The sequence below is a fragment of the Streptomyces sp. NPDC046866 genome, from assembly GCF_040704625.1.
Taxonomy (GTDB): Bacteria; Actinomycetota; Actinomycetes; order Streptomycetales; family Streptomycetaceae; genus Streptomyces.
In genome coordinates this window covers 255871-310669 of the sequence record NZ_JBEYXN010000005.1, presented here as the reverse complement: position 1 = coordinate 310669, position 54799 = coordinate 255871, and the positions used below count along the sequence as shown (strand labels likewise).

The 54799-nt window shown below is 73.5% G+C and carries 53 protein-coding genes and 2 pseudogenes (2 of these 55 running past the window's edge); 25 read left to right on the top strand and 30 right to left on the bottom strand.

The window, feature by feature from the left end; translation table 11 throughout:
• A protein-coding gene (locus AB0953_RS11545) for a PAS domain-containing protein (RefSeq protein ID WP_366859192.1) crosses the window boundary here: on the top strand, positions 1-789 show its 3' portion. 516 nt of this gene lie to the left of the window's left edge; only the last 789 of its 1305 coding nucleotides appear in the window; the start codon falls outside the window, past its left edge; it ends in the stop codon at positions 787-789.
• Positions 790-816: 27 nt separating this feature from the next.
• Here the strand turns inward: AB0953_RS11545 and AB0953_RS11540 are convergent, their stop codons facing one another.
• The gene (locus AB0953_RS11540; RefSeq protein ID WP_366859191.1) at positions 817-1572 is read right to left on the bottom strand and encodes an SIS domain-containing protein; all 756 of its coding nucleotides are present in this window, start codon (positions 1570-1572) and stop codon (positions 817-819) included.
• A 205-nt stretch (positions 1573-1777) separates the two neighbouring features.
• Here AB0953_RS11540 and AB0953_RS11535 point away from each other — a divergent pair, with 205 nt between their 5' ends.
• On the top strand, positions 1778-2470 hold the full coding sequence (locus tag AB0953_RS11535) for a metal-dependent transcriptional regulator (protein ID WP_366859190.1): 693 nt from the start codon (positions 1778-1780) through the stop codon (positions 2468-2470).
• 272 nt (positions 2471-2742) lie between these two features.
• Positions 2743-3627, top strand: a complete 885-nt coding sequence (locus AB0953_RS11530) for an alpha/beta hydrolase (protein ID WP_366859189.1) — start codon at positions 2743-2745, stop codon at positions 3625-3627.
• A 112-nt stretch (positions 3628-3739) separates the two neighbouring features.
• Here the strand turns inward: AB0953_RS11530 and AB0953_RS11525 are convergent, their stop codons facing one another.
• The 3 genes from AB0953_RS11525 to AB0953_RS11515 form a co-directional block, all read right to left on the bottom strand.
• Positions 3740-5350: a transporter gene (locus AB0953_RS11525; protein ID WP_366859188.1), complete on the bottom strand. Its 1611-nt coding sequence runs from the start codon at positions 5348-5350 to the stop codon at positions 3740-3742.
• Complete coding sequence (locus AB0953_RS11520; RefSeq protein WP_366859187.1) at positions 5347-6189, bottom strand: ABC transporter ATP-binding protein; 843 nt, start codon at positions 6187-6189, stop codon at positions 5347-5349. Before AB0953_RS11520 ends, AB0953_RS11525 begins: the two co-directional genes overlap by 4 nt.
• A gap of 132 nt (positions 6190-6321) precedes the next feature.
• On the bottom strand, positions 6322-7002 hold the full coding sequence (locus tag AB0953_RS11515; RefSeq protein ID WP_366859186.1) for a bifunctional DNA primase/polymerase: 681 nt from the start codon (positions 7000-7002) through the stop codon (positions 6322-6324).
• Positions 7003-7222: 220 nt separating this feature from the next.
• On the opposite strand from AB0953_RS11515, the gene AB0953_RS11510 reads away from it, so the two are divergent.
• Positions 7223-8602: a transcriptional regulator gene (locus tag AB0953_RS11510; RefSeq protein ID WP_366859185.1), complete on the top strand. Its 1380-nt coding sequence runs from the start codon at positions 7223-7225 to the stop codon at positions 8600-8602.
• Positions 8603-8723: 121 nt separating this feature from the next.
• Positions 8724-10283, top strand: coding sequence for a hypothetical protein (locus AB0953_RS11505; RefSeq protein WP_366859184.1), 1560 nt, complete (start codon positions 8724-8726; stop codon positions 10281-10283).
• Positions 10284-10307: 24 nt separating this feature from the next.
• On the opposite strand, the gene AB0953_RS11500 is transcribed toward AB0953_RS11505, so the two are convergent.
• A complete protein-coding gene (locus tag AB0953_RS11500; RefSeq protein ID WP_366859183.1) occupies positions 10308-11453 on the bottom strand; it encodes an ABC transporter substrate-binding protein in 1146 nt (381 codons plus the stop codon).
• A 325-nt stretch (positions 11454-11778) separates the two neighbouring features.
• Here AB0953_RS11500 and AB0953_RS11495 point away from each other — a divergent pair, with 325 nt between their 5' ends.
• Both AB0953_RS11495 and purU read left to right on the top strand, forming a co-directional pair.
• Entirely contained in the window at positions 11779-12225 is a 447-nt protein-coding gene (locus AB0953_RS11495) for a hypothetical protein (RefSeq protein WP_366859224.1), read from the top strand.
• A 14-nt stretch (positions 12226-12239) separates the two neighbouring features.
• Entirely contained in the window at positions 12240-13139 is a 900-nt protein-coding gene (purU, locus tag AB0953_RS11490) for a formyltetrahydrofolate deformylase (protein WP_366859182.1), read from the top strand.
• A gap of 233 nt (positions 13140-13372) precedes the next feature.
• Here purU and AB0953_RS11485 read toward each other — a convergent pair whose 3' ends face one another.
• Together AB0953_RS11485 and AB0953_RS11480 are read right to left on the bottom strand one after the other, a co-directional pair.
• On the bottom strand, positions 13373-14632 hold the full coding sequence (locus tag AB0953_RS11485; protein ID WP_366859181.1) for a zf-HC2 domain-containing protein: 1260 nt from the start codon (positions 14630-14632) through the stop codon (positions 13373-13375).
• Positions 14629-15192, bottom strand: coding sequence for a sigma-70 family RNA polymerase sigma factor (locus AB0953_RS11480; RefSeq protein ID WP_366859180.1), 564 nt, complete (start codon positions 15190-15192; stop codon positions 14629-14631). Before AB0953_RS11480 ends, AB0953_RS11485 begins: the two co-directional genes overlap by 4 nt.
• A 313-nt stretch (positions 15193-15505) precedes the next feature.
• Between AB0953_RS11480 and AB0953_RS11475 the strand changes: the two genes are divergently transcribed.
• Positions 15506-16024: an EF-hand domain-containing protein gene (locus tag AB0953_RS11475; protein ID WP_366859179.1), complete on the top strand. Its 519-nt coding sequence runs from the start codon at positions 15506-15508 to the stop codon at positions 16022-16024.
• Positions 16025-16533: 509 nt separating this feature from the next.
• On the opposite strand, the gene AB0953_RS11470 is transcribed toward AB0953_RS11475, so the two are convergent.
• Positions 16534-17808 (bottom strand): acyltransferase, encoded by a 1275-nt coding sequence (locus AB0953_RS11470; protein ID WP_366859178.1) that lies wholly within the window; start codon positions 17806-17808, stop codon positions 16534-16536.
• Positions 17809-17973: 165 nt separating this feature from the next.
• Positions 17974-19509 carry an AMP-binding protein gene (locus tag AB0953_RS11465; RefSeq protein WP_366859177.1) on the bottom strand — a complete coding sequence of 512 codons (1536 nt, stop codon included), beginning with the start codon at positions 19507-19509 and terminating at the stop codon, positions 17974-17976.
• A gap of 187 nt (positions 19510-19696) precedes the next feature.
• On the opposite strand from AB0953_RS11465, the gene AB0953_RS11460 reads away from it, so the two are divergent.
• The 4 genes from AB0953_RS11460 to AB0953_RS11445 all read left to right on the top strand — a co-directional run bounded on the left by AB0953_RS11460 (position 19697) and on the right by AB0953_RS11445 (position 23967).
• Entirely contained in the window at positions 19697-20884 is a 1188-nt protein-coding gene (locus tag AB0953_RS11460; RefSeq protein WP_366859176.1) for an amidohydrolase family protein, read from the top strand.
• Entirely contained in the window at positions 20884-22038 is a 1155-nt protein-coding gene (locus AB0953_RS11455) for an acyl-CoA dehydrogenase (protein ID WP_366859175.1), read from the top strand. The genes AB0953_RS11460 and AB0953_RS11455 overlap by 1 nt, the downstream gene beginning before the upstream one ends.
• 5 nt (positions 22039-22043) lie before the next feature.
• Complete coding sequence (locus AB0953_RS11450) at positions 22044-23102, top strand: acyl-CoA dehydrogenase family protein (RefSeq protein WP_366859174.1); 1059 nt, start codon at positions 22044-22046, stop codon at positions 23100-23102.
• A 322-nt stretch (positions 23103-23424) separates the two neighbouring features.
• Positions 23425-23967, top strand: a complete 543-nt coding sequence (locus AB0953_RS11445; RefSeq protein WP_366859173.1) for an ATP-binding protein — start codon at positions 23425-23427, stop codon at positions 23965-23967.
• A 169-nt stretch (positions 23968-24136) separates the two neighbouring features.
• Here the strand turns inward: AB0953_RS11445 and AB0953_RS11440 are convergent, their stop codons facing one another.
• From AB0953_RS11440 to AB0953_RS11420, 5 genes are all read right to left on the bottom strand, one after another.
• Positions 24137-24796 carry a response regulator transcription factor gene (locus AB0953_RS11440; RefSeq protein ID WP_366859172.1) on the bottom strand — a complete coding sequence of 220 codons (660 nt, stop codon included), beginning with the start codon at positions 24794-24796 and terminating at the stop codon, positions 24137-24139.
• Positions 24793-25977 carry a sensor histidine kinase gene (locus tag AB0953_RS11435; RefSeq protein WP_366859171.1) on the bottom strand — a complete coding sequence of 395 codons (1185 nt, stop codon included), beginning with the start codon at positions 25975-25977 and terminating at the stop codon, positions 24793-24795. Before AB0953_RS11435 ends, AB0953_RS11440 begins: the two co-directional genes overlap by 4 nt.
• 10 nt (positions 25978-25987) lie before the next feature.
• On the bottom strand, positions 25988-26392 hold the full coding sequence (locus tag AB0953_RS11430; protein WP_366859170.1) for a hypothetical protein: 405 nt from the start codon (positions 26390-26392) through the stop codon (positions 25988-25990).
• A 187-nt stretch (positions 26393-26579) separates the two neighbouring features.
• Positions 26580-26768: a DUF397 domain-containing protein gene (locus AB0953_RS11425; RefSeq protein ID WP_366859223.1), complete on the bottom strand. Its 189-nt coding sequence runs from the start codon at positions 26766-26768 to the stop codon at positions 26580-26582.
• Positions 26769-26780: 12 nt separating this feature from the next.
• Complete coding sequence (locus AB0953_RS11420) at positions 26781-27632, bottom strand: Scr1 family TA system antitoxin-like transcriptional regulator (RefSeq protein WP_366859169.1); 852 nt, start codon at positions 27630-27632, stop codon at positions 26781-26783.
• A gap of 262 nt (positions 27633-27894) precedes the next feature.
• Between AB0953_RS11420 and AB0953_RS11415 the strand changes: the two genes are divergently transcribed.
• Complete coding sequence (locus AB0953_RS11415; RefSeq protein ID WP_366859167.1) at positions 27895-28293, top strand: ATP-binding protein; 399 nt, start codon at positions 27895-27897, stop codon at positions 28291-28293.
• A gap of 108 nt (positions 28294-28401) precedes the next feature.
• Here AB0953_RS11415 and AB0953_RS11410 read toward each other — a convergent pair whose 3' ends face one another.
• Complete coding sequence (locus AB0953_RS11410; RefSeq protein ID WP_366859166.1) at positions 28402-29328, bottom strand: cyclase family protein; 927 nt, start codon at positions 29326-29328, stop codon at positions 28402-28404.
• A 108-nt stretch (positions 29329-29436) separates the two neighbouring features.
• On the opposite strand from AB0953_RS11410, the gene AB0953_RS11405 reads away from it, so the two are divergent.
• Genes AB0953_RS11405 through AB0953_RS11395 form a run of 3 tightly spaced genes read left to right on the top strand, consistent with a single transcriptional unit; the run spans position 29437 to position 32663 of the window.
• On the top strand, positions 29437-30366 hold the full coding sequence (locus AB0953_RS11405; RefSeq protein ID WP_366859165.1) for an SDR family oxidoreductase: 930 nt from the start codon (positions 29437-29439) through the stop codon (positions 30364-30366).
• Positions 30367-30381: 15 nt separating this feature from the next.
• Positions 30382-31599, top strand: coding sequence for an acyl-CoA dehydrogenase family protein (locus AB0953_RS11400; RefSeq protein WP_366859164.1), 1218 nt, complete (start codon positions 30382-30384; stop codon positions 31597-31599).
• Positions 31596-32663, top strand: a complete 1068-nt coding sequence (locus AB0953_RS11395; RefSeq protein WP_366859163.1) for a Zn-dependent alcohol dehydrogenase — start codon at positions 31596-31598, stop codon at positions 32661-32663. Before AB0953_RS11400 ends, AB0953_RS11395 begins: the two co-directional genes overlap by 4 nt.
• A 184-nt stretch (positions 32664-32847) precedes the next feature.
• Here AB0953_RS11395 and AB0953_RS11390 read toward each other — a convergent pair whose 3' ends face one another.
• Entirely contained in the window at positions 32848-33474 is a 627-nt protein-coding gene (locus tag AB0953_RS11390) for a flavin reductase family protein (protein ID WP_366859162.1), read from the bottom strand.
• Between the two features lie 321 nt (positions 33475-33795).
• On the opposite strand from AB0953_RS11390, the gene AB0953_RS11385 reads away from it, so the two are divergent.
• A complete protein-coding gene (locus AB0953_RS11385; protein ID WP_366859161.1) occupies positions 33796-34590 on the top strand; it encodes a VOC family protein in 795 nt (264 codons plus the stop codon).
• A 55-nt stretch (positions 34591-34645) separates the two neighbouring features.
• Here the strand turns inward: AB0953_RS11385 and AB0953_RS11380 are convergent, their stop codons facing one another.
• The 3 genes from AB0953_RS11380 to AB0953_RS11370 form a co-directional block, all read right to left on the bottom strand.
• On the bottom strand, positions 34646-35470 hold the full coding sequence (locus AB0953_RS11380) for an enoyl-CoA hydratase-related protein (protein WP_366859160.1): 825 nt from the start codon (positions 35468-35470) through the stop codon (positions 34646-34648).
• A gap of 165 nt (positions 35471-35635) precedes the next feature.
• Positions 35636-37879, bottom strand: coding sequence for an acetate--CoA ligase family protein (locus tag AB0953_RS11375; protein ID WP_366859159.1), 2244 nt, complete (start codon positions 37877-37879; stop codon positions 35636-35638).
• Positions 37880-38139: 260 nt separating this feature from the next.
• Positions 38140-39483 carry an NAD(P)-binding domain-containing protein gene (locus tag AB0953_RS11370; protein WP_366859158.1) on the bottom strand — a complete coding sequence of 448 codons (1344 nt, stop codon included), beginning with the start codon at positions 39481-39483 and terminating at the stop codon, positions 38140-38142.
• Positions 39484-39669: 186 nt separating this feature from the next.
• On the opposite strand from AB0953_RS11370, the gene AB0953_RS11365 reads away from it, so the two are divergent.
• Entirely contained in the window at positions 39670-40122 is a 453-nt protein-coding gene (locus AB0953_RS11365) for a DoxX family membrane protein (RefSeq protein WP_366859157.1), read from the top strand.
• Positions 40119-40562 (top strand): Zn-ribbon domain-containing OB-fold protein, encoded by a 444-nt coding sequence (locus AB0953_RS11360; RefSeq protein ID WP_366859156.1) that lies wholly within the window; start codon positions 40119-40121, stop codon positions 40560-40562. The genes AB0953_RS11365 and AB0953_RS11360 overlap by 4 nt, the downstream gene beginning before the upstream one ends.
• 195 nt (positions 40563-40757) lie before the next feature.
• Here the strand turns inward: AB0953_RS11360 and AB0953_RS11355 are convergent, their stop codons facing one another.
• Together AB0953_RS11355 and AB0953_RS11350 are read right to left on the bottom strand one after the other, a co-directional pair.
• Positions 40758-41624: an oxidoreductase gene (locus tag AB0953_RS11355; protein ID WP_366859155.1), complete on the bottom strand. Its 867-nt coding sequence runs from the start codon at positions 41622-41624 to the stop codon at positions 40758-40760.
• Positions 41625-41769: 145 nt separating this feature from the next.
• Complete coding sequence (locus tag AB0953_RS11350; protein ID WP_366859154.1) at positions 41770-42456, bottom strand: pyridoxal 5'-phosphate synthase; 687 nt, start codon at positions 42454-42456, stop codon at positions 41770-41772.
• A 176-nt stretch (positions 42457-42632) separates the two neighbouring features.
• On the opposite strand from AB0953_RS11350, the gene AB0953_RS11345 reads away from it, so the two are divergent.
• Complete coding sequence (locus AB0953_RS11345; RefSeq protein ID WP_366859222.1) at positions 42633-43016, top strand: VOC family protein; 384 nt, start codon at positions 42633-42635, stop codon at positions 43014-43016.
• A 14-nt stretch (positions 43017-43030) separates the two neighbouring features.
• Here AB0953_RS11345 and AB0953_RS11340 read toward each other — a convergent pair.
• From AB0953_RS11340 to AB0953_RS11325, 4 genes and pseudogenes are all read right to left on the bottom strand, one after another.
• Positions 43031-43672 (bottom strand): annotated as a pseudogene (locus AB0953_RS11340) (DUF5701 family protein); the annotation flags it as partial.
• Positions 43673-43713: 41 nt separating this feature from the next.
• The gene (locus tag AB0953_RS11335) at positions 43714-43968 is read right to left on the bottom strand and encodes a hypothetical protein (RefSeq protein WP_366859226.1); all 255 of its coding nucleotides are present in this window, start codon (positions 43966-43968) and stop codon (positions 43714-43716) included.
• Between the two features lie 8 nt (positions 43969-43976).
• Positions 43977-44102: pseudogene (locus AB0953_RS11330) on the bottom strand (transposase); the annotation flags it as partial.
• A gap of 36 nt (positions 44103-44138) precedes the next feature.
• The gene (locus AB0953_RS11325) at positions 44139-45335 is read right to left on the bottom strand and encodes an acetyl-CoA acetyltransferase (RefSeq protein ID WP_366859153.1); all 1197 of its coding nucleotides are present in this window, start codon (positions 45333-45335) and stop codon (positions 44139-44141) included.
• A gap of 110 nt (positions 45336-45445) precedes the next feature.
• Here AB0953_RS11325 and AB0953_RS11320 point away from each other — a divergent pair, with 110 nt between their 5' ends.
• The gene (locus tag AB0953_RS11320) at positions 45446-46612 is read left to right on the top strand and encodes an acyl-CoA dehydrogenase family protein (RefSeq protein ID WP_366859152.1); all 1167 of its coding nucleotides are present in this window, start codon (positions 45446-45448) and stop codon (positions 46610-46612) included.
• Positions 46612-47076 carry a nitroreductase family deazaflavin-dependent oxidoreductase gene (locus AB0953_RS11315; RefSeq protein WP_366859151.1) on the top strand — a complete coding sequence of 155 codons (465 nt, stop codon included), beginning with the start codon at positions 46612-46614 and terminating at the stop codon, positions 47074-47076. Before AB0953_RS11320 ends, AB0953_RS11315 begins: the two co-directional genes overlap by 1 nt.
• Positions 47077-47116: 40 nt before the next feature.
• On the opposite strand, the gene AB0953_RS11310 is transcribed toward AB0953_RS11315, so the two are convergent.
• On the bottom strand, positions 47117-47764 hold the full coding sequence (locus tag AB0953_RS11310; protein ID WP_366859150.1) for a TetR family transcriptional regulator: 648 nt from the start codon (positions 47762-47764) through the stop codon (positions 47117-47119).
• 246 nt (positions 47765-48010) lie between these two features.
• On the opposite strand from AB0953_RS11310, the gene AB0953_RS11305 reads away from it, so the two are divergent.
• The 3 genes from AB0953_RS11305 to AB0953_RS11295 all read left to right on the top strand — a co-directional run bounded on the left by AB0953_RS11305 (position 48011) and on the right by AB0953_RS11295 (position 52058).
• A complete protein-coding gene (locus AB0953_RS11305; protein ID WP_366859149.1) occupies positions 48011-48811 on the top strand; it encodes a VOC family protein in 801 nt (266 codons plus the stop codon).
• Between the two features lie 223 nt (positions 48812-49034).
• Positions 49035-51482, top strand: a complete 2448-nt coding sequence (locus AB0953_RS11300) for a PQQ-binding-like beta-propeller repeat protein (protein WP_366859148.1) — start codon at positions 49035-49037, stop codon at positions 51480-51482.
• Positions 51483-51560: 78 nt separating this feature from the next.
• Positions 51561-52058 carry a peptidylprolyl isomerase gene (locus AB0953_RS11295; protein WP_366859147.1) on the top strand — a complete coding sequence of 166 codons (498 nt, stop codon included), beginning with the start codon at positions 51561-51563 and terminating at the stop codon, positions 52056-52058.
• A gap of 76 nt (positions 52059-52134) precedes the next feature.
• Here AB0953_RS11295 and AB0953_RS11290 read toward each other — a convergent pair whose 3' ends face one another.
• The 4 genes in view from AB0953_RS11290 to AB0953_RS11275 are tightly spaced (at most 50 nt apart) and all read right to left on the bottom strand, a layout consistent with a single transcriptional unit that may run on beyond the window.
• On the bottom strand, positions 52135-52641 hold the full coding sequence (locus AB0953_RS11290) for a hypothetical protein (protein ID WP_366859146.1): 507 nt from the start codon (positions 52639-52641) through the stop codon (positions 52135-52137).
• A 50-nt stretch (positions 52642-52691) separates the two neighbouring features.
• Positions 52692-53177 (bottom strand): hypothetical protein, encoded by a 486-nt coding sequence (locus tag AB0953_RS11285; protein WP_366859145.1) that lies wholly within the window; start codon positions 53175-53177, stop codon positions 52692-52694.
• A 26-nt stretch (positions 53178-53203) separates the two neighbouring features.
• Positions 53204-53698 carry a hypothetical protein gene (locus AB0953_RS11280; RefSeq protein ID WP_366859144.1) on the bottom strand — a complete coding sequence of 165 codons (495 nt, stop codon included), beginning with the start codon at positions 53696-53698 and terminating at the stop codon, positions 53204-53206.
• A gap of 29 nt (positions 53699-53727) precedes the next feature.
• Positions 53728-54799 carry the 3' portion of a hypothetical protein gene (locus AB0953_RS11275; protein ID WP_366859143.1) on the bottom strand. It continues 305 nt past the right edge of the window, so only the last 1072 of its 1377 coding nucleotides appear in the window; the start codon falls outside the window, past its right edge — the gene reads right to left on this strand; it ends in the stop codon at positions 53728-53730.

Below are 54799 nucleotides of genomic sequence, written 5' to 3'. Positions count from 1 at the left end.
CGCACCGGGCTGCTCGGCCGGCCGCTGGGCGACCTGCTCGCGCAGGGCGCCGAGGAGCTGGAGGGCGCCCTGCAGCACGTGCTCGCCGAGGGCTCGCCGCCCGCGCCGGTCGAGCTGTGGGTGGCGGTGCGCACCCCGCAGGGGGTGCGGCGGCGCTGCTGGCGGTGCGGGTTCCTGCGGCTGGGCTCGCCGCTCGCGGAGGAGCCGGTGCCGCTCGGGGTTGGCTTGCTGTTCCAGGACATCACCGAGGCCCGGCAGGTCGCGCTGGACACGGCGCAGCTGCGTTTCCGGGCCGGGCAGCTGCACCGGTCGGGGCGGGCCGCCGCGGAGTGCGAGGACCCGGCCGAGGCGGCCGGGGTGCGGCTGGACTTCGCCCTCGCCGGTTTCGCCGACCACGCGCTGCTCGACGTACTGGAGCCCTCGTCCGACCCCGCACGGCCGAGGCTCGTCCGCTCCGCCGCGTCGCCGCCGGCACTGGCGGGGCAGGCCGCGCTGCCCGTGCCGTACGAGCCGGGGCACCCGGTGCTCCAGGCGCTGGACCGGATCGGCTCGGTGCGGGCGAGCGTCCCGCGGGGCGAGGCGGCCGAGGGGTGGGCGCGCGCCCGGCAGTGGCCCGAGGACGCGGCGCACGTGCTCTGCACGGTGCTGCGCAGCCGCGGGCGGACCCTGGGGGCGCTGACCTTCGTGCGCACTGCCTCGCGCCCCGCGTTCGAGCGGGCGGACGCGGCGTACGCGGAGGAGGTGGGCGCACGGGTCGCTGCCGACCTCGATCTGGCCACCCGCGCGTGATCGGGCTGCCGTGCGGACGGTCGGAGCTCAGTGGCGGAAGAAGATCCGGTCGCCGTACTGCTGCATGACGCGGCCGTTCCACTCGTGGCCGCCGTCGACGTTGCCCGAGCGCAGCAGCGGCGGCTCGATCCCGCGGGCCGCGAGCTCGCCGGCGGCCGCGGCCATGACGGCCTGCATGATCGCGCTGGTCACGACGGTGGAGGCGGGAGCGAACGGCGCGTCGATGCCGTCGAGGCTCAGCTCGGCGTCGCCGACCGCGATCTTGCTGTCGAGGACGATGTCGCAGTGGTCCTTGAGGAAGGTGCCGGAGGCGTGCCGCGACCGGGTCTCGCGCGCGTACGCCACGGAGGTCACGCCGATGACCGTGAGGCCGAGGGCCCTGGCGTTCACGGCCATCTCGACCGGCAGGGCGTTGCGCCCCGACAGGGAGATGACCACGAGGACGTCCCCGGCGGTGGCGGGGCTGCTGTCCAGGACGGCCCCGGCCAGCCCGTCCACCCGCTCCAGGGCACTGCCGAGAGTGGCCGGCATGACGTCGACACCGGCGGTGCCGGGGACGGCGAGGAAGTTCATCAGGGCCAGCCCGCCGGCCCGGTAGACCACGTCCTGGGCGGGGAGCGAGGAGTGCCCGGCGCCGAAGGCGAAGAGCCGGTTCCCGCCGGCGACCGCGTCGGCGACGGCGGCGGCGGCCGCGGAGATCGCCCCGGCCTCCTCCTCCCGCACCCGCTGCAGCAGGCCGATCGCGGCGTCGAAGAACTGACCGGCCAGCTTGCTCTCGCTCATCGCCGATGGCCCTTCCAGAGGTGGGGTGCGTCCGTGTCCGCCGCTCACCGTGCGGTCTGTACCAAGGACGTGTCAATACGGGCGTCAACCCGGGGTGGAGTGGCGCTCGGATCGTGCCGGGGCTCGTCGCCGGGCACGGGACGGTTGTCGGTCCGATGGGTCAGAATTGGGGCAGGGCCAGCGCACGATAATCCGAGGGGCACGAATGTCCGGACTGATCGACACCACGGAGATGTATCTCCGCACCATCCTCGAGCTGGAAGAGGAAGGCGTGGTCCCCATGCGCGCCCGGATCGCCGAGCGGCTCGACCAGAGCGGCCCCACGGTGAGCCAGACGGTGGCGCGGATGGAGCGCGACGGCCTGGTGGCCGTGGCGAGCGACCGCCACCTGGAGCTGACCGAGGAGGGTCGGCGGCTGGCGACGCGCGTGATGCGCAAGCACCGGCTCGCGGAGTGCCTGCTCGTCGATGTCATCGGCCTGGAGTGGGAGCAGGTGCACGCCGAGGCCTGCCGCTGGGAGCACGTCATGAGCGAGGCGGTGGAGCGGCGCGTGCTGGAGCTGCTGCGCCACCCGACCGAGTCGCCGTACGGGAACCCGATCCCGGGTCTGGAGGAGCTCGGCGAGAAGGCCGAGGCGGACCCGTTCCTGGAGGACGGCATGGTCGCCCTGTCGGAGCTGGACCCGGGCACGGAGGGCAAGACGGTGGTCGTGCGGCGGATCGGCGAGCCGATCCAGACGGACGCCCAGCTGATGTACACGCTGCGGCGGGCGGGCGTGCAGCCCGGTTCGGTGGTCAGCGTGACGGAGTCGCCGGGTGGTGTGCTGGTCGGCAGCGGCGGAGAGGCCGCGGAGCTGGAGGCGGACATCGCCTCGCACGTGTTCGTGGCGAAGCGCTGAGGGGCCGCTGAGGCGAATGTGTGGTGGTGGTCCCGGCGCCTTGCGGCGCCGGGACCTTCCTCCCCTTGCTGACCTGGAGCCCCGAGCTCTCAAGGTCATCCCCTTCGGACCGTCTTCCCCGAGCGGCCCGCCTCCCTGCTGAAAGGATCTCCCTCGGCAGGGGCGGCCAATCCTTGAGCAAGGTCACTCGAAAGAGCGGTGTTGGGCGCGAGAAACCCATTTTCGAATGGGGGTTCGATACTCTGGCCGGGAGCGAAGGGGGTGCATCCGCCGTGGTGGAGCGCATCGATGTGACAGGGGCCGACGGCGTGCGCCTGGCCGCCTGGGAGTTCCGGGATCCGACCTCCGCCACGCCCCCGGGCCCCGAGGCGCCGCGGGTGCTGTTACTCCACGGGCTGATGGGCCGCGCCTTCCACTGGGCGGGCACCGCCCGCTGGCTGGCCGCCGGCCGCCGCGTCGTCGCCCTCGACCAGCGGGGGCACGGCCAGAGCGAGCGCCCGTCCGGCGGGCCCGGCGCGGCGCCGGCCCTGCTGGGGCGGGAGGCGTTCGTGGCCGATGCCGAGGCCGTGATCGAGCAGCTCGGCCTGGCACCCGTGACCGTCGTCGGGCATTCCATGGGCGCCCTCACCGGCTGGCAGCTGGCCGCCCGCCGTCCCGACCTCGTCGAGGCGCTGGTGATCTGCGACATGCGCGCCTCCGCCCTCGGGGAGGCCTCCCAGCGCGACTGGGCCGAGTGGTTCCACCGCTGGCCCCTGCCGTTCCCCTCGCAGGACGCCGCGCGCCGCTGGTTCGGGGAGGACGACCCGCGCGTCGAGCGGCCCGATCCCGGGCGGGGCGCCTTCTTCGCCGAGGTGATGCACCAGGCCCCGGACGGATGGCGGCCGCTGTTCTCCCGGCGCCAGATGCTGACCGCCCGCGAGACGTGGGTGCACGACGCGCACTGGGAGGAGCTGGCGCAGGTCCGCTGCCCGACGCTGGTGGTCCGCGGGCTCGACGGGGAGCTCGGCCGGGCCGAGGCCCAGGAGATGGTCCGGGTGCTCCCGGCCGGCCAGTACGCCGAGGTCCCCGACGCCGGCCACTACCTCCACTACGACCAGCCGGCCGCCTGGCGCGCGGTCCTCGAACCCTTCCTGAACGACGTCCGCGCCGCCCTCTGACCAGGCTCGCGCCCGCGACCCAGGCCCCGCCGCCCGCTGTCGGAGCCGGGCGCCGGCCGGCCTGGGGCAGGGCCTGGGGAGACCCCCGTCCTCCCCGGCCCTGTCTTCGGGGTCAGCCCTTGCTCACTGCCTGGAGGATTTCGGGGAGGGACTTCGCCACCGTCGGGGCGGCCAGGCGGATGCCGGCCCAGGCGGCCGCCGTCCCCCACACCAGGCCCAGCGGGAGCATGGTCCACGCCAGGGACGCGTCGCCGCCGAACGCGAACCATGCCGCCAAGGCGATCACCGGCGAGCAGATCACCGCCGAGGCCAGCATGCCGCCGAAGATGCCCGACCAGGCCAGGCCCGCCTGCCCCGGGACGACGTTCTTGAACGCGCCGTCCGTCGGGATGGAGTACGGGAAGCGGGCCGAGGCCAGCGCGCCCGTGCACAGCATCGACCCCAGCAGGGCCAGCGCCATGCCCAGACCGGCGGGGAAGCCCGCCCAGTCGTGCACCAGCGCCGCGGTGACCGCCGAGACCAGCACCGTGTACGGCACCGTCACCAGCGCCAGGGCGTAGGCCCGCGCCCGCAACTCCACGAACGCGTCCCGCGGCCCGGAGATGGTCTGGGCGACCATCCAGAACGCCGAGGTGTCCTGCCCGAACTGGTTGTACATCTGCACGCCCAGCATGCCCGTGCCGAAGCAGGCGAAGTACACCGAGCCCGTGCCCTGCAGGGCGTTGAACACCGGGATGATCGCGCCGATCGCCAGGGCCGACACCCAGGCGGCCTTGGTCTTCGGATCCCGCACCACGTACCGCAGCGTGCGCTGCATCACCGCGCCCGTGCGCCCCGCCGGCAGCAGCGCCCACAGGCCGCCGCCCGCGGACTCCTTCCCCTTCGCCGGCTGCGCCGCCGCGACCGTCGAGCCGTCCGGGCTCACCATCAGCCGGGTCAGGGTCCGGCCCCAGAACCACAGCAGCCCGAGCACCGCGAGGACGGTGACCGCCAGCTGGGCCGCGGCCTGCGCGTACGCGCCCCGGCTCGCCGAGTCCACCATGCCGACGGCGGTCGCCGGCGGCAGCCAGCGCACCACCGCCTCGGCGGGCTCCAGCGTGGCCAGTCCGCCCGCCTGCATCAGCCGCTGGCCGGCGAAGTTGGCCAACTGCATCCCGACCGCGATGACCAGACCGCTGAGCAGCGCGAGGTCGCGCCCCCTGCGGCTGGTCAGCAGCCGTACGTTCGCCGTGGCGACGGCGCGGGCCAGCGTGACGCAGCCCAGCAGCAGCAGCGGTGCCGCCACCACGCCGGCCGCGATGCCCGCCGCGCCGCGGGCCACGGCCACCACCGAGCCGACCGCCAGGCAGAGCGTGAACAGCGGTCCGATGCCGACCAGCGAGGACGCCAGCAGGGCCCGGACGAGCGGCTGGGGCCGCAGCGGCAGCATGGCCAGCCGGCTCGGGTCGAGCGTCTCGTCCCCGCTCGGGAAGAACAGCGGCATGAACGACCAGCCGAGCGCGAGGATCCCGGCCAGCAGGACGACGACCGTGCCGGCGTGCGCGCTGCCGCGCAGCATGGCCAGGCCGAGGGTCACGAAGAAGGCCACCACCAGCGCGAACACCAGCGAGGTGACGTACGCGGCCTTGCGCTTGGAGGAGCCCTTGAGCCCGTTGCGCAGCAGCGACAGCTTCAGGCGGACGAAGAGCGGGGTCAGGTTCGGGGAAGCGGAGACGGCGCTCATCGGGCGGCCTGCCCGCCCAGCCAGTCCAGCGAGTCCCCCGCGTCGCGCCCGCCGGCGCCGACCAGTTCCAGGAACGCGGCCTGGAGCGAGGGCGCGTCGCCCCGTACGGCGGCGGTCGGGCCCGCCGCGCGGATCCGGCCGCCGGCCATGACGGCGACCCAGTCGCACAGCGACTCGACCAGCTCCATCACGTGGGAGGAGAAGACGACGGTGGCCCCGGAGGAGGTGTAACGTTCCAGCACCCCGCGGATGGTCTGCGCCGACACCGGGTCCACACCCTCGAACGGCTCGTCCAGGAACAGCACTTCGGGGTTGTGCAGCAGGGCGGCCGCCAGGCCGATCTTCTTGCGCATGCCCGTCGAGTAGTCCACCACCAGCTTGTGCTGCGAGCCCGCGAGGTCGAGGACGTCCAGCAGCTGCGTGGCCCGCTTGTCGGTCTCCTCGCCCGGGAGCCCCCGCAACCGGCCCATGTAGCCGAGCAGTTCACGTCCCGACAGCCGCTCGAACATGCGCAGCCCCTCGGGCAGCACGCCGATCCGGGACTTCACCTCGACCGGGTCCGCCCACACGTCGTGCCCGGCGACGACCACCCGGCCCATGTCCGGACGCAGCAGGCCGGTCACCATCGACAGCGTGGTCGTCTTGCCCGCCCCGTTCGGGCCGACCAGGCCGATGAACCTGCCCGCGGGCAGCTCCAGATCGATCCCGGCCACCGCCACCTGCTCGCCGAAGCGCTTCCACAGCCCCTCGACCCGTACCGCCGCCCGCTCTTCGGACGGCGCGGATCGCGCGCCGTCCCTCCGCTCGGCCCCGCCCGTCGCATAACCCTGGTCCGGCATGCGTCTGCCTCTCGCTCTGTTCCCCGTGGTCTACGTCCTCACCCTAGGGCCGCTTCGGCAGGCGGAGCAGTTACGTATGTCATGAGTTTCACGGGATGAACAACCCTGCGCTGACCAGGGGTGTTGGGGGTTTCAGGAGGAGCGCCGGGCGCGCTCCGCCGCAGCCTCCCGGCCGCACGCGTACGCCAGCGCGTCGATCAGCTCCTCGGTGTCCGGCAGCCACCGGTTCGCCGGGGTGGGCCGACGCGCCCACTGGACCGCGCCCCGGCCGCCGAACCGGGTCGGCGGGGCCGCCACGAACTGGCCCTCCCCGCGCACCACCAGGTCGATCGCGGCCGGCGACCAGCCGTACCGGCGCACCATGTCCGGCACCTTCGCCGAGGCGCCCGGCAGCACGAAGAACAGCATCCGGTGGTCGGGCGTGAGCGTCACGGGGCCCAGGGTGCGCTGCATCCGCTCCAGGCGCGCCAGCGCCAGGAACCCGGCCGACTCCGGGACGTCCAGCGCGTCGAAGGTCCGGCCCGTCGGCAGCAGGATCGACGCCTCGGGCCGCTTGCCCCACACCCGCCGCACCTGCACCGCGCTGCCCGTTGCCAGCGCCGCCCAGTCCTTCACCGCGGGGTGCGCGCCCGGCGCCGGGCAGTCCTCCGCCCCACAGGAGCACAACTCCCGCCCGTCGACGGGCTCCAGCCAGGTGCCGGCGAAGACGTCCCAGTGCCGTTCTTCCGCGTACCGCACGGCATGGTCCAGCAGCTGCTCGCCGCGCTGCTTGGGGATGGGTGCGGTCTCCGTGACTCCGATGGTCTCTTCCACGCCCTTCACAACTTCCGCGGTCACCTCCGGTTACGGGGGTAAACCGCCCGGTGGGCGCTGCATCGATCCTGCAAACGGGGCGCACTGATGCACGCGTGGGGGCGCGTGGGAGGCCGGGGCGCCGGAGTTGGGTAGCGACACGACGCAGAGCGGATGATTCTCCGCACATCAGGCGGGAAGTGATCATTCCAACGATCACCCGCGGCCTCTGGGGGTTTCCATGTCAGCCAGGCCTCTCGTCGCCCGCCAGCCGAACGAACGGCTGCAGGCACTGATTCAGGAAGCCGGGTGCTCGAACGCCGGGCTCGCCCGGCGCGTCAACATGTGCGGGGCCGAACACGGCCTCGATCTGCGCTACGACAAGACCTCCGTGGCGCGCTGGCTGCGCGGCCAACAGCCGCGCGGCCGGGCGCCCGGCATCATCGCCGAGGCGCTCGGGCGAAAACTCGGCCGGACCGTCACCATCGACGAGATCGGGATGGCCAACGGCAAGAACCTCGCCTCCGGCATCGGCCTGCAGTTCTCCCCGACCGTCGTCGGCGCCATCGAGCAGGTCAGCGAGCTGTGGCGCAGTGACGTCGGGCGGCGCGACTTCCTGTCCGGGTCGAGCGTGGCCGCGTCCGCGCTGGTCGAGCCCAGTCGGGACTGGCTGATCACCGGTGCCGACGCGCAGGTCGCCCGCAGCGGCGGCGCGCGTGTCGGGATGCCGGACGTGGAGGCGGTACGTGCCACCACGGAGGCGCTCAAGGAGCTCGACCACCGCTTCGGCAGCGGGCACGTCCGGCCCGTCGTCGTGCACTACCTCAACTCCGTGGTCTCCGGGCTCATCGGGGGCTCGTACCGGGAGCCGGTGGGGCGGGCGCTGTTCGCGGCGGTGGCCCGCCTGACCGAGCTCGCCGGCTACATGGCGGTCGACACCGGGCAGCCGGGGCTGGCCCAGCGGTACTACATCCAGGCGCTGCGCCTCGCGCAGGCCGCCGGGGACCGTGCGTACGGCGGCTACGTGCTCGCGGCCTCGATGAGCCACCTCGCCGCCGAGCTGGGCAACCCGCGGGAGATCGCCCAGCTGGCGCGGGCCGCGCAGGAGGGCACGCGGGGGCAGGTCACCCCGCGGGTGGAGGCGATGTTCTACGCGGCCGAGGCGCGCGGGCACGCGCTGATGGGCGACGCCCGGGCGACGGCGGTGCTGACCTCGCGGGCGGTCACCGCGTTGGAGCGGGCGGAGCCGGAGTCGGGGGACGACCCGGTGTGGATCCGGCATTTCGACCAGGCCTACCTGGCCGATGAGCTGGCCCACTGCCACCGGGACCTGGGGCAGGCGGACCAGGCGGCCCGGCAGGCGCAGGAGGTGCTGAACGGCCTGCCGGCCGGGAAGGAGCGGCGCCGGGCGATCGGGCTGCTGCTGCTGGCGGCGGCGCAGGTGCAGCAGCGGGAGGTCGAGCAGGCCTGTCAGACCGCTGCGCGGGCGGCGGAACTGCTGGCCGGGCTGCGCTCCAGCCGGGGCGCGGAGTACCTGGAGGACTTCCGGGCGCGGGTGGAGCCGTACCGCGACGAGGCGGCGGTCCGGGAGTTCGCCGCCCGGGTGGAGGTGGTGGCCTGACGGGGGTTTCGTCCGGGTATGCAGGGGTTTCGGTCGAAGGTGGGACTGACGGGGAGGCTGGGGTCCGGGTAGCGTGAGTCGGCGGTTCCGTAGGTTCGGAGTAGTCGGCGAAGGAGTCCCGGTGACGGAGAACGGACAGGGGAGCGGCCAGCAGGCGGCCCCGGAGGCCGGTGCGCCGTGGGGCCCGGACCCGTCGTACCCCGACGCACCGCCGTACCCGCCGGCCGCCCCCGGGGCCGTACCGCCGGGCGCCCCCGCGCCCGGGCACGTCCTGGGCCCCGGCTACGAGGGCCCGGGCCGGCCGCACGGCTACGGATACCCGCCGCTGCCGGACGCGGCGACCCAGTACATCCCCCCGGTCCCGGCGGATCCGGCGGCACCGGGGGCCCAGCCGTTCCCGCCCGCCCCCGGCCACCACGACGCGGCGACGCAGTACATCGCGCCGGTCCCGGCGGATCCGGCCGCGGGCGGACCCGGCGGGCCCGGCGGGCCGGGGGCCCAGCCGTTCCCGCCCGCCCCCGGCCACCACGACGCGGCGACGCAGTACATCGCGCCGGTCCCGGCGGGGCCGGCCGGCGGGCCGCAGGGCCAGGGCCTGCCGCCCGCTCCGGGGTACGACGAGGCGGCGACGCAGTACATCCCGCCCGTTCCCTCCGGGCCGGCGGCGCCGGGGTACGACGAGGCGGCGACGCAGTACATCCCGCCCGTTCCGGCCGGCCCCGCGGCTGCCGGGCACGACGAGGCCGCCACGCAGTACATCCCGCCCGTGACCGACGGGCTCGACGGTTTCGACGGGCTGTTCCGCGGCGACGCCGGCAGCGACGGGCACACCCAGCACCTGCCGCCGATCCAGGAGCCGGTGCTGCGCCCGCAGCAGCCCGGGCCGTACCCGCCGCGCGGGCCCGGGCAGGGCCCCGTACCGGCACCGGCCCGGCAGCAGCAGTTCCGGCAGCAGCCGCCGCCGCAGGGCGGGCCGCAGTTCGCGCCGCCGCCCCCGCCCGAGCCGGCCCGGCGGGTGCCGCCGGGCGTGATCGCGGCGGTGGTCATCGGCCTGGCCGTGGTCGGGCTCGGCGTGGGCGCGCTGCTCAGCGACGGCAAGAAGCAGAACAACGACCCCGCCGCCGCGGCCGCGACCCCCTCGACCGGCAGCTCGGCCGCGGCCGCCGGCGAGGCGCCCGTGGACCCGGCCAAGTCCCAGGCCGTCCAGCTCGACAAGCTCCTCGCGGACAGCAACGACAGCCGGGCCGCCGTGATCAAGGCCGTCGACGACATCAAGGCCTGCCGCAACCTGGGCTCCGCGGCCGACGACCTGCGTGACGCGGCCCGCCAGCGGGAGGAGCTCGTCACCCGGCTCCAGGACATCACGATGGACCAGCTCCCGGACAACCAGAAGCTGTCCGCCGCCCTGACCAAGGCCTGGAAGGCCTCCGCGGACGCCGACAACAGCTACGCGGCCTGGGCGGACGACGTCGGCGGCGGTGGCGACGGCAAGGGCGGCAAGGGCGACAAGGACGACAAGAAGGGCGGCTGCAAGGACGGCCACGCCCGGAGCACCGCCAACGCGACCGCCGGCGACAGGTCGAGCGCCGAGGCGACCCGGGCGAAGGAGTCGGCCGCGACCCTGTGGAACACGATCGCGGCCAAGTACGCCCTCACCAAGCGCGACAAGTCGCAGCTGTGACCGCCCGGCCCCCCGTATCCGCGCTCAGGCCGGGCGGGGGGTCTGCTCCAGGGTCTGGGTCATGTCCATCGACGCCTCGCCCTGCTGGGCGACGAGCCGCCCGGACTGGACGACCTGGAAGGTGACCCGCCCGTTCACGATGCGCGGGAAGTCGGCGAGGGCCCGCATGTCCTCGTAGCGCCAGCTCAGGTCCGGGGTCAGGCCGCCCGTGCGCACCGGATCCCCCTGGTTCAGCATGCGTGCCAGCTTGCGCGGGGTGACGGCCTCGCCGGACTTGAACCGCTTGAGGGTCTCGCTCAGCACGGTGTAGGCGATCCAGGTGGTCTGGGTGCCGCTGTCGGCGGGGTCCACGGCGTTGTCGGCGAAGGCGTGCTCGGCGATCACCTTCCGCATCGGATCCCACAGCGGGTCGGTCGCCACCGGGTACCAGCCGGTCAGGTACGCGCCCTCGAAGGGGCTCTCCCGGCCGCCGGTGCGGTCGACGAGGGCCTGGCTGACGCTGCCCAGGACCGAGGAGATCTGCGGGTTCCTGTGCTTGTCGTCGACGCGGCGGAACGCGTCGAAGAACGTCTCGGTGCGCTGGCCGAGCACGGCCGTGACACAGCCGCGGTCCTTGCCCGCGGAGGAGCTGGCCAGGGCGGCGCGGGCCTCCGCCGTGTAGTCGGAGGAGTCCTCGGCGGCGCGGATGTCGTCGGCGTCGCCCATCTTGTTGGCCCGCAGGCCGGCGTCGAGCAGGACGGGCATCGAGTCGGCGGCGAGGGTGTCGGGCCGGATCAGGGCGACCTTGCTGCAGGCGCGGCCGAGCTGGTGGCCGGCGCCCGCGAGGAGCACCGGCTGGCCCCCGTTGACGGGGTAGGAGAGGTTGCTCTGGAACTCCTCCGAGGAGACCCCGTACCCGCCGATGAAGGGGATTCCCTCGGCTTCGAGGGGGGCCATGAAGGCGCGCCCGTGCTGGCTGTAGGAGCCGACGACGGCGACGGCCTTCTGGGCCACGGCCTTGCGGGCGCAGTCGGCGGCACCGCTCGGAGTGTTCTTCTCGTTGCAGGTGAGGACGCGGAGCTTTCGGCCGTTGATCCCGCCGCGGGAGTTGACCCAGCCCTCGTACGCCTTGGCCATTCCGGGCATTCCGGGCATGTTGGTGGCCTTGGTGTCCTGAGGGGCGAAGGTCATGACCGTAAGGGTGTCCCCGGAGCCCCCCGAGCCCCCGGGGACCACTCCGCATCCGGCGATGAGACACGCCCCGGCCAACGCTGCAATCGCCGTACGGGTCAAGGGTGTTGCGTGTCGCGCTGTGGTCATGTCCCAGCACCCTTCCGCCCCGGGGGTAACTGGGGAGTGAGGGGGGCGCAACAAAGGGTGACGTCCAGGTGAACGGCGAGGGCGCGCTCCCGCACAGGTGCTTCAAGATCCCGCCAGACCGGAACGTACGATCGAAAGCGTGACATTCGCCCAAGGTTCGAAGAACTCTTCCCGACGCGGCGGCCGCTCCTCCACCATGGGCGGCATGCCCCTGAACGACATGCCGTGGTGGCGCTGGCGCACGAACGTGCGCTCGGCGCTGCACATGCTCTCCGATCCGGCCTTCCACGAGGAGGTCTGGCTCGCCGGCGTCGAGGGATACGGGGACGTCACCGACGCCGTGTACCGGCTCGTCGAGGACACCTGGCTCGACAGCTGGTCCGCCGAGAAGTACGTCGGCACGATCTTCCGCGACACCCAGGAGGCCACGCTCGTCGACGTCGCCGTCCTGCGCGTGCTGCGGATCCTGCACCAGGTCGGGCCCGACGCCCCCGTCTCCGCGTACCTGGAGCACCACGCCTGGCCCGAGGCGGTCCGGGCGGCGCGCGAGGCGCACGTACGGCTGGCGCAGGCGGACGGGGACGATCCGGACGCGGCCCCCCGGTCGCTGGAACTGCTGAGGATCCTCACCCGCGCGGTGTGAAAGGCTGTGGGGTCATGAGCGACCACCCGCACCCCCAGGCCGAGGCCCAGGCCCAGGCCCGCGCCCCGCAGCAGTACGTCCTGACCCTGTCCTGCCCCGACAAGCAGGGCATCGTGCACGCCGTGTCCAGTTACCTGTTCATGACCGGGTGCAACATCGAGGACAGCCGGCAGTTCGGCGACCACGACACCGGCCTGTTCTTCATGCGGGTGCACTTCTCGGCCGATGCGCCGGTCACCCTGGAGAAGCTGCGCGCCAGCTTCGCCGCCATCGGGGACTCGTTCCGCATGGACTGGCAGATCCACCGCTCCGACGACCGGATGCGGATCGTGCTCATGGTGTCGAAGTTCGGCCACTGCCTGAACGACCTGCTGTTCCGGACGCGGATCGGGGCGCTGCCGGTGGAGATCGCGGCCGTGGTCTCGAACCACACCGACTTCGAGGAGCTGGTGCGGTCGTACGGCATCCCCTTCCACCACATTCCGGTGACGAAGGACACGAAGGCGCAGGCGGAACAGCAGCTCCTCGACCTGGTGCGGGCCGAGAACGTCGAGCTGGTGGTCCTGGCCCGGTACATGCAGGTCCTGTCGGACACGCTGTGCAAGGAGCTGAGCGGGCGGATCATCAACATCCACCACTCCTTCCTGCCGAGCTTCAAGGGCGCGAAGCCGTACCACCAGGCGCACGCGCGCGGTGTGAAGCTGATCGGCGCCACCGCGCACTACGTGACGGCCGACCTGGACGAGGGGCCGATCATCGAGCAGGAGGTCGAGCGGGTCGGCCACGAGGTCACCCCCGACCAGCTGGTGGCGATCGGGCGCGACGTGGAGTGCCAGGCGCTGGCGCGGGCCGTGAAGTGGCACAGCGAACACCGGGTCCTCCTGAACGGCACCCGCACGGTCGTCTTCGCCTGACCCGGCACATGTCGGCCTCGCCGCCGAGGCTGAAACCGCCGGTCCCCCGGCTGCCGCTCGGCAGCACGCCGGGGGTCGGCACATCCAGCCCCGCCGGCGATCGAGGCGCAGGTCCGGGCGGAGCACCGGTGCCCGGCGGAGCCGGGTTCCTGCCCGGACCGGGGCGGCGGCTAGGTCGTCTCTTTCGGATCTTGCCGGGCGGCGCCGGTCAGGCAAGATCCGGAAGAGACGGCCTAGAGGCGGCTCAATGAGGCGGCGGCGAAGAGGACGTCCCTGATGGCTTCGCGATCGCCGTGCTGGCCCACGGCGGCCTCCTCCGGGGAGATGTGCCCCGCTGCCAGCTGGCAGAACTCGGCCCCGTCCAGTGCGATCTGCGCCACCGTGTGCTCCGGCGACGGCTTCGCGGCCGGCGAGTCCAGGGCGATGTCCCAGCTGCCGCCGCCCGCGCCCTCGATCTCCAGGTGCAGGGTCCGGCCGGGCGCCCCGGCCGCGACCAGGCTCCGCGCCGGGGCGGCCAGCCCGGCCCGCCTGCGGTGCGCGAGCGCACTCGGCAGGAGCCGGGCCGCCAAGTCGATCATCCGGTTCAGGTGCGGCCCCGACGGCGGGTCGTACGGGTAGTCCACCGCCTCCGCGATGTCCCATGCGTGGACCCAGCACTCGAAGGCCCGCTCCAGGAACGCGTCCCCGAGCGGCAGCGCGAAGGCCCCGTAGTCCACCGAGAGTTCCGCCACGCCCCGCCCGGCGAAGGACACCGTCCGCACCAGCGTGTGCCCCTGCTCCCGCCACGGTTCGCGGACCTGCCCGGTCAGCGGGCCGGTCGCGGAGTTCCAGTAGTGCTCCGTGCGGGCCGTCGCGCCGCCCGCCGTCGGCGCCTGCGGGCCCAGCGGGTCGTCCAGCCCGAGGGCGGTGGCCACCATCCCGTCCACCGAGAGCAGGTGCCCGATCACCCCGGCGACCGTCGTCCGGCGCGTGCGGCGCCGCTCCTCCTCGAACCACTTCAGCCGTACGGGCGTTTCCCACTCGGAGTCGCCGAAGTCCCGCAGCAGCGCGTCGAGCCGCGCGGTCTCGGTGTCGTACGGGCTCGCCCACGCCGGCACCGGGATGCGGGCGGGCCGCTTGCCGAGGCAGTCCTCCAGGACCCGCGACCGCAGCAGCGGCTTCAGGTCGAGGCTCTCCTCGGGGTGCAGCAGCCCCACCGCGTCCCGCAGCCGCAGCGCCTCCTCCGCGCACGGTGCGCACTCGGTGAGGTGCTCCTCCACCGCCTGGGTCTCCTCCGCGGAACACGCGGCCAGCGCCCACGCGCCGAGGAGGGACTTCAGCACCGCGTGCGAGCGGGGCTGCGGCTCGGTCACCGCCACTGGCTCCGGCTTCCGTACCGGCGGGGCGAACCGCGCCTCCAGGTCGTCGGCGGCCCACCGCGGACCCGGTATGCGCGGCGGTCCGCCGGGCTGCTGCTCGTCGGGACCGTCGTGCGACTCGGCGGGGCCGTTCATCGGGGACTTCCGTATCCGGGCGGGGCGGCGTCCTCCTGCGGGAGGGCGTTGGCGGTCGACAGCAGCTGGAGCCCCAGGCGCAGCCTGCGCCGGGCCTCGTCCTCGCTGATCTGCAGGTCGGCGGCGGCCTGCCGGTAGTCGCGGCGCTTGAAGTAGGCCAGTTCCAGGGCGGCCCGCAGCGGCGCCGGCATGGACGTGACGATGTAGTCGGCGCGGGCGGCGGCGTTGGCGCTGCGCACCTTCTGCTCCAGCTCCTCGCGCGAGCCGCGGCCCAGTTCGGCCTGGCGGAGCCGGGCGACGGCCTGGCCCTGGGTGATGCGGGCGACCCACGAGCGCATGGAGCCCTGCTTGGGGTCGTACGCGTCCGGGTTCTCCCAGATGTAGCCGAACACCTCGCGGGTGATCCGGTCCGCGGCCTTCTCGTCGCCCAGCACCCGGTGCGCCAGACTGTGCACGAGCGAGGCGAAGCGGTCGTACAGCTCCCCGAGCGCTGCGGCCTCGCCGCGCGCGAGGCGCTGCTGCATGCGGCGGTCCCAGCGCGGTGGTGCGTCCTTCGGCATAGTGCCCCCAGCCGTCGTGTCGACGCATCGAATGTAATGGGCACCAGCCGGTGTGCGCCCGTTTTGGGAGAAGCTCCCCCTGGAAGAGTGCCGTGCGTGCTAGGCGCGGTGCGGACAGTGAACGGCAGGCCGGGCATCGGCAGATGGGGCGGCGGTGCGCACGGGTGTACGCGCCCCGTCGCGCTTCCCGTGCGCGGGTTCGATGCGGCCACCTCTTCGACGGCTCGGCTTAACGCGCAGGCCGGAAAGGGCTTACGCTCCTGGCTTGTCTTGAACTGCCCCCCACCGCACACGTGAAGGCGGACCCCGAACCATGGACAGCGCAGAATACGAGCGCAAGATCGCCGCCCGATTCGCCACCTTCGACCAGGACGGCAACGGATATATCGACCGCGAGGACTTCAGCGCGGCCGCCCGTGCGGTGCTGACCGAATTCGGCGTCACCGCCCGGTCGGACAAGGGCCAGGCCCTGTTCGCCGGAGCCGAGGCGTTCTGGCAGGGAATGGCCGGGATCGCGGACGTCGACGGGGACCAGCGGGTGACCCGCGAGGAGTACATCACCGGGGCGGCGAAGCGGCTGCGGGACAACCCGCAGCGGTTCGCGGAGATCGCGCGCCCGTTCCTGCACGCGGTGATCGCGGTGGCCGACGCGGACGGCGCGGGCCCGACCCCGGAGGCCGCGGCCCGCGTCCTGCGCGTGCTCGGCACGCCGGGGGAGCTCGCCGGGCGGATCGCGGCGGCCCTGGACGCGGACGGCGACGGCCGCATCCGCGAGGACGAGATCCTGGCGGCCTTCGCCGGCTACTGCGGCGTCGAAGCCCCGGACGCCTGACCCGCGGACGCCTGACCTTCACCGCGTACCGACCGGCCCGCCGGCCCGGGCGCCGGCGCCGGAGCACCCGCGCCCTGCCCGGCCCCGGGCTGCTTCGCCTGCGCCTGCGCCCGGGACCACACGTGGTCCGGGGTGACGATCTCGATGACCGTCTTGCCGATGAGGCCGGCCAGGTTGCCGGCGTCCTTGGACCACCGCGGGCTTCTCGACGTCGGAGTTGACGACGACGAGGGTCGTGCCGTCCTGCGGGAGCCGGACGGCGATGGTGTCGTAGCCGGGCAGTTCGAGCTGCCGCGGGCGGCGGCGGGGGCCTCGCCCGCGCAGAGTGCGCAGCGCAGCACGGAGGCCGCGGCCATCGCGGGAAGCGCCCGGTACCGGCGCATGGCGGACCACGCACGCTCACAGCTCCCCGAGCTCCCCGAGCCCCCCTCCACGCAGGAACCCCCGCGCCCCCCGGCGACCGCAGCCCGGCGGCGGACGCGGCGCGCGGTATCGCGGGTCGGGGGCTACTACCGCCCCGCTGCCACCGCGTCGGTCGACTGCTGCCGCACGGACGTGGCCGGCGCCCGCGTCGGCTCGACACCTGCCGCCCGGTGCTGCCGCGGAATGGCCGGCAGGCCGGAGCGGCCGAGGTCCTTCCACCGCATCGCCGGGCGTTCCACGAGGTGCCAGGAGAGCGCCGCCGCGGCGAGCGTGCCGGCCGCGGAGAGGCCGAGGTAGGCGGCGAAGCCCCAGCGGGCCCCGCCGAGCGCGGCGACGGACTGCTCCACGACGAACCCGTAGATGTAGATGCCGTAGGAGTAGTCGCTCGTGCTGCCGACCTTCCGCAGCGGCTTCGGCAGCCGGATGGCGAGCCACAGCAGCAGGTAGGCGAAGGCGGGAACGCCGAGGACGAAGAACCAGCCGTAGTGGAGGGTCGCCGCCATCACCACGGCGCTCAGCACGGCCAACGGGGCGCTGACCGGGATCCGCTCCTTGTAGACCTCGATGAGCATCCCGATGACGAAGGCGAAGCCGAGGTAGCAGACCCACTTCACGACCCAGCCGCCCACGACCGCCACGGCGGCGCCGGCCTGGACGTCGATCGAGCTCACCAGCGGGTTGTCGAGGGCCTCGTCCACCAGGTAGCAGCCCAGGGCCACGGCGACCGCGAGGATGGCGCGCCGGGCCCGGACCAAGCCGCCGGCCCGGGCGCCGGCGAGGGCGAGCAGGGCGACGCCGAGGTAGCACAGGACCTCGTACTCGAGGGACCACAACGCCCCGTCGAAGCTGTGGTTGTGGGCGAGGCCCTTCTGCTGGGCGGTCTCCAGGACGCCCGATATGCCCCATTGATGCACCCGGATCGCGACGTTGTTCCGGAGGTAGTCCAACGGCCCGCTCTCGTGCTCCCAGAAGCCGGACAGGCTGCCGTGCGCCCGCCAGTACAGGAAGGGCGCCACGGCGCAGGCGGTCACGAGCAGGCACACCCACAGTCCCGGCAGCAGGCGCAGGGCCCGGTGCCACAGGAAGCGGCCGACCGGGAGCCGGTTGCCGCTGCGGGTGACGAGGATGCCGGACAGGACGAAGAAGCCGATGACCGACACCTTGCCCATGTCGGTCTGTCCGCCGGTGAAGTGGTGCCCGAATTCGCGCTGCCCGAACCCGAGGATGCGGGCGTGGGAGAGGACCACCGCGGAGGCCAGCACCAGCCGGAGCAGGCCGAGGCTGTTGTCCCGGCCGGAGAACAGTTCCGCGACGCTGCCCTGGGACCAGCGCGTATGGCCGGGGCGGGGGGTAACGCTCACGCGCACGACGCCTTTCGAGAACGGAACCCGAAGGGGCGCTCTGCTCGAGGTGTAAAAGGACATGCAATTGTGGCACGTGCGTGTCCGTACACGGCTGCGGACCGTACGCAACGAGACATCCCGAACCGGCCCGAGGGCCGGCCGGAAAGCAGCCCGCCCCGGGTGCTACGCGAAGCGTTCGCGGAGTTTGTACTTCAGGACCTTGCGGAGGGTTTCGTTGCGGGGGAGGGATTCGACGAGCTCCAGTTGTTCGGGGAGCTTGTGCGGGGACAGACCCTGGCTGCGCAGGTACGCCGTCACCTGGGGCAGGGTCAGTGGGGTCGCGCCCGCGGGCTGTTCGACGACCGCGCAGACGCGTTCGCCGCGCTCGGGGTCGGGCAGGCCGATGACGGCGGCGTCGCCGACGCCGGGCAGGCGGTGCAGGAGGTCCTCTATCTCCTTCGCGGAGATGTTCTCGCCCTTGCGGATGATCACGTCCTTGATGCGGCCGGTGAGGACCAGGTACCCGTCTGCCGTCAGGTGTCCGAGGTCGCCGGTGATGAGGAAGCCGTCCGCGTCGAAGGCCTCGGCGGTGGCGGCCGCATCGAGGTAGCCGCGGCAGACGGCCTCCCCGCGCAGCCGGACCTCGCCGTCGGTGCCGGCGGGCAGCGGTGTGCCCTCGGGGTCGGTGATGCGGATCTCCATGCCGGCGGGCGGCCGGCCCTCGGTGCCGGCCAGGTGCTCGGCGGTGTCGTCCGGGGAGCCCATGGTGATCATCGGGACCTCGGTCATGCCGTAGCCGTGGGTGAGTCCGCAGCCCAGCTCGCGCACGACGGCGTGGTAGAGCTCCGGCGGCTTGGGCGCGCCGCCGCCCGCGAGGAGGCGCAGGGTGGGGATCAGCTTGCGGGAGGGGTCCTTGCGCTGCTCGGCGAGGAACATCGAGTAGAAGGCGGTGGAGCCGCCCGCGACCGTCACCCCGTGGCGCCGGTAGCCCTCCAGGGACTCCGGGAGCGCGAACCTCTCGAAGAGCACGGCCGGGAACCCGTACAGCAGCAGCATCACCAGGTAGTCCGGCCCGCCGATGTGCGCGTACGGGAAGGCGATCGAGCCGACGTCGTCAGGGCCCAGGCGCAGGGCGTGGGCCAGGCAGGAGCCGCCGGCGATCAGGGAGCGGTCGGTGTGCAGGACGCCCTTGGGGTCGGAGGTGGTGCCGGAGGTCCAGTAGATCCAGCGTACGGAGGTCCCGTCGCCCGGCGGCGGGGGCAGGACGGCCGGATCGCCCTCGGGCAGGGCGTCGTACGCCTCGAAGACGCCCGGCGCCCCGAGCCGCCGGGCCATGGCGGTGTGGTCGAAGCCGCGCCAGGCGCCGGGGACGGCGAAGTGTGCGGCCCCGCACTCGCGCAGGGCGAAGCCGACCTCGCGGTCGCGGTAGAAGGGGATGACGGGGGACTGGACGGCGCCGAGCCGGGCCAGGGCCAGTGAGAGCAGCACGGTCTCGATGCGGGTGGGCAGCTGCCAGGCGACGACGGTGCCGGGGCGCACGCCCCGGTCGTACAGCCCGGCGGCGGTGCGCTCGGCGCGCGCCCGCAGCTCCCCGAAGGCGATGCGGCGTCCGCCGTCGGCCTCGATCAGGACCGGGGCGCCGGGGGTGAGCGCGGCGCGGCGCTCGACCAGCTCCCACAGGGTGGGGGACTGCGCCAGCTCTCTCGCGGTGTCCGCCATGCCGGCCGACCTCCGTCCTGTCGTAGCGGTCGTAGCGGTCGGCCCCGGTGCTGCGGCCGGGATCGCCGAATATCTGACGGATAGTCAGACGAAGGGAGAGCGTAGGGCTCCGGCGCTTGTCGGTCCAGGGGTCGCGGGGCTAGCTTGTTTCTGACGATCCATCAGAAACGGTGTGTTGGGGGACCCCATGGAACTGCCTCGGATCATCAGCGTCGACGACCACGTGATCGAACCGGCGCACCTCTTCGCGACCTGGCTCCCCGCCAAGTACCGCGACCGGGGACCGCAGCCGCTGACCGCCGGCATCGGAGAGCTCCGGTACACCGGCGGCAAGTACCAGATCACGATGGACCCGGACGGCCCGCCCACCGACTGGTGGATCTACGAGGACCTGAAGTTCCCGTACAAGCGCAACATCGCCGCCGTCGGCTTCGACCGCGACGACATGACCCTGGAGGGCATCACCCGCGCCGAGATGCGCCGCGGCTGCTGGGACCCCCAGGCCCGCCTCGCCGACATGGACCTCAACCACGTCGAGGCCTCGCTGTGCTTCCCCACCTTCCCCCGCTTCTGCGGCCAGACCTTCGCCGAGGCCCGCGACAAGGAGGTCGCCCTCGCCTGCGTGCGCGCCTACAACGACTGGATGGTCGAGGAGTGGTGCGGCGACAGCGGCGGCCGGCTGATCCCGCTGTGCATCATCCCGCTGTGGGACATCGACCTCGCCGTCGCCGAGATCCGCCGCAACGCCGCCCGCGGGGTGCGGGCCGTCACCTTCTCCGAGATCCCCACCCACCTGGGCCTGCCGTCCATCCACTCCGGCTACTGGGACCCCTTCTTCGCCGTCTGCCAGGAGACCGGCACCGTCGTCAACATGCACATCGGGTCCTCCTCCCAGATGCCCGCCGCCTCGCCCGACGCGCCGCCCGCCGTCCAGGCCTCGCTCAGCTTCAACAACGCGATGGCCTCGATGATGGACTTCCTCTTCAGCGGGGTGCTGGTGAAGTTCCCGCAGCTCAAGCTCGCCTACAGCGAGGGCCAGATGGGCTGGATCCCGTACGCCCTCGAACGCGCCGACGACGTCTGGCAGGAGCACCGCGCCTGGGGCGGGGTCCGCGACCTGATCCCGGAGCCGCCGTCCACGTACTACTACCGGCAGATCTTCTGCTGCTTCTTCCGCGACAAGCACGGCATCGCCTCGCTCGACGTCGTCGGCCGCGACAACGCCACCTTCGAGACCGACTACCCGCACGTGGACTCGACCTTCCCGCACACCAAGGAGGTCGCCCTCGACCACGTGAAGGGCCTCGACGAGGAGACCGTCCACAAGCTGATGCGCGGCAACGCCATCCGCATGCTCGGCCTGGACCTCGTCTGATGGACCTGTCCCCCACCGAGGAGGAGCAGGAGTTCCGCGCCCGCCTGCGGGCCTGGCTCGCCAAGGTCCTGCCCGAGCTGCCGCCCCGGCCCTCCCCGGACGACTGGCCGGGCCGGCGCCGCTACGACCTCGGCTGGCAGCGGCGCCTGTACGACGCCGGCTACGCCGGGCTGCACTGGCCCGTCGACGCGGGCGGCCGCGGCGCCACCCCCACCCAGCACCTGATCTTCCTCGAGGAGACCGAGCGGGCCGGCGCCCCCTACGTCGGCGCGAACTTCGTCGGCCTGCTGCACGCCGGCCCGACCATCGCCGCCGAGGGCACCGCGGAGCAGCGCGCGCGCTGGCTGCCGCCCGTGCTGCGCGGCGACGAGGTGTGGTGCCAGGGCTTCAGCGAGCCCGGCGCCGGCTCCGACCTGGCCTCCTTGCGCACCCGCGCGGTCCGCGACGGCGACGACTACGTGGTCACCGGCTCGAAGCTCTGGACCTCCCACGCGGAGGTCGCCGACTGGTGCGAGCTGCTGGTCCGCACCGACCCCGAGGCCCCGAAGCACCGCGGCATCTCCTGGCTGGCGCTGCCGATGGACGCACCCGGGGTCACCGTCAGGCCGCTGCGCACCCTCGCCGGATCCGCCGAGTTCGCCGAGGTGTTCCTCGACGAGGTCCGCGTCCCGGTGGCGAACCGCGTCGGCGCGGAGAACGACGGCTGGCGCGTCACCATGGTCACCCTCTCCTTCGAGCGCGGCACCGCCTTCGTCGGCGAGGTGGTCGCCTGCCGGCGCACCCTCGGCGGGCTCGCCCGGGCCGCGCGGGCCAACGGCCGCTGGGACGACCCGGTGCTGCGGCGCAGGCTGGGCCGGCTGTACGGGGAGTTCGGCGCCCTGTGGCGGCTCACCCAGTGGAACGTCAGCGAGGCGCAGCGCACCGGCGGGGTCCCGGGCACCGGCGGCTCCGTCTTCAAGCTGGCCTACTCGCACGCGCGGCAGGAGCTGTACGAGGCCGCCGCCGAGGTGCTGGGCGCGGGCTCGCTCGCGCTGGAGGAGGAGTGGGTGCGCGAACGGCTCTCGTCCCTGTCGTACACGATCGCCGCGGGGACCTCGCAGATCCAGCACAACATCGTCGCCGAGCGGATCCTCGGCCTGCCGAAGGGCCGGTGAGGGCCGTGGACTTCCAGCCGACGCAGGAGCAGCGGGACCTGCGGGCGGGCGTACGGGAGCTGCTGGCCCGGCGGTACGGGCGCGAGGCGCTGCGGGCGGCCGTGGACGCCGGTACGGCGGTCGACCGGGAGCTGTGGCGGGAGCTCGGCGAGGCCGGGTTCTTCGCACTGCGGCTGCCGGAGGCGGACGGCGGGGTCGGGCTCGGGCTCGCGGAGGCGGTGCTCGTCTTCGAGGAGGCCGGGCGGGCCCTGCTGCCGGGGCCGCTGGTCGCGACGCACCTGGCGGCCGGGGTGGTGCCGGGGGCCGCGGCCGGCACCGCCGTGGTCACCGCGTGCGACCTCGGCGGGCCGCTGGTGGCCCACCTCGGGGAGGCGGACGCGGTGCTCGGGGCGGGGGGCGGGGCGGCCCGGGGCCCGGCCGGGGAGCCCGCCGCCGAGGCTGCGGCCGAGCCCGCAGCCGAGCCGCCGGCGGCGCAGCCCGCCTCGGCGTTGCTCCTTTCGGGTGAGCCGGTGCCCTCGGCGGACCCGCTGACCCCGCTGCACCGGGTCGCGGCGCCGCAGGACCTGCCGGACCCGGGCCCGTACCGCGACGAGGGGGCGCTGCTGACGGCCGCGCTCCAGGTCGGCAGCGCGCTGCGCACGGTGGAGCTGGCGGTGCGGTACGCCGGGGAGCGCGAGCAGTTCGGGCAGCCGATCGGGGCGTTCCAGGCGGTGAAGCACCTGTGCGCGGGGATGCTGGTGCGGGCCGAGGTGGCCCGTACGGCGGTCTACGCGGCGGCGGTCGCGGCGGATGCGACGGCCGGGCGGGGGATGACCGCCCAGGTCGCGGCGGAGATCGCGGGTGCCAAACTGCTCGCCGACGAGGCGGCGGTGCGCGGCGCGCGGGACTGCCTGCAGGTGCACGGCGGGATGGGCTTCACCTGGGAGGCCGATGTGCACCTGCACCTGAAGCGGGCGTGGGTGCGGGCCGAGCAGTGGCGGACGGCGGCGCAGGCGCAGGAGGTGCTGGCGGCGGAGCTGCTGGCGGAGGCCGCGTCCCCGGAGGGCGCCGGAGGGCACCCGTAGCAAGCTGTGACAAGGGGGGCACGGGCGAGACGGGGCGGGACGCATGTCCGATTACGGAGAGTTGATATCGGTTTGTGTCCTGCGTCCGGCCGCTTGCGACCCGGAGAGAGGGGACTACTCCGGTACGCTCCCGGGAATGCGAGCGGTAGCGCGGCGTGAGCGTCGCACAGTATGCACCATGCCTACTCCTTCGCGCTGGAATATGCCCGAAGCGCTTGTCGTGGTGACTGTATGTCAACCATGCTGCTCGAGAAGGGGATCACAGTCGGTGATCCCGTCCTGTCGCGAGGCGAAGTGTCCGCCGGTTCGGATGGGGTGAGCGGTGCAGGTGCTTCAGGTGCAGCTGGAGGTAGGACCGGATCCCGCCGAGGTCGGCCGGGCCCGCCGATGGGCGCGGTCCCGGCTGGCCGGCTGCGGCATAGGGGACGACGAGCCGCTCGCCGAGACCCTGATCCTGCTGATCTCGGAACTCGTCACCAACGCGGTCGTCCACACCGGCTGCCCGGCCGTGCTGCGGATGCTGTTCGGCGAGCCCGGAGTCCGGGTAGAGGTCGCCGACACCAGCGACCGGGCCCCGGCCCGGCGGCAGGCCGCCGGGGACGAGACCAACGGCCGCGGCCTGGAGCTCGTCGACGGGCTCGCCGACCGCTGGGGCTGGCAGCGTGAGGGCGCCGGCAAGCACATCTGGTGCGAGGTCGACCGCTCCGACAAGCCCGAGGACGGCGCTGTGGGCGACCCGGCGGCGGGTCCTGCCGGCCGTCCCGCGCAAGGCCCCGTCCAAAGCCCTGCGGGCGGTCACGCGGAAGGCTCCGGGCGGCCCCGCGAAACATGTGGGTCGATCCGGGAACCGCGCGTGTACCTCTAACGAGGTGTTGACGGTTCGTCAACTGTTGATCACCCTTGTGTTGAGCGATTCGTCGCGAGGGGACGCCAAGGGCCAGACCTTGACGAGTGCGGGTCGTGGGGTGGCGGCTGCCGTGCCGCGCTCGGGGCGTGCGCGAGTGTACGCCGCCACCCGCTGGACCGCGCCGCCGTCACCGGGGCGGCGTGACCAGCCCCCACTCGTACGCCTTGATCACCAGGTGCACCCGGTCGCGGGCGTCGAGCTTCGTCAGCAGCCGGGCCACGTGCGACTTCGCGGTGGCGACCGAGATGAACAGGTCCTGGGCTATCTCGCCGTTGGACCGGCCGCGCCCCACCAGCGTCAGCACCTCCTGCTCCCGCGCCGTGATGGCCGGCACCCGCTCGGCCGCGCGCGGCGGGCCGGAGGCGAAGTCCGCGATGAGGCGGCGCGTCACCCCGGGCGCGATGAGCGCGTCCCCGGCGGCGACCACGCGCACCGCCGCGAGGAGGTCGTCCAGCGCCATGTCCTTCACGGCGAACCCGCTCGCGCCGGCGCGCAGCGCCCCGTAGACGTGCTCGTCCTCGTCGAAGGTGGTGAGGACGAGGACGCGGGCGGGCGCGGCACCGCGGGTGATGCGGCGCGTGGCCTCGATGCCGTCCATCTCCGGCATCCGGATGTCCATCACCACCACGTCCGGCGAGAGCTCGGCGGCGAGCCCGACCGCCTCCGCGCCGTTCGCGGCCTCCCCGACGACGTCCAGGTCCGGGGTGTCCTCCATCAGCACCCGCAGCCCCGACCGCACCAGCGGCTGGTCGTCGGCGAGCAGGACCCGTACGCGCTCGCGGCTCATCGCCCCGCTCCCTTCGTCTCCTCCTCGCCGAGGGGCAGTCCGGCCGCCACCCGGAACCCGCCCCCGGCCAGGGGCCCGGCCTCCAGCCGGCCGCCGAGCAGTTCGGCGCGCTCGCGCATCCCGGTGATGCCGAAGCCGCTGCCGGGGCCCTCGGGCGGCAGGCCCCGGCCGTCGTCGGCGACCTCCAGGGCGAATTCGCCGTCCCCGTACGCGACCTCCACGCGGCAGTGGCCCGCCCGGGCGTGGCGCACGACGTTGGTCAGGGCCTCCTGCACGATCCGGTACGCGGCCAGCTCGATGTCCCGCGGCAGCGGGCGCGGGCTGCCCGACCACACCAGCTCCACCTGTACGCCGGTGTCCTCCGCGGCGGCTGCGACGAGCCGGTCGAGGCCGTCGAGGCCGGGGGTCGGTGCGAGGGCGGCGGGTTCGCTGCGGCGCAGGGTCCCCAGGGTCCGGCGCAGGCTCGCCAGGGTTTCGCGGCTGGTGGCCTCGATGGCCTGGAGGGACTCGCGGGCCCGGTCGGGCTGCTTGCCGATGACGCGGCTGCCGACGCCGGCCTGGATGGCGATGACGCCGATGCTGTGGGCGACCATGTCGTGGAGCTCGCGGGCGATGCGCAGGCGCTCGTCGGTGAGGGCCTGCTCGGTGGCGCGGGCGTGCGCCTGCGCGGCGGCCTCGCGGCTGCGGCGTACGGAGTCCCCGATGAGCCAGGCCGCGACGACGACCGGCAGCTGGCTCTGGGTGAGGACCCGGTCCGGGCCGGTGTCCGCCGGCACGGCGAACTGGCCGGTGACGACGACCAGGACGGTGGCCGCGGCCGCGAGGGCCGCCGTCCTGCGGGACCGGGTCACGGCGACCCGGCCGAGCGCGGCGGCGGCGGCTGCGACCGAGGCCGCCGTCAGCCCGGGGCTGTGGGAGAGGAAGAGTACGAAGGCGCCGTTGAGCAGCATCAGCCCGAGCGCGGCGAGCGGGGCCCGGCGCACCAGCACCGCGGCGAGCACGAGCCCCAGGGCGGCGAGGACCGGTCCGGGCTGGGTGATCCGGTCCCCGTAACCGAGGGGGAAGCGGGCGGCGAGGTGGGTGAGCAGGAGGGTGACGAGGCCAGCTCCGGCCCACAGGGCCGTCGTCCGGAGGCGGGGGGCGGGGGGCCGCCGGGCGGCGGCCATGGGTGAGGTGTCCATGCCGCCGACCCTAGTGACGGCTCCCGGCCCGGACATCGGCCTGCGGGCTGCATCCCGCGGGCTGAAGGGTGAGGAACCGGACGGGCACCACCCGCCACTCCGCCCGCAGCCCGCTGCGCAGCATGATGGCGAATCCGGCGGGCTCGCCGCGGTGCAGGGCGGCCAGGGCGTTGACCCGCCCCTCCCCGCCGGCCCAGGCGAGCGCCCGCTCGACCTCGGCCGGGCTGAGCGCGAAGGGGTGCGTGGTGCGGATCTGGATCCGGATCAGCCGCACGGCCTCCTCGGGCGAGGCGAGCATGACCCGGTCCAGCAGCTCGGGCGCGGTGGTGTAGGCGTCCTTGAAGCACACCGCCTCGAACCAGTATCCGGTGTCGATGCGGGCCGTCCATGGCCGCTGCCGCCGCTCAATGGGCATGGCTGTCCTCCGAATGGGCCGTCAATCGGCCTGCGGGAAGGGGAGGTTGGCGGCTCGGAAGTGGCCGCTTGCCGGAATCTAGCGTGCGGTGCGCGCGCGTATCAACGGTTTGACGTCTTACGGGTGATACGCATATGCGGAGGCCCCCTGCTCATGGGAAACAGGGGGCCTGTGGTGCGGGAGGGGCTCAGGCGAAGTCGTCGAACTCGCCTGCCGCCGCACCGTCGATGAACGCGCGGAGCTTGGCCCGGGTGGTTCGGATGACCACCCCCGGGTCGTCGCTCTCGCGGATCAGGATCTCGCCGTTCTCCAGGGCCACCTCAAGGCAGTTGCCTTCGTCAGCCGACTTGGAGGACTTGCGCCAGTTGATGTCCACAGCTCTCACGCCTCACGCTTGTTTTGCCGTCTTGCGAATGAACTCGCGGGACTGTTCGGGGTCGAGCGACCGCTCCTCGGTCCGCTGCAGGATCGCGCTGTAGTTGGCGAGTTGCAGTTCGGCGTCGAGGAGCTCCGAGGATCTGGCGGTGTCGGTCTGGACGGTGTCCAGCTGGGGAACCCGCCCGTGGGCATAGAGGGTCGAGAGGCCGGCGTTCGGGAATCCGCCCGCCTCGAAGGGGATGACCCGCACGGTCACGTTGTCCCGGTCGGTCTGCTCCAGCAGGTGGCCCAGCTGATGGACGGCGACCTTCCGGCCGCCGAACTGAATGCGCAGGGCGGCCTCGTGGACCAGGAACGTGCAGTCCGGGGGATCCTTGCGGTCCAGGACGTCGCGCCGCCGCATCCGGAACGAGATCCGGCGGCGCAGGTCCACCGGGTGCAGGGCCGGGACTCCCTCTTCGAAGACGGCGCGTGCGTAGTCCTCGGTCTGGAGGAGTCCCGGGATGTGCATGATCTGCACCTGGCGGAATGCCACGGCGTGGTGTTCGAGCTCTGCGATGTCGAGCAGCGCCGCCGGCAGGTCATCGCGGTAGTCGTCCCACCAGCCGCGGCCGCGTTCCTCGGCCATCGAGGCCAAGGCGTCGACGTACGCGGGGTCGGGGCAGCCGTAGTGGAGCGCCCACTTGCGCACGCGCTCGCTGCTGACGCCGAACCTGCCGGATTCGACGTTGCTCATCGTCGTGCGGTCCGTACTCAACTGCGCTGCGGCGTCGGTGAGCGAAATCCCCGCCTTTTCGCGGATCTTCCGGAGCTCGGAACCCAACCGGCACTGCCGCGCGGTCGGGGCTTTCCTTGGCGGCATCGGCCTCCCCTCCTGTCGGGGCTCAGTCTGGCCTCCGGGCCGGTAGGAGGTCCACTCGCACCCCTAGTTATGGGAAGTAGTACAACGCGTTGTACGCGAGCCGCTACAGTCAGTGCTGCACCGCATCGCGTGTCAGTAGAGCCGAAGTGCAGCCGCTGAACCGTGCCTTGGGAGGGTACGTGTTCACCTGGGGGCGGCCAGAGCCACGGCATACGACGGGCGACGGCGGCGCGCGTACTCGTACCGCGTGGGGAGAGCAGCGATGGCAATGACGAACACCTACCGCTTCAGCGCGCCCAGCCGGGCGGACACCCCCCGGCTCGCCCGGGAATGGGTCGCCCTGGTCCTCCAGACGGCCGGGCTCGCCCACCTCGTGGACCGGGCCCGGCTGTGCACCTCGGAGGTGGTGACCAACGCCCACGTGCACACCGCCAGCGAGCGGATCTCCGTCGAGGTGGCGCTGGCGACGGGCGACCCGGTCACGGTGACCGTGTACGACCAGTCCCCGGCCGCGGCCCCGGCCCTGGCGGCGACAGGCGGGTCACCGGCCGGGGAGCTGGCCACCCACGGCCGCGGCCTCGGCCTCGTCGCGGCCTACGCCGACGACTGGGACGTCACCGCCCGCCCGGACCGCAAGGCGGTCCGCTTCCGGCTGGCGTGAGGCGGACCCCAGCCGGCCGGGGGGCCGCTGCTGCGCCCCGTCGCGAACGGGTCCACATCCGACAGGTGACGTGGATCTGACCAGAGCGCACAGGGAAGGTCGCGGCCGTCAGAGGACGGCGACCGGGGCGACCGGGGTGCCGACCGCGCCGACGAAGGGTTCCGGCATCGCCGACAGCAGGAAGGCGTAGCGGCCCTCTTCTGCACAGGCTGTGGACAAGTCCTCCAGGTTCCAGTTCTGACCCTGCAGCATGCCCATCTCCACCAGGTCCAGCGCGTGCACCGGCAGCCACAGGTCGTCGATCTCCGGCGGGAAGATCTCGAAGGTCAGGGTGTCGTTGGCGACGGCGGCCACGTCCCGGGCGTGGAACCACTGCGGGGTGCGCACCGACAGGCCCGGCGAGGGGAAGCCGTAGCCGTGCTTGTCGCCGGCCAGGTAGACCTGGACCTGGCCGGTGCGGACCAGCACGATGTCCCCGGCCCGCACCGCCGTCCCCGCGAACTCCTCCGCCTCTGCCAGGTCCTCCGGGGTCACCGCGTGCCCGCCCGGCAGCCGGTCCAGGCCCTTGGCGCGGGCCACGTCCAGCAGCACCCCGCGCGAGACGACCGGCCCCGCCTTGTCGATGCCGCTGAACTCGGCCCGCCCGTGGGCGGTGACGGTGCTCGCGGGGCGGCCGTTGTAGATGCGGCCCGAGTGCGAGACGTGGGTGAGGGCGTCCCAGTGGGTGCCCGCCTGTAGCCCCATCGTCACCGCGTCGTCGCTGCAGGCCACGCCGCCCGGCCCGAACAGCTCCTGGTTGATCTGCACCATCGTGTGCAGGGGGTTGATCCGGCCCGGGATCAGGCCCGCCTGGACGCCGTCCTCCTTCAGCGGGAGGGCCAGCGGGACGCGGCGTCCGGTGCGGACCTCGGCGGCTGCGGCCCGTACGACCTCGCCGGTGATCAGGTTCAGGGTGCCGGTCTCGTCGTCGGCGCCCCAGCGGCCCCAGTTGTTGACGCGCTTGGCGATGTCGTGGAACGCGGCGGGCAGGGTCATGGCCTCATCCACTCCTGTGGGCAACGGGTGGGCACGAGCTCTTGTGCTGCGCCGTCCGGCGGGACATAAAATCTAACGGTCCGTCAGAAAACGCGGGAAGGGGTCGGCGTGGGGAACTTCTTGGCAGGCAAGGTCGTGGCCGTCACCGGCGCCGGCCGCGGCATCGGCCGCGCCGTCGCACTCGCCGCCGCAGCCGAGGGCGCGCGGGTCGTCGTCAACGACTACGGCGTCGGCATCGAGGGCGGCGCCCCCACCAGCGCGATAGCCGAGGCCGTCGTGAAGGAGATCCTCGCCGCCGGCGGCGAGGCCGTCGCCGTCGCCGACGACATCTCCACCATGGAGGGCGGCCAGCGCGTCGTCGACACCGCCCTCACCCGCTACGGCCGCATCGACGGCGTCGTCTGCGTCGCCGGCATCCTGCGCGAGCGGATGCTGTTCAACATGTCCGAACAGGAGTGGGACCCGGTCCTCGCCACCCACCTCAAGGGCACCTTCACCGTCTTCCGCGCCGCCTCCGCCGTCATGCGCCGCCAGGGCTCCGGCACCCTCATCGGCTTCACCAGCGGCAACCACCAGGGCTCCGTCGCCCAGGCCAACTACAGCGCCGCCAAGGGCGGGATCATCTCCCTCGTCCGCTCCGCCGCCCTCGGCCTGCACAAGTACGGGGTCACCGCCAACGCCGTGGCGCCCGTCGCCCGTACCCGCATGTCCGCCAACGTCCCCATGGAACTCAAGGAGATCGGCGAGCCCGAGGACGTCGCCGCCCTCGTGACCTACCTGCTCAGCGACAGGGCCGTGGCCGTCGGCGGCGAGCGGATCACCGGGCAGGTCTACACGATCGCCGGACCCAAGATCGCCGTATGGGCGCAGCCGCGCGAGCTGCGCGCCGGCTACGCCGAGGGCGCCTGGACGCCCGAGAAGATCGCCGACTTCCTGCCCGGGACCGTCGGCACCGACCCGATGCCGATGCTCGCGCAGCTGGAGGCCATGGCCAGGGCGGCGGCAGCCAAGGACCGCCCCAACGCCCGCAACGCCTAGAAGGGGCCACGGACCGTGGACTTCAGCTTCGGGGCCGAGGACGAGGAACTGCGCCTGCGGGCCCGCGCCTGGCTCACCGGGCGCCTCGCCGCCGACGGCCCGTACGCCGCCGCGGTCGGCCTCGGCGGGCCCGGCAGCGAGTACGAGGGGGTCGACGCCCGGCGCGCCTGGGAACGCGAACTGGGGCGCGGCGGCTGGATCGGCCAGGGCTGGGAGGTGCCGGCCGGGACGTACGGGCAGCAGCGGCTCTCCCTGACCGGGCAGGTCGTGTGGGCCGAGGAGTACGCGGCGCTGCGCGCGCCCGGCCGGGTCGGCCACATCGGCGAGAACCTCCTCGCCCCGACGCTGCTCGCGTACGGCAGCCGCGAGCAGCAGGACCGCTTCCTGCCCGGCATCGCGCGCGGCGAGGAGCTGTGGTGCCAGGGCTACAGCGAGCCCGGCGCCGGGTCCGACCTCGCGGCCGTGCGGACCGCGGCGGTACGGGACGGCGGCGACGGGCGGCTGCGCGTCACCGGCCAGAAGATCTGGACCTCGCTGGCCCGCGAGGCCGACTGGTGCTTCGTCCTGGCCCGGACCGAGGCCGGGTCGCGCCGCCACCGGGGGCTGTCGTTCCTGCTCGTACGGATGGACCAGCCGGGCCGGGTCGAGGTGCGGCCCATCCGGCAGATGTCGGGGACCTCGGAGTTCAACGAGGTCTTCTTCGACGGGGCCGTCGCCGCGGAGGTGGTCGGCGGCGAGGGCAACGGCTGGTCCGTGGCCATGGGCCTGCTCGCCCTGGAGCGCGGGGTGTCCACGCTCGTCCAGCAGATCGGTTTCGCGGCGGAACTGGAACGCGTCCTGGCCGACCACGCGGCGCGCGGGGAGCCCGACCCGGTGGTGCGGGACCGGCTCGTGCGCCAGTGGGCCGAACTGCGCACGATGCGCTGGAACGCGCTGCGCACGCTGGGCTCGGGACCCTCCGGCGGGGATCCGGGTGCGCCGAGCGTGGCCAAGCTGCTGTGGGGCGGCTGGCACCGGCGGCTCGGCGAGCTGGCCGTCGCCGTCCGCGGCGCGGCGGGCGCGGCCGGGCCGGCGGCGTGGGCGCCCGACCTGCCGTACGAGCGCGGCCTCGACGAGGCGCAGCGCCTGTTCCTGTTCACCCGGGCCGACACGATCTACGGCGGCTCGGACGAGATCCAGCGGAACATCATCGCCGAGCGCGTGCTCGGCCTGCCTAAGGAGAGCGGCCGGTGAGAGGCGTCGTGTTCGACGGCAAGCGGGTTGTGGTGGCCGATGACCTGGAGATCCGGGACCCCGGGCCGGGGGAGGTGCTGGTGGGGATCCGGGCGGCCGGGGTGTGCCACAGCGACCTGTCGGTGATCGACGGGACGATCCCGTTCCCGGTGCCGGTGGTGCTCGGGCACGAGGGGGCGGGGGTGGTCGAGGCGGTGGGGGCCGGGGTGACGCACGTGGCCCCGGGGGACCACGTCTCCTTGTCCACCCTGGCCAACTGCGGGGCGTGTGCGGACTGCGACCGGGGGCGGCCGACGATGTGCCGCAGGGCGATCGGGATGCCGGGACAGCCGTTCTCGCGGGGCGGGAAACCGCTGTTCCAGTTCGCCTCGAACTCCGCCTTCGCCGAGCGGACCATCGTCAAGGCGGTGCAGGCGGTGAAGATCCCGGAAGACATCCCGATGGCCTCGGCGGCGCTCATCGGCTGCGGGGTCCTCACGGGGGTGGGGGCGGTGCTGAACCGGGCCCGGGTCGACCGGGGCGAGTCGGTGGTGGTCATCGGCAGCGGCGGGATCGGGCTGAACGTGCTCCAGGGGGCGCGGATCGCGGGGGCGGCGACCGTGGTGGCGGTGGACGCCAACCCGGCGAAGGAGGCGGTGGCCCGGCAGTTCGGCGCGACGCACTTCGTCGACGCCTCGGCCGTCCCGGACGTGCCGGCGGCGGTGCGGGAGGTCCTGCCGACCGGCGCCGACCACGCCTTCGAGTGCGTCGGCAGCGTCCGGCTGATCCGCCAGGCCATCGATCTGCTGGACCGGCACGGGCAGGCGGTGCTGCTGGGGGTGCCGGGGTTCCGGGAGGAGGCGGCGTTCCAGGTCTCCTCGATGTACCTCGACAAGACGATCATGGGCTGCCGGTACGGCTCCGCCCGCCCCCAGCGGGACATCGCGCTGTACGCGGACCTCTACCGCCGGGGGAGCCTGCTGCTGGACGAGCTCGTGACGGAGGTCCACCCGGTGGAGGACTTCCCCAAGGCAGCCGAAGCCGCCCGCGCGGGCCGCGTGGCCCGCGCGGTCCTCACCTTCTGACCATCGAAGCGGTGGCCCGGCCGGTTCAGCCCCCTCCGCTTCCGGACCCGCGCCTCACACGCCGGCGGGGCTGATTTTTGCCGACCTCTCGTCGCAGGCGTCGGCGGAGTCGGCTGGGCTTTCGGGCTCCGCCCCAGCCGGGTTGCCCGGGGCAGGCGCATCGGGCCCGGGCGGTGCCACAGGTTCAGGTGTCGGAGAGGCGGCCGAAGCGGCCCTTGTGGAACAGGAGGGGGCCCTCCTCCCCGGCGGCGCCGAGCGCCAGGACCCGCCCGACCACGATCAGGTGGTCCCCACCCGTATGGACGGCGTGGATGCGGCAGTCGATCCAGGCGGGCACCCCGTCGAGCTGCGGCGACCCCGTCACGGGCGCGGGCCGGTGCCCGACCCCGGCGAACTTGTCGGCCCCCCTCACCGCGAACTGCCGGCACAGCTCCCCCTGCCCCGCGCCCAGGATGTTGACGCAGAACACCCCGGCGCGGGCGATCCGCGGCCAGGTGGTGGACGTACGGGCCACCATGAAGGTGACCAGCGGCGGGTCGAGCGACAGCGAGGCGAAGGACTGGCAGGCGAAGCCGGCCGGGCCGTCCTCGCCCTCGGCGGCCGGGGCGGTGACCACGGTGACGCCGCTCGCGAAGTTCCCCAGCACGGCCCGGAACTCCGCGGCACCGACAGGGGCGCGCTCGTCCTCCCCGACGGCCCGAAGGTCGGCGCGGGGCAGGACCGAGGGTTCCGGCTCCCCCGAGCCGGGCGCGGCGGAGCCGACTGATCTCAGGTATCGGACGACGGTGGCCGCCATCCCTGCGTGTCCCATCACATCCCCGATTGAAACTGACGGCATGTCAGATGTGAAGGGGTGGGTGCCTGCGGACCTGGCTGCTCGCTGACTGTTCGCCCGGCCTGTGGTGCAGCCGCACGGCTGACCGCCCGCCGGAGCCCCGGCGGTCCGCCTTCGGAGGCGGTGCGGGGCGACGTACCCCGTTGCGAGGGGGCGTGGGCGGCATTGCCCCGTGCGGGTGAAACCCCCGGGCGCCCCGGATCCGTACGCCCGTCCGCCCCGCCCGGCTCGGCAAGGTGGCGGGGGACCGGCGTACGGCCGTACGCCGCCCCACCGCAGACGTCCCGGGAGGACCCCATGCTCGGTACCGACTTCCGCACCGGCTCGCCCAACTGGCTCGACCTCGGCAGCCCCGACACCGACGCCGCGGCCGCCTTCTACGGCACCGTCTTCGGCTGGAGCTTCACCTCCGCCGGCCCGGAGGCCGGCGGGTACGGGTTCTTCCAGGCGGACGGCAAGACCGTCGCCGGGCTCGGGCCGCTCAACGAGAAGGGCGCGAAGTCGGCATGGATGGTGCACTTCATGACCCCGGACGCCCGCGCGACGGTCCAGGCGGTCAAGGACGGCGGCGGGAAGATCCGCATGGAGCCCATGGACGTCATGGGCGAGGGCTGGCTCATGCAGGCCACCGACCCGCAGGGCGCCGAGTTCGCGGTGTGGCAGCCCGGCAAGACCGCCGGGCTCGAACGGGCCTCGGAGGAGAACTCGCTGGTGTGGGCGGAGCTCCACGTACCGGACCCGACGGCGGCCATCGACTTCTACAGCGGCGTCTTCGGCTGGCGCAGCGAGGAGATGCGGACGCCCGGGATGACGTACCGCGTCCTCAGCACCAAGGACGGCGACCAGAAGCAGGCCTCCTTCGGAGGGGTCGCGCCGATGGGGGACGGGGCCGGCGGCGGGGGCGTCGAACGGCCGCGCTGGGTGCCGTACTTCCACGTGGCGGACGTCGACGCCACCGTTTCGGCGGCGAAGGGTGCGGGCGGCTCGGTGATCATGCCGGCGGCGGACGTGCCGGACGTCGGGCGGATCGCCTGGCTGGCGGACCCGTTCGGGGCGGTGTTCGCGCTGCTGAAGCCGAACCCGCAGATGTAGGGCCACGGGTTCACGGGCTTACGGGCTTACGGATTCGGCGCCAGGTGCCCGGGCTTCAGCGGCCCCGGTACTTCGGGGTGCGGCGCTCCACGAAGCTCGCCACGCCCTCCGCCGCGTCGGCCGTGGTCATGTTGATCTCCTGGGCGGTGGCCTCGGCGGCCAGGGCGGCCGCCCGGTCCCCGTCCAGCGAGGCGTTGACCAGCTGCTTGGCCAGGGCGATGGCCCGGGTCGGGCCCTGCGCGAGCCGCTCGGCCCACTCCCGGGCGCACTCCGCCAGTTCGGCGTCGGGGACGACCCGGTTGACGAGGCCGAGCCGCTCGGCCTCGGCCGCCGGGACGGCGTCGCCGAAGAACATCAGCTCCTTGGCGCGCTGCGGGCCCACCAGGCGCGGGAGCAGGTACGCGCCGCCGCCGTCGGGGACCAGGCCGCGGCGGACGAACACCTCGATGAAGCGGGCCGACTCGGCCGCCAGGACCAGGTCACAGGCGAGGGCGAGGTGCGCGCCGATGCCGGCGGCGGTGCCGTTGACCGCGGCGAGGACCGGCTTTTCGCAGTCGAGGACGGCCGTGATCAGGCGCTGGGCGCCGAGCCGGATCATGCGGGCCACGTCGCCGGCGATGCGGTCGCCGCCGGGGGCGTGGGTGGGGGCGGGGGCGCCGCGGAGGTCGGCGCCGGCGCAGAAGCCTTTGCCGGTGGCGGTGATGACGACGGCCCGGACGGCCGGGTCGGCGGAGGCGTCCGCCAGCAGCGCGATGATCCGCTCGCGCTGGGACCAGGTCACGGCGTTCATGGCTTCGGGGCGGTTGAGGGTGATCCACGAGACGCCGTTGTCGGTGCGGTGCAGTACCGATGAGTCGGGGGCCTGGGGGGTGTCCGTCATGGGGTGGTGCTCCTCCCGTTCGGGGTGGGGGGCGGGTGGCGTGGCTGCCGCTGCGCGGGGCCGGGATCCGGCGGAGGCGGGCCGCCGCAGCGGGGCCGCGGCGCTGGGTCCGGCTCCCGCGGGGCGGGCGCGGCGGCGGTGTCCGGGGGCGGCCGCCGCGCAGCGTCAGCGGCAGATGGCCAAGGCGTCCAGGGCCACCGCGCCCTGCCCGCGCGGGAGGACCATCAGCGGGTTGATGTCCAGCTCGGACAGGACACCGCCGAGTTCCAGCGCCATCCGCTGCACCCGCAGCACGACCTCGACCAGCGCGTCGACATCGGCCGGCGGCGCCCCGCGGACCCCGTCCAGCAGGGCCCGCCCGCGCAGTTCGGCCAGCATCGCCCGGGCCTGGTCCTCGCCGAACGGCGGTACCCGCACCGCCGCGTCGTGCAGCACCTCGACCAGGACCCCGCCCAGCCCGACCGTCACGGTCGGGCCGAACAGCTCGTCCTGCGTGACGCCGACGACCATTTCGACGCCCCGCTCCACCATCTGGCAGACCAGGATCCCGTCCAGCGGCACGTTCTCGTAGCGGGCGATGTCCGTCAGCTCCCGGTAGGCGTCGCGGATCTGGCTCGCCGAGGTCAGGCCGATCTTCACCAGCCCCAGCTCCGTCTTGTGCGCGAGCTGCGGCCCGGAGGCCTTCATCACCACCGGGTAGCCGACCAGGCCGGCCGCGCGGACGGCCGCCGCCGCGCTCGTCACCAGCTGCTCCCGCGGCACCCGGATCCCGTAGGCGCGCAGCAGCTGCTTCGCCGCGTGCTCGCTGAGCTGCTGGCCCGGGCGCATCAGCGCCTGCGCCTTGCGGTACGAGGGGGACGGGGTCCGCGGGGCGTCGGCGAAGGGGGAGCGGTAGCCGGCGGTGAAGCGGTGGTGGTCGAGGTAGGCGCGCACGGCGGTGATGCAGTTGCCGAAGGTACGGAAGGTCGCCACGCGGGAGGAGCCCAGCAGGGTGGTGCGGTAGGCCTCCTCGGTCCCGACGGGGGAGCCCCAGATCACGCAGATCAGCTTGTCGGTCTGCTCGGCCGCGTCCACCAGGTCCTGGGCGAGCCGGTCGCTCATGGGCGGGAAGGGCCCGGTGATCGGGCAGATCAGGACGCCGACGGACGGGTCGGCGAGGATCGCGTCGATGATCTTCCGGCCGCGCCAGTCGCCGACCGGGTGGCCGCCGTTGTCCACGGGGTTGGCGACGTTCAGGTACTCCGGTATCCACTGGTGGAGCTCGTCCTGCTTGGCCCGGGAGAGCGTGGGCAGGTGCAGCCCGGCCTCGGTGGCGAGGTCGGAGAAGTGGGCGCCGGTGCCGCCGGAGATCGAGTAGACGACGACCCCGTCGGCCTGCGGCCTGCGGGCCCGGGCGAGCAGGGCCGCGGTGTCCTGGAGCTCGTCGAGGCCGTCGACGCGGATGACGCCGAACTGGCGCATGGCGGCGTCCACGACGGTGTCGGCGCCGGTGAGCTTGCCGGTGTGGGAGGCGGCGGTACGGGCGCCGGCCTCGGTCCGCCCGACTTTGACGGCGACGACCGGCACCCCGTTGCGGGCGGCCCGGTCGGCGGCGAGGAGGAAGGACCGGCCGTCCTTGAGGCCCTCGACGTAGCAGGCGATCGCGCCGACCTCGGGCTGCTCGGCGAAGTAGGAGATGAAGTCGGAGGTTTCGAGGTCGGCCTCGTTGCCCGTGGGAGCCCAGTGGGAGAGCCGGATCCCGAGCTCCTGGAGGGTGTACACGGGCCGGCCCTGGTGGCCGGACTGGGTGATCAGCGCGATGGCCGGGCCGTCGAGGTCGTCCCGGAAGTCGGAGAAGGCGTTGAGGTTGGTGTTCGGGCCGAGGAGGCGAAGGCCCGAGCGCCGGACCGCGGAGGCGAGCCGCGCCTGGGCGGCGGCGCCGTCGGCACCGGTCTCGGCGAAGCCGGAGGCGAAGGCGACGGCGTACTTCACCTTGGCCTCGGCGAGCTCGTCGATGAAGGGCAGCGGGTCGGCCACCAGCAGGACCGCCAGGTCCACCTGCTCGGGCAGGGCGGCCAGCGCAGCCACGGAGGGGTGGCAGGGCAGCCCGAAGACGGCGGTACGGGTGGGGTGCACGGGGTGGATGCGGGCCCCCACGCGCTCGGCCCAGGCGATGAGCTGGCGGGTGATCCCGGTATGGGGCCTGCCCTCGGTATCGGAGGCGCCGATGACGGCCACGGACCCGGGCCGGAAGAAGCGGTCCAGGTCCGGTACGTCGGCGTGCAACGGCCGTCCGCTGACGTCCAGGACGACCGCGTCGTCCGGGGAGGGCGCGGCCGTGGAGTGGACGGCCGTCCTGGGCGTCTCGCCGCAGGCCTCGACACGTGCGCGGAAGTCGGTGGTGAGGGTGCCGTGAGTAGATCCAAGCATCGCTTCGCCCGCTCCTGCTCGATGAACTTGAGAACTTCAAGCCAGCCAACGCCGGTTACTGACGTGTAGTCAGATCGAGACTACTGAACTGACGCCGCGTCAGGAACAGTGCTGCGCGGGAAAGGTGGCGGAGGCTCGTGGAGGTGCGTGGAGGTGATGTGTGGAACGGTGACAGACGGGCTCGGGTGGGTCCAAGGGGGAATTTGGTCGCGGTGGGCGGGTGCGTTTTCTTCGGGGGTGGGTGGTGGGAGCCGGCGGTTCTAGGCGAGAGGGTCGACTCGGGGGAGGTCCGTGTACGGGAGGGACTCGTCGCGGTCGCGCTGCGTGCGGGAGCCGAGGCGGCGGGCCAGGGCGCGGGAGATCTTCTCCGCGTCCAGGGCCATCTCGCGGAACATGCCGCTGATCGGGTTGGTGAACCCGGTGAAATAGAGGCCGGGAGCCTGCGGCAGGGCGCGGGAGCCGTGCGTGCGGGGGCGGCCGCGCCCGTCGAGGACGCCGTCCAGGTGGCCGACCAGGCCCTCCAGGGCGCGCCGGTAGCCGGTGGCGGCTATCACCGCGTCCGGGGTGATGCGGGAGCCGTCGGCGAGGATCACCTCGGCGCCGTCGAAGCCGGCGACCGCGGCGACCGGCTCCACCCGGCCCGAGCGGACCGCGTCGATGAGGCCGACGTCCTGGACGGGGATCGCCCCCTGCTTGGCCCTGCTGTACAGGCCGGTGGCGGGGCGGGGGAGCCCGTACGCCGTCAGGTCCGGCACCGACGCCTTCGCGGAAAGCGCGCCCAGCCGGTCCACCAGCCGCACCGGCAGCCGCCGCACCAGGATCCCGGTGCGCTGGGCGGGCCAGCCGAGGGTCGAGCGGCGCACGATGTGGGGGGTGGTGCGGATGGCGAGGCGGGTGCGGGTGGGGGCGGGGCCGCCTCGGCCGGGGGCCGCCAGGTCGGCGGCTATCTCGGCTCCGGTGTTGCCTGCGCCGACGACCAGGACGTCCATGCCCTTGAAGGGGGCGGGGTTGCGGTAGTCGCGGGCGTGGAGGAGCCGGCCGCTGTACGTGTCCATGCCCGGCCAGTCGGGCAGTGAGGGGGTGTGGTTGAAGCCGGTGGCGACCACGACGGCCTGGGCGGCGAGGACGCGGCCTCCGGTGGCGTGGAGGAGCCAGCCGGGGTCGGGGGAGTTGTGCTTGTTGCGCTTGGTGTGCTTCTTCTGCCGCTGCCGCCGCTGCTTGCTGTTTCCGGTGGTGGAGGCGGCGGTGTCGGTTTCGGATTCGGTGTCCGTGGGGGGTTGCGGCGCTCTGTCGATACGGGTCACCTCCACGCCCGTGACGATCTCGAGCTCGTGGAACTCGGCGTACTTCTCCAGGTAGCGCACGACGTCGTCGCGGGAGACCCAGCGGCCGAAACGGCGGGGGATGGCCAGCCCGGGGAGGGCCGAGAGGCGGCGGGTGGTGTGCAGGTGGAGGCGGTCGTAGTGGCCGCGCCAGGAGGCTCCGACGGTGTCGGACTTCTCCACGATCACCGCCCGTACTCCGCGGGCGCGCAGGGCGGCGGCCGCGGCGAGTCCGCCGGGCCCGGCGCCGATCACGTAGACGGGGCGGGGCTGGGTGGTCATGTCTGGGGCTGTGGGGACTCCGGGCATGAGGAGTGATCGTATCGACACACAGTGTTGATGGGTCTCGGACGAGGAGCCGAATCGATTGCGGATCGGTCACGAGGGGCTTGCGTGGGGGCGGGGTCTTGCACGATGGTCCCCTGTCCGCTCAACTGACGTACCGTCAGATTGAGGAGGGTGCGTGCGATGCAGACCATCTGGCTCAGCGGGGCCGAGTGGCTCGCCGTGCTGCGGATAGGCCTCGGCCTGTGGTGGCTCGAGAGCTGGCGGCACAAGGACAAGAAGGGCTGGTTCGAGCGCGGCACCGGCATCGCCTGGGCCGCCGAGGTCGCGGGCAAGCACCGCTGGCCGGTGGTCAAGCGCGGTTTCGAGGCCCTGGTCCGGCCGCGGCCGCGGCTGATGGCGTACGTCGTCGTCTACGCGGAGCTCGCGCTGGGCCTCGGGCTGGTGCTGGGCCTCCTGACGCCGATCGCGCTGGTGGGCGGACTGCTGCTGAACCTGCTCTACCTGGTGCTGATGATCCACGACTGGGCCGAGCAGGGGCAGAACGCGATGATGATGCTCGTCGCGTTCGTCGCCTTGGTGGGGGTGGGCTGGCAGGCCTGGTCGCTCGATGCGGTGTGGGGGTTGTTCCTTTGAGCGGGCAGGGCGGGCAGGGGGTTCGGTTCGATCTGCCGGATGTGGACGAGTTCAGCCGGACCTACTGGGATGCGGCGGCCGAAGGGCGGCTGCTGGTGCGGCGGTGCGGTGCGTGCGGGCGGGCGCACCACTATCCGCGGGAGTTCTGCCCGTTCTGCTGGGCGGGGGAGGAGCAGGTCGTCTGGGAGCAGGCCAGTGGCCGCGCGGTGCTCTACACGTGGTCGGTGATCCACCGCAACGACCTGCCGCCGTTCGGGACGAGGGTTCCGTACACGGCGGCCGTGGTCGACCTGGCCGAGGGGCCGCGGATGATGACCGAGGTCGTGGACTGCGAGGCGGGTGCCCTGCGCGTCGGCATGCCCTTGGAGGTGGCGTTCCGGGAGGCTGCGGAGGGGGTTTGGGTGGCGGTGTTCCGGCCCTGGGCGGCAGGGCTGGTGTAGGGGTTTTCCGGGTCTCCGGGTTGCAGAGTCTCCGGGTTGCAGAGTCTCCGGGTCTCCGGGTCTCCGGGTCACCGGGGCGGCGGGTTTCCGGCGTGGTTCCTCCTCCTTCGCCTCGTCCTCCGGTCCGTGGCCGGCGGGGTGGCCCTCGCCTCGCCGCTTCGGCCACGGTCCGGGGACGCCGCGCTTCGTCAGGTGTCAGGCCTCGAAGGTGGTGGCCCGGGCGACCGCCTCCCAGGCGTCCAGCTCGGCGCTGGAGGCCTCCGCGTGCGCGCGGATGGCGTCCACGGCGTCGTTGCCCAGGGCCAGGCGCAGCGGGGGCTGCTCGGCGTCCAGTGCGGCCAGGATCGCCGCGGCCGCCTTGACGGGGTCGCCGGGCTGGCTGCCGTCCGACTCGGGCAGGCCCGTGCGGACCGCGCCGACGGTGTCCTCGTACGCGGGCAGGGTGGTGGCGGTGCTCTGCAGTGCGCCGGCTCCGGCGAAGCCGGTGCGGAAGGCTCCCGGCTCGACGATCAGGCAGGTGATGCCGTACGGGGCGACCTCGCCCGCCAGTGCCTCGGTCAGGCCTTCCAGGGCGAACTTCGTCGCCGAGTACGCGCCGACGCCGGGGAAGGAGAGCCGGCCGCCCATGCTGCTCATCTGCACCACGGCTCCGGACTTCTGTGCCCGCATGTGCGGCAGCACGGCCCGGATGAGGGCGGCGGGGCCGAAGAAGTGCAGGTCCATCAGGTCGCGCAGCTCGGCGTCCGAGGTCTCCTCGACCGCGCCGACGAGGCCGCGGCCCGCGTTGTTGACGAGGACGTCGATCCGGCCGAAGCGTTCGACGGCCTCGGCCACCACCGTGGCCGCGGCGGCCGTGTCCGACACGTCCAGGGCCACCGGCACCAGCCGCCCGGGGTGTGCGGCGGCGTACTCCGCGAGGGCGTCGGGCCGGCGTACGGCGGCGACGACGGTGTCGCCGGCCGCGAGCGCCGCGTCGGCGAGGGTGCGGCCGAAGCCGGACGAGGCGCCGGTGATCAGCCAGATCCGGCCGGCGGGTGTCGTCGGCTTGTCCTGCGCGGGCATGGAGACCTCCAGGGGGAGCAGCGGGTGAGTCGCGTCGCCTGAGGGGCATCCTTGATCACTGGCGGCTTGCTGTCCAGGGTCAAAGTGCCGGGGGGAGTGGGGAGTTGGGCCATCCGGGTGGGTGGGTGGTTGCGTGCGCTGTGCTCTACGGCCAGAGCAGCTCGCGCGTCCACGGTCCGGGCGCCTGCGGGGGGCGGCTGTAGCGCAGGCGGACGTGGCGGCGGGCGGCGTCGCCCTGGAAGAACTCCACCTCGGCGGGATCCAGTACGTACCGGGTCCAGGTCGGGACCGGCGCGTCCGGCTCCGCGCCGGCCCGTTCCCATGCGGCCGCCGAGGCCTCGGCCAGCTCCTGGGCGGAGGCGAGCACCTCGCTCTGCCGGCCGGTGAGGGCTGCTGCGAGGGCGCCGCGCGAGCGGACCGCCAGGTCCGCCCGGCTCTCCTCGGGGGCGCAGGCGGTGACGCGGCCGCGGATGCGGATCTGGCGGGCGACGGTGGGCCAGTAGAAGGCGAGCGCGGCGTCCGGGTGGGCGGCGAGCTGGCGGCCCTTGGCGCTGGTGGAGTGCGAGGCGAAGTGCCAGCCGCGGTCATCGGCGTCGTGCAGCATCAGGATGCGGACGTCGGGGCGCCCCTCGGGGTCGACGGTGGCCAGGCTCATCGTGTGCGGTTCGAGCTGTCCGGCCGCGGCGGCGTGCGTGAACCACTCCCGGAAGAGGGGGAGGGGGGTGGAGGGCGCGGTGTCGGGGTCGAAGACGGGGAGCGGGGTGTCCCACACCTTCAGGGAGTGCAGGGTGGCGTGGAAGGACGGGGATGAGGTGTCGCTGTCACCGGGCATGCGGCCAGGGTAGGGGGCGGGGCGAGGCGGGCCCGCGCGGCTGGATCCGGGCCCGGCGGGCGGCGTGCGGGGCGCAGTCGATCGCTACGTGGTGATCGTCGGATGGCGGCGGGAGGCTGTCCTCTCGGAGCGGAATGGTGTGGCGTCCGGAGGGGGGATCAGGAAGGCTCGTGCGCATGGTTTCGGTGGTGCAGAACGTGGCGGTCGATTGTGCGGATGCCTACGGGCTGGCCCGGTTCTGGAGCCGGGTGACCGGGCGGCCGCTGCATCCGGACGACAAGCCGGGTGATCCGGAGGTGCAGGTGCTGCTCGCGCAGGGCCCGGTGTTGTACTTCAACCAGGTGCCGGAGGGCAAGACGGTCAAGAACCGGATCCATCTGTGTCTGCGCCCGGAGACCTCCCGCGAGGAGGAGGTGGAACGGCTGCTGGGGCTCGGCGCCGCCCTGGTCGCCGATCACCGGAATCCCGATGGTTCCGGGTGGGCGGTCCTCGCCGATCCCGAGGGCAACGAGTTCTGTGTTCTGCGCAGCGAGTCGGACCGGGCCGCTGCGATGGCGTGACGCGGGTCTGAGGGGCGGCGGCCGGTGGCCGAGCCGAAGCCCAGCCAGGTGTGGCGGTTGTTCCACCAGCACCAGCCCACCTTGGGGGCGCCGCGCCGTTCGCGGCCGTCCCGGCCGGTGCCGTTGCTGATCCAGAGCGCCGGGGTGCGGGCGTCCAGGGTGCCGTTCGGCTTGCGCAGTCGTGAACCGATGGTCATGAAGCAGTGGTTGCGCTCCAGCACCTCGGGTTGCTGGAGCAGCCAGTGGATGCCCTCGGTGAGCACGAGCGGGGTGCGGCCCTGTCGGGTGAGGCGGGGCAGAGCCTCGTCCGGGGTGCGGTTGGCCAGGTGGTCGCCGCGGTCGAGGCCGGTGACGAGGTAGAGGGACGAGTCCGGCAGCTCGGCGTGGTGGGGGCTGAAGCGGTCGACGTCGGTCATGTCGGTGACGACGAAGCCCGGCTTGCCCTCGCGGCGGAGCAGCGGTGCGAGGGCCGAGGCGGGGAGCCGGTCCGGGTGGACGGCGATCAGGGCGCCTTCGGCTGCGCTCTCGGCGAAGGCCCGCAGGTCGGCGGTGGGGATCCCGGCGAGCTCGGGCACCCCGAGCTCGATCAGGCGCTCGGCCTGGGCGGCGAGCGGCGGAAGCGCGGTCAGGGCGTCACCGGAAACGGTTTCGGGCACGGGGTACTCCCTCGTTTCGCGATCGGAGCAGAGGCCCCGGCTCAACGAGGCGGCCCGCCGGAATGTTCCCCGGTCTTGTCATAGCGGGTGGCCAGGCCGCGCCACTGCTTGAGTTTGTTGATGCAGCGCTCGACGGTGTTGCGCTGCTGGTAGGCGTCGTGGTCGAAGGCGGGTGGACGGCCACCGCGACGGCCGAGGCGTTTGCGGTTGGAGGCCTGGTCGGCCTCGCCGGCCGGGCCCCCTTTTGATTGTGGGCGCCCTTCCACGACCCGAAGTGCTCGGGCAGGTTCATCCACGGCCTGCCGGTGCGGTACGTGAACGCGATCGCGTCAATCACCTGCCGGTGATCCCGCCACCGCCCGCCCCGCCGAGGCGTCCGGTCCGGCGGCAACGGCTCAATGCGGGCCCACTGGGCATCAGTCGGCGACACACCAGACCAACGATCCGATGATCCGAAGGAAACGGCCTAGTCGCGGGCCAGGACGAGGGTGCCCGAGGAGCAGAACCAGCCGCCTGTGCCCGAGGCGACGGCGGTGCGGGGGAGGGTGCCGTCGGGCTTGGTGACCTGGCCGGGGCCGCGTTCGCCGCGGAGTTGGCGGACCGCTTCCACCAGGAGGAACAGGCCGCGCATGCCGGGGTGGCAGGCGGAGAGGCCGCCGCCGTCGGTGTTGACCGGGAGCTCTCCGGTGGCGAGCAGCCGGCCCTTGTCGACGAAGGGGCCGCCCTCGCCCTTGGCGCAGAAGCCGAGGTCCTCGAGGGTGACCAGGGTCATGTACGTGAAGGCGTCGTAGAGCTCCGCGACGTCGATGTCGGCGGGGGCGAGGCCGGCCCGGGCGAAGGCCTGGCGGCCCGAGGCTGCTGCGGGGGAGGTGGTGAAGTCCTCCCATTCCGACATGGTGGCGTGGGAGGTGGCGGTGCCCGAGCCGAGGATCCAGACGGGCGCCTTGGCGGTGTCGGGGACGTAGTCGGCGGCGGCCAGCAGGACCGCGCAGCCGCCGTCGGAGCGGATGCAGCAGTGCAGCTTGGTGAAGGGGTCGGCGATCGTCTCGGAGGAGAGGACGTCGTCGACGGTGAGCGGGTCGCGGAACATGGCGTCGGGGTTGGTGGCGGCGTTCGCGCGGGCCTGGACCGCGACGGCGGCGAGCTGCTCGAGCGTGGTGCCGTACTGGTGCATGTGGCGGCGGGCGGCCATGGCGTACTTGGCGATCAGCGTGTGGCCGTAGGGGACCTCGTACTGCAGGGGGCCGCGCGCGCCGAAGGAGAGGTTCGAGGTGCGGCGGCGGGCCTTGATGTCGGCGCGCGCCGTGGAGCCGTAGACCAGGAGGACGGCGTTGGCGTGGCCGGCGGCGATCGCGTCGGCCGCGTGGGCCGCCATGACCTCCCAGGTGGAGCCGCCGACGGAGGTGGAGTCGACCCAGGTGGGACGCAGGCCCAGGTATTCGGCGACCTCGATCGGGGCGAGGGTGCCCAGGCCCGCGGAGGCGAAGCCGTCGATGACGCTGCGGTCCAGGCCGGAGTCGGCGAGGGCGCGGCGGGCCGCCTGGGCGTGCAGGGCGTACGGGGTGGGGCCGTCGACGCGGCCGCAGTCCGAGAGGGCGACGCCGACCACCGCGACGCGGCGGCGGGGGACGGCGTGGACGGGCTGGCTCAGGGGTCCGGGCATGGAGGGAACGGTATAGCTGATGATGTGTCAGATTCTAGGGGTCCAGCCGTCTGGGCATGTGGGGGCGACGGTCTTAATATGACGGGCCGTCAGCTCTGGGAGGAGCCACGATGGATGCCGCCTTTACCGAGGAACAGGACGGGATGCGCCGCGCGCTGCGCGAGATCCTGGGCAAGCACTGCGGGCCGGACGAGGTCAGGGCCGCCGTGCGGACGGCCCCCGGGTACGACCGGGAGCTCTGGGGGCGGCTGTCGCGGCAGCTCGGGCTGCCCGGTATCGCCATCGCCGCGGAGTACGGGGGCGTGGGGTGCGGGGTCGGGGACCTCGCGCTGGTGTGCGAGGAGGTCGGGCGGGCGCTGCTGCCCTCGCCGCTGTTCGCCACGGCCGGGCTCGTCGCGCCGCTGGTCGGTGAGCTGGGCAGCGGGCGGCAGCGGTCCGAGGTGCTGCCGCGGATCGCCGCCGGCGGGCTGACGGCCGCCCTGGCGGTGCCGGGGGCCGCCCTGGGGGCCGCCCTCGGGCTGACCGGGGACAACGGCGGGGAGTGGGCCGGGGGCGGGCGGGCCGGCGGGGTGCAGGCCCGGCCGGTCGAGGGCGGGCGCTGGCGGCTGTACGGGGAGGCCGCGCAGGTGCTCGACGGGCACAGCGCCGCGCTGCTGGTCGTGGCCGCCCATGCCGGGGGCTTCGCCCGGAGCCGGATCCTGCTGTTCCTCGTACGGGGGGATGCGCGGGGCGTGGTGCGGTCGAGGGGGGCGGGGATCGACGAGACCCGGCCGCACGGCGTGGTGCAACTGCGCGACGTCGAGGGCGCGTTGCTGGGAGACGGCGAGGGCGTGCTCCCGGCACTGGGGAGGGTGGGCCGCGGGGCTGCGGCCATGCTGGCCGCGGAGGCCGTGGGGGCGGCCGGGGCCGTGCTGGACCGGACGGTGGAGTACGTCGGGGCGCGCGAGCAGTTCGGGCGGGCCGTCGGGTCGTTCCAGGCCGTCAAGCACCGGCTCGCCGACCTGTACGTACAGGTGCAGACGGCCCGGTCGGCGGCGTACTACGCCGCGTGGGACCCGGAGCAGGGCGCCCTGGCCCTGGCGCAGGCCCTGGAGGCGCTGCGGCTGACCGCGGGCGAGGCGATCCAGCTGCACGGGGGCATCGGCTTCACCTGGGAGCACGAGGCCCACCTGTACTTCAAGCGGGCGGCCGCGGACGAGCTGCTCTTCGGGCCGGTGCACCGGCTGCGGGGGCGGGCAGCGCAGGTCGCGGGGCTCTTCCGGGAAGCGGGTGTGTGATGGTCGGCGCCAGGATCGTGCAGCGGCTGTCCTCGACGCCGCTGTTCGCGAAGATCGCTCCGCACGTGGTCCCCGCGCTGGACAAGGCCGTGCACCGGATCACGCGGGGCAAGGTCATCCTGAGCGCGCAGATGCTGCCCGGCGTGATCCTGACCGCCAAGGGCGCCAGGAGCGGGCAGCTGCGGCGCACGCCGCTCGCGTGCATGCCGGACGGGGACGGGTGGGTGCTGATCGGATCCAACTTCGGCAGGCCCGGACACCCGGCGTGGACGGCGAACCTGCTCAAGAACCCGGAGGCGTCGGTCAGTTGGAAGGGCCGCGAGATCCCGGTGCGGGCGCGGCTGCTGGCGGGCGAGGAGCGTGCGGCCGTGTGGCGGGCCGTGCTGCGGTTCTGGCCGCCGTACGCGACGTACCAGGCGCGCATCGAGCGCGAGATCCGGCTGTTCCGCCTGGAGCGCCGCTGACGGGGGCCGGGGAAACGGCGGACCCGGGAAGGGTCCGCCGCTACCGGGTCGGCTTCTTGCCGGTGATGCCCAGGTGCACCAGCAGCGCCAGGTTCGGCTTGAGCTCGGCCTGCTTCACGCCCCAGGCCTGGAAGCCCTTCTGGTGGGAGGCGACCGCGGCCAGCATCGCCACCAGCGAGCCCGCCATCGCCGCCGGGCTGAGGTCCTTGTCGACCTTGCCCTTCGCCTGGAGCTCCTTCATCGACTCCGTGAGGGAGTTGGTGACCGAGTTCAGGATCTTCATGCGGATCTTGTAGAAGCGCTTGTCGCCCTCGGCCGCACCGAGGTCGACCACGCGCAGGATCGCGTCGTTGCGGCGCCAGAAGTCCAGGAAGCCCTCGACGAGCTCCTCGGCGGCCGCCCAGCCGGCCTTGCCGACCCAGCTGCGGCCCTCGACCAGCGAGGTCAACTGCGCGCCCTCCGCCGCCATGTGCTCGGCGATCTCCAGGACGGCGCCCTCGACGTCCGGGAAGTACTGGTAGAAGGTCGCGGGGGAGGTGCCGGCCTTGCGGGCGACGTCGATGACCTTGACGTCGCGGTACGGCGAGGAGCTGAGCATCTCGCCGAGGCAGTCGAGCAGCTTCTGCCGCGTCGCCTGACCGCGCCGGCCCGCAACGCGGCCGTCGACGGTGCGTACTTGTCCTGTCATGCCGTCAGCTTACCGAGGGGTGATCTGGGCGCGATTCGGCCGCCTGCAAATGGGGTGACCCGCCGCCCGAGCTGGGCCGGGGCCCCAGTGGGCGGTCGTTTCCGGCCGGAATCGGACCGGTCACCCCACGTGAGGGGACCCGCCCGGTTCGGTTCCTTATCCCCCGATTAGTCTTATCAACAGGCTGTGGACAAGATCTCGGGCGGATCATGGCCGCAGGGGGATCGGAGCGGAAGGAAACGGGCCATGGCCGCATTCGCGGAAGGCACACCCTGCTGGGTGGACGCCTCGCTTCCCGACGTCGAGGCCGGCAAGCGCTTCTACGGCGAGCTCTTCGGGTGGACCTTCGGAGACAGTGCGGGCGCCGAGTACGGCCACTACACCCAGGCCTACAGCAACGGCCGCAACGTCGCCGCCCTCGCCCCCAAACCCGACGGCCGCATGCCCACCGTCTGGGGGATCTACCTCTACACCTCCGACGCCTACGCCTGCGCCGCCCGCATCCGCGCATCCGGCGGCCAGATGGTCATGGACCCCCAGCCCGTCGGCCCCTACGGCACCGCCGGCCTCGCCGCCGACCCCGGCGGGGCCGTCTTCGGCCTGTGGCAGCCGGGCACCCACCACGGCTTCGAGGCCCACGGCGAGCCGTTCACGTACTGCTGGGCCGAGGTCTACACCCGCGCCCGCGACGCCGTCGACGTCTTCTACGCCAACGTCTTCGGCTACGTCCCCGAGGACCAGGACGACGACGGCAGCGGCGTCGAATACCGGCTCTGGTCGCCGCCCGGCAGCGCGCCCGGCGCCGAGACGGCCGTCCTGGGGCGCAGCCTGATCACCGACGCCTTCCCGGAGATCATGCCCGCGCACTTCCTCGCCTACTTCGCCGTCCCCGACTGCGACCGCTCCGTGGAGACCGTCAAGCGGCTCGGCGGCCGCGTCACCGCCGACCCCTTCGACACGCCCTACGGGCGCATCGCCGTCGTCGCCGACAACCAGGGCGCCGTGTTCGCCCTGCTCTCGGAGTCCGCCGAGCACGGCGCAGGCTGAACCGGGCCGCCCCCGCACCCCGCCCGCAGCCCCGCGAGCGGCACCTCGCCACGCCCCGGCCCGACTGTGACGACACGCCCCGCCCGCGGGCCTGACAGAATCGGGGTTGCGCGACTTCGGGCGGTGCCCGGAATGAGACGCTGCACGGGGACGACCGCCGTGCCGGCGCGCGTGCAGGTGGAAACGGGCCAGGCAGAGGCCCGTACGGGGAGGTGTGAGGCGAGTGGTGGAGCAGCTGACGCAGCACGACCCGAGACGGATCGGCCCCTTCGAGGTGCTGGGACGGCTCGGCGCCGGCGGCATGGGGCTGGTCTATCTCGCACGGTCGGCGTCCGGACGCCGCGTGGCGATCAAAACGGTCCGGACGGAGCTCGCCGAGGACCAGCTGTTCCGGGTGCGCTTCACCCGTGAGGTGGAGGCGGCCCGCGCCGTCTCCGGCTTCTACACCGCGGCCGTCGTCGACGCCGACCCGCGCGCCGCCGTGCCGTGGCTGGCCACCGCGTACGTGCCGGCGCCCTCCCTGGAGGAGATCGTCAACGAGTGCGGGCCGATGCCCGCCCAGGCCGTGCGCTGGCTCGCCGCCGGCATCGCCGAGGCCCTGCAGTCCATCCACGGGGCGGGCCTGGTCCACCGCGACCTGAAGCCGTCCAACGTGCTGGTCGTCGAGGACGGCCCCCGCGTGATCGACTTCGGTATCGCAAGCGGCGTCTCCAACACCCGCCTGACCATGACGAACGTCGCCGTCGGCACCCCCGCCTACATGTCGCCCGAGCAGGCCAAGGACTCCCGCAGCGTCAAGGGCGCCAGCGACGTCTTCTCCCTCGGCTCGACGCTGGTCTTCGCCGCGACCGGACACCCCCCGTACCACGGGGCCAACCCGGTCGAGACGGTGTTCATGCTGCTGCGCGAGGAACCCAACCTCGAGGGGCTGCCCGACGAGCTGCGCCCGCTCATCGAGTCCTGCATGCAGATGGACGCCTCCCTGCGGCCCACCCCGGCCGACCTGCAGGCGCAGCTCGCCCCGCACCTCTTCGACGGCGGCGACGACAGCGGCACCGCCTCCGCGTGGCTGCCCGGCCGGGCCGTCGCCATGATCGAGGCCCGGCGCGCGGGCGGCCAGCGCACCCACTCCGTGCCCGCCCCCGGCCCCCGCGGCGTCAGCGGCCCCCGCCCCGCCCCGGACGGCGGCCCCGCGCAGCGCCGCGAACCCCGCGGCGCCGCCGACCCGTGGACCGACCCGCGCACCGGCCAGCCCCTCCCGCAGCGCCCCCAGCACCCGCCCCGGCCCGCGACCCCCGCCCCCTCGGGCGAGCCCGTCCGCCTCGGCGGCTCCCCCGTCCCGATCGGGCCCGGGCCGCGCGCCACCGCCGCGGCCCCCGCCGCGCACGCCGGAGCCGCCGACTCCGCCACCGGCTGGGTCCGCCCGCCCGGCGGCGGCCCCGCACCCGCCTCGGGCCACCTGCCCGCCCCGGCCTCCCCGGGGGCCTCCGCCGCCGGGCAGGCGCCCGCCGTGCCCGCGCCCGGCCAGGCCCCCGACAGCGGCCGCTGGCGCCCCTGGCGGTTCCGCATGTCGAACGAGGTCTGGGGCACCCCCACCGTCGCCGGCGACCTCCTCTACGTCACCTCCTTCGAGGTGCACGCCCTCGACGTCGCCACCGGCCGCCGCCAGTTCAAGACCCGCGACGTCGCCTGGTCCATGGCCGTCGCCGAGGGCCGCATCCACGCCTCCGACGGCCCCTCCCTCTACGCCCTCGAAGCCTCCGACGGCGCCGAGCGCTGGCGGCTGTCCACCGACGCCTGGGTGTACGCCCTGCGCGCCGACCGCGGCACCGTCATCACCGCCACCCGCGGCGGCGGCGTCCAGGGCTGGGAGGCCTCCAACGGCCAGAAGCTGTGGGAGCTGACCGGCGCCCAGAGCGACTTCGAGACCCCCGAGGCCGCGCCCGTCCTGCACGACGGCACCGTGTACGTCTGGCAGGACGCCCGGCTGCGCGCCCTCGACGCCCGCAGCGGCCTGGAGTCCTGGTCCTACCCGATCGGCGACGCCGCCTCCTGCGGCAACGTCCCCGTACGCGTCACCCCCGGCCCCGACGGCAACGTCTACGTCGCCGCCGGCACCCGCGTCCTGTCCGTCGACCGCGCCTCCGGCCGGGTCCGCTGGCACTTCGAGGCCCCCGCCGTCTTCCTGGCGCCGCCCGCCTTCGCGCCCGGCCCGGCCGTGACCGGGGGCGGCGTCTACCTCGCCGACTACCTCGGCACCGTCTACGCCCTGGACGCGGCCACCGGCAAGGACCGCTGGCGCATCGCCACCGAGCCGCGGCCGTCCGCCGACCCGGTCCTCGTCGCCGGCGGCAACGTCCACCTCGGCGCGGGCAGCGCCCTGTACACGCTCGACGCGGTCACCGGCACCCCGAAGTGGCGGTTCGCCGCGGGCGGCGAGATCACCGGCCCGCCGGCCGTCGCCGACGGGCGCGTCCACTTCGGATCGGCCGACCACTGCCTGTACACGCTGGACGCGGCCGGCGGGCAGCTGCGCTGGAAGCTGGCCACGGGCGGCGAGATCACCGGCGCCCCGGTGGCCGAGGGCGGCGTGGTCTACGCCTGCAGCAAGGACCGCTGCGTGTACGCCCTGGACGCGGCGAAGGGGACCGGCACCCGTACGTCCGGGTGAGCCGCGGCCCCGGCGGGGCGGCGGGGTTTTCGGCCCCGCCGAGTGGCGCACGGTACCGGGAGTGACAGGATGTACCCCATGAGCAACGTCTACTTCGACATCAACATCGACGGCCAGCCCGCCGGCCGCATCGTCTTCCGCCTCTTCGACGACGTGGTCCCGAAGACCGCGAAGAACTTCCGCGAGCTGGCCACCGGCGAGCACGGCTTCGGCTACGCGGGCTCGCCGTTCCACCGCGTCATCCCCCAGTTCATGCTGCAGGGCGGCGACTTCACCAACCAGAACGGCACCGGCGGCAAGAGCATCTACGGCGAGAAGTTCGCGGACGAGAACTTCAACCTGAAGCACGACCGCCCGTACCTGCTGTCGATGGCGAACGCCGGCCGCAACACCAACGGCTCGCAGTTCTTCATCACCACGGTCGTCACCCCGTGGCTCGACGGCAAGCACGTCGTCTTCGGCGAGGTCGTCGAGGGCACGGACGTCGTCGACCGGATCGAGAAGCTCGGCTCCCCGTCCGGCGCCACCCGCGCCAAGATCGAGGTCGCGGCCTCCGGCGTGGTCGAGCAGGCCTGACGCGTCGGACCCACCGACTCCTGACACGGCCGGACGGCCCCTCCCCTCGGGGGACGGGGCCGTCCGGCCGTGGCCGTCAGAGTGTGCGCACTCCGCGCCAGGTCCATCCGGACCCGAGGACCGTCTTCTGAAGAGGGCCCTTCATGTCGCGGGTGTCCGCGCGAAACGATACGACCCGTCGTCGGCGGCCGTCGGGCCCCCGCTCGTACGTCCAGTCGGTGTGCGCCCACTGGATCCGACCGCGGCTGTGCTCCTGCTGTACGACCCTCCCCGGCGGGTTCCCCGCTCTCGTCACCGCCCGCTGCTCCTCCAGGACCCGCACGACGCGTTCCCCCGCGACCAGGCGCATCCAGATGTCGAAGGTCCGCTCCACCTGCCTGCGGGACATGCCGGAGCCGGTGGCCGGCTCCATGACCCGCCACTCCGCCAGCAGGTCCACCCCCTCGGCACCCGCGTCGCGCACGCCGAACGGCACGCCCGTGCCGTTCAGTGCCAGCAGTGCCGCCCGGAGATCATGGAAGGGAACCGGTGTGACCCCGCTGTCCGGGTGCCTGGTGCCGGTCAACTTGTCGAAAAAGCCCATCGGCTCAACGTACGAACGCCGACCTGCCCGACGCAACACGGTCCGGAACGTCAGAGCTTGTACACCCCGCGCCAGGTCCATCCCGCCCCGGTGACCGTGTCCCGCAGCGGGTTCTTCATGTCCCGTGTGTCCAGGCTGAACGATTCGACCTTGCGCCTACGGCCGTCGGGGCCCTTCTCGTACACCCACTCCTTGTGGACGCTGCGGAGCGGGCCGCGTCCGCGCTCCCGCCCCACCGTCACGCCGGGCGGATCGCCGGCCCGGGTCACCGTCCACTGCTCGTCCATGGCACGCACCTCGCGCTCCTTGGGGAGCAGCCGCATCCAGACCTTCATGGTCCGCTCCACCTGCCTGCGGCTCACACCGGTACCCCAGGCCGGCTCCAGGACCCGCCATTCCGCCAACAGGTCGGACCCCTCGGCGCCGGCGTCGCGCACGCTGAACGGCACCTCCGTGCCGTTCAGCGCCAGCAGGGCGGCCCGCAGCTCCGTGGTGGGGATTGCGGGGGCACCGCTCTCGGGGCGCCTGGTGCCCATGTACCTGTCCCAGAGGCGGCCCACTGCTAGGCCTCTTCCCCGGTGTCGGGGCGCACCGAGCGCACGAACTCCTGGAACTCGCCCAGGATGCTGTCGTGCTGGGCCGCGGTGGCGGTCAGTGCCAGCCGGATCACCGCGCGCTTGTGCGGGTCTTCGACGTCCGCCATGGACAGGTACACCTGGGTCTGGATGAGGTCCCGGTGCGTGTCGCCGGTGGTGAGGGAGAAAGTCAACCGCTGGCTGAGGGCGGGTGCATCGTCGGGGCCGAGCTCGCGGCGGTGGGCCACCTCAACGGAGTCGGCCACCTCGCCCAGGCGCTCGACCGAGGCGTCGGCGAGATCGGTCAGCGTCACGGCGTCCGGGGGGAAGCCGCCGTCCACCGTGATGTTGGCGGTGAACCCGGCATCCGGTGCGGGATGCACCGCGGCGAACGCCACCCCCGGGTCGAACGCCTCCGGGCGCGCCGGGAGCCAGCCTTCGGGCAGGCTGAACTCGATCGGCACCGGCAGTGTCGTGGGCATTGCGGACCCTCCTTCCGTGGAAACGTACATCAGTCGAACCAGCCCTTGACCGTGTGGTAAGCCCCGGACGCGCCGTCGCCGACTGCGTGCGCGGCATCGCCCAGCCCGTCGGCCACCTCGCCGGCGGCCTTGCTCACCTTGGCCGGGTCGACGGTGATCTCAAGGCCGACGGAGCCGCCGAGGATGGGGGAAGCGCCCACCTTGCCACCGAGGTGGAACTTGCCGCTCTCGTCCCTCTTGTAACCCCACCAGCCCTCTGCGCCGGGACCCGCCCAGCCCTCGGCCGTGAGGCCGACGCCGATCCCGCCGACCTCCGTTCCTCCGGCGACGGTTCCCTTGGCCCCCGCGAAGGCCTTGAATCCGGCGGTCACCTCATCCTTGTGGACCTTGATGTTGCCCCCGAGCTCCGCGCCCGCAAAGCCCTCGCCGCGCACGTAGAGACTGCCGGGCCCGTACTCGGCCCGGCCCTCGGCCAGGGCGCGAAGGCCGACGGATGCCTCGGCCTTGGCGGTCAGGCCCTTCTCGCTGAGACCCCAGTTGGCGGTGGCCCTGGCGCCGTCGTACACGTCGGCGATCCCGGAGAGCTTCACCCCCGCCACGTCCTTGGAGCCCTCCGCCGTGGCGTGCCAGAAGTCGGCGTACGCCTTGACCGACCCCTCCTTGCCGTACTTGGTCCCGGAGATGCTGAAGCCGGCGTCGGGCCCGGTGAACGTGAGGCCGTCGTCGTCCGGCTTCTCCTTGGACTTGCCGTCGCCGCCCATCGCGGCCTGCATCGCCTTCGCGTGCTTCACGGCATCGTCAAGCTTGCCTTCGGCCCCGGCGTTGAACCCGTTGAACGTGGCGTCGGCGCCCTTGCCGAAGGCGTCCTTGTTGCTGTCGACGACCTCGAAGCTCAGGGCCAGCTTGACGTTCTGATCCAGCTCGTCGACCGCCTTGACGCGGTCGTCGATGTGCTTCTGCCACTTGGCGACGGCTTCGCCGATCGTCTTCTGGCCGTCGGGATCGTGGTGGTAGGCGCTGCGCTCGGCGGGGGTGAGCTTGGACCAGTCAAAGGCGACGCGCCCCTGTTCGGAGACCGACATGCCGGCGGCTATCGCGTCG

Bases quoted from the DNA above. Each gene is read 5' to 3' on its own strand.
- AB0953_RS11285 (WP_366859145.1), bottom strand. From the start codon at position 53,177: ATGGGCACCAGGCGCCCCGAGAGCGGTGCCCCCGCAATCCCCACCACG.
- AB0953_RS11305 (WP_366859149.1), top strand. From the start codon at position 48,011: ATGGCCGCATTCGCGGAAGGCACACCCTGCTGGGTGGACGCCTCGCTT.
- AB0953_RS11380 (WP_366859160.1), bottom strand. From the start codon at position 35,470: ATGACGGACACCCCCCAGGCCCCCGACTCATCGGTACTGCACCGCACC.
- AB0953_RS11420 (WP_366859169.1), bottom strand. From the start codon at position 27,632: ATGCCGCCAAGGAAAGCCCCGACCGCGCGGCAGTGCCGGTTGGGTTCC.
- AB0953_RS11435 (WP_366859171.1), bottom strand. From the start codon at position 25,977: ATGGACACCTCACCCATGGCCGCCGCCCGGCGGCCCCCCGCCCCCCGC.
- AB0953_RS11540 (WP_366859191.1), bottom strand. From the start codon at position 1,572: ATGAGCGAGAGCAAGCTGGCCGGTCAGTTCTTCGACGCCGCGATCGGC.
- AB0953_RS11355 (WP_366859155.1), bottom strand. From the start codon at position 41,624: ATGCCCGCGCAGGACAAGCCGACGACACCCGCCGGCCGGATCTGGCTG.
- AB0953_RS11480 (WP_366859180.1), bottom strand. From the start codon at position 15,192: ATGCCGAAGGACGCACCACCGCGCTGGGACCGCCGCATGCAGCAGCGC.
- AB0953_RS11310 (WP_366859150.1), bottom strand. From the start codon at position 47,764: ATGACAGGACAAGTACGCACCGTCGACGGCCGCGTTGCGGGCCGGCGC.
- AB0953_RS11510 (WP_366859185.1), top strand. From the start codon at position 7,223: ATGTCAGCCAGGCCTCTCGTCGCCCGCCAGCCGAACGAACGGCTGCAG.
- AB0953_RS11365 (WP_366859157.1), top strand. From the start codon at position 39,670: ATGCAGACCATCTGGCTCAGCGGGGCCGAGTGGCTCGCCGTGCTGCGG.
- AB0953_RS11410 (WP_366859166.1), bottom strand. From the start codon at position 29,328: ATGACCCTGCCCGCCGCGTTCCACGACATCGCCAAGCGCGTCAACAAC.
- AB0953_RS11430 (WP_366859170.1), bottom strand. From the start codon at position 26,392: ATGCCCATTGAGCGGCGGCAGCGGCCATGGACGGCCCGCATCGACACC.
- AB0953_RS11390 (WP_366859162.1), bottom strand. From the start codon at position 33,474: ATGGGACACGCAGGGATGGCGGCCACCGTCGTCCGATACCTGAGATCA.
- AB0953_RS11520 (WP_366859187.1), bottom strand. From the start codon at position 6,189: ATGCCGGACCAGGGTTATGCGACGGGCGGGGCCGAGCGGAGGGACGGC.
- AB0953_RS11525 (WP_366859188.1), bottom strand. From the start codon at position 5,350: ATGAGCGCCGTCTCCGCTTCCCCGAACCTGACCCCGCTCTTCGTCCGC.
- AB0953_RS11495 (WP_366859224.1), top strand. From the start codon at position 11,779: ATGGGCGGCATGCCCCTGAACGACATGCCGTGGTGGCGCTGGCGCACG.
- AB0953_RS11465 (WP_366859177.1), bottom strand. From the start codon at position 19,509: ATGGCGGACACCGCGAGAGAGCTGGCGCAGTCCCCCACCCTGTGGGAG.
- AB0953_RS11295 (WP_366859147.1), top strand. From the start codon at position 51,561: ATGAGCAACGTCTACTTCGACATCAACATCGACGGCCAGCCCGCCGGC.
- AB0953_RS11415 (WP_366859167.1), top strand. From the start codon at position 27,895: ATGGCAATGACGAACACCTACCGCTTCAGCGCGCCCAGCCGGGCGGAC.
- AB0953_RS11290 (WP_366859146.1), bottom strand. From the start codon at position 52,641: ATGGGCTTTTTCGACAAGTTGACCGGCACCAGGCACCCGGACAGCGGG.
- AB0953_RS11500 (WP_366859183.1), bottom strand. From the start codon at position 11,453: ATGACCTTCGCCCCTCAGGACACCAAGGCCACCAACATGCCCGGAATG.
- purU (WP_366859182.1), top strand. From the start codon at position 12,240: ATGAGCGACCACCCGCACCCCCAGGCCGAGGCCCAGGCCCAGGCCCGC.
- AB0953_RS11350 (WP_366859154.1), bottom strand. From the start codon at position 42,456: ATGCCCGGTGACAGCGACACCTCATCCCCGTCCTTCCACGCCACCCTG.
- AB0953_RS11370 (WP_366859158.1), bottom strand. From the start codon at position 39,483: ATGACCACCCAGCCCCGCCCCGTCTACGTGATCGGCGCCGGGCCCGGC.
- AB0953_RS11315 (WP_366859151.1), top strand. From the start codon at position 46,612: ATGGTCGGCGCCAGGATCGTGCAGCGGCTGTCCTCGACGCCGCTGTTC.
- AB0953_RS11440 (WP_366859172.1), bottom strand. From the start codon at position 24,796: ATGAGCCGCGAGCGCGTACGGGTCCTGCTCGCCGACGACCAGCCGCTG.
- AB0953_RS11280 (WP_366859144.1), bottom strand. From the start codon at position 53,698: ATGCCCACGACACTGCCGGTGCCGATCGAGTTCAGCCTGCCCGAAGGC.
- AB0953_RS11320 (WP_366859152.1), top strand. From the start codon at position 45,446: ATGGATGCCGCCTTTACCGAGGAACAGGACGGGATGCGCCGCGCGCTG.
- AB0953_RS11375 (WP_366859159.1), bottom strand. From the start codon at position 37,879: ATGCTTGGATCTACTCACGGCACCCTCACCACCGACTTCCGCGCACGT.
- AB0953_RS11455 (WP_366859175.1), top strand. From the start codon at position 20,884: ATGGACCTGTCCCCCACCGAGGAGGAGCAGGAGTTCCGCGCCCGCCTG.
- AB0953_RS11485 (WP_366859181.1), bottom strand. From the start codon at position 14,632: ATGAACGGCCCCGCCGAGTCGCACGACGGTCCCGACGAGCAGCAGCCC.
- AB0953_RS11460 (WP_366859176.1), top strand. From the start codon at position 19,697: ATGGAACTGCCTCGGATCATCAGCGTCGACGACCACGTGATCGAACCG.
- AB0953_RS11325 (WP_366859153.1), bottom strand. From the start codon at position 45,335: ATGCCCGGACCCCTGAGCCAGCCCGTCCACGCCGTCCCCCGCCGCCGC.
- AB0953_RS11385 (WP_366859161.1), top strand. From the start codon at position 33,796: ATGCTCGGTACCGACTTCCGCACCGGCTCGCCCAACTGGCTCGACCTC.
- AB0953_RS11345 (WP_366859222.1), top strand. From the start codon at position 42,633: ATGGTTTCGGTGGTGCAGAACGTGGCGGTCGATTGTGCGGATGCCTAC.
- AB0953_RS11475 (WP_366859179.1), top strand. From the start codon at position 15,506: ATGGACAGCGCAGAATACGAGCGCAAGATCGCCGCCCGATTCGCCACC.
- AB0953_RS11535 (WP_366859190.1), top strand. From the start codon at position 1,778: ATGTCCGGACTGATCGACACCACGGAGATGTATCTCCGCACCATCCTC.